This window comes from Streptomyces sp. HSG2 (assembly GCF_016598575.1).
GTDB lineage: Bacteria > Actinomycetota > Actinomycetes > Streptomycetales > Streptomycetaceae > Streptomyces.
The window spans coordinates 4,440,172-4,496,459 of sequence record NZ_CP066801.1; the positions used below are offsets into that span (position 1 = coordinate 4,440,172).

General features: G+C 72.0%; 54 protein-coding genes, 1 tRNA gene and 1 pseudogene (2 of these 56 only partly in view). 34 read left to right on the top strand and 22 right to left on the bottom strand.

The window, feature by feature from the left end:
* Positions 1-2,030, top strand: partial view of a molybdopterin oxidoreductase family protein gene (locus JEK78_RS19220; RefSeq protein ID WP_200261375.1) — the 3' portion only. Its footprint begins 265 nt before the window's first position; the window shows 2,030 of its 2,295 coding nt (coding positions 266-2,295); its start codon lies off the left edge, out of view; its stop codon occupies positions 2,028-2,030.
* Positions 2,031-2,174: 144 nt separating this feature from the next.
* Positions 2,175-2,828 (top strand): TetR/AcrR family transcriptional regulator, encoded by a 654-nt coding sequence (locus tag JEK78_RS19225; RefSeq protein WP_200261377.1) that lies wholly within the window; start codon positions 2,175-2,177, stop codon positions 2,826-2,828.
* On the opposite strand, the gene JEK78_RS19230 is transcribed toward JEK78_RS19225, so the two are convergent.
* Positions 2,822-3,283 carry a MaoC family dehydratase gene (locus JEK78_RS19230; RefSeq protein WP_200261379.1) on the bottom strand — a complete coding sequence of 154 codons (462 nt, stop codon included), beginning with the start codon at positions 3,281-3,283 and terminating at the stop codon, positions 2,822-2,824. The genes JEK78_RS19225 and JEK78_RS19230 overlap by 7 nt on opposite strands.
* 156 nt (positions 3,284-3,439) lie before the next feature.
* On the opposite strand from JEK78_RS19230, the gene tnpA reads away from it, so the two are divergent.
* From tnpA to JEK78_RS23810, 3 genes and pseudogenes are all read left to right on the top strand, one after another.
* Complete coding sequence (gene tnpA / locus JEK78_RS19235; RefSeq protein ID WP_200264254.1) at positions 3,440-3,862, top strand: IS200/IS605 family transposase; 423 nt, start codon at positions 3,440-3,442, stop codon at positions 3,860-3,862.
* Positions 3,859-4,131 (top strand): annotated as a pseudogene (locus JEK78_RS23805) (RNA-guided endonuclease TnpB family protein); the annotation flags it as partial. The gene tnpA and the pseudogene JEK78_RS23805, both read left to right, overlap by 4 nt.
* A 27-nt stretch (positions 4,132-4,158) precedes the next feature.
* Entirely contained in the window at positions 4,159-4,335 is a 177-nt protein-coding gene (locus JEK78_RS23810; protein ID WP_347341209.1) for a zinc ribbon domain-containing protein, read from the top strand.
* A gap of 220 nt (positions 4,336-4,555) precedes the next feature.
* Here the strand turns inward: JEK78_RS23810 and JEK78_RS19245 are convergent, their stop codons facing one another.
* On the bottom strand, positions 4,556-5,161 hold the full coding sequence (locus JEK78_RS19245; RefSeq protein ID WP_200261383.1) for a hypothetical protein: 606 nt from the start codon (positions 5,159-5,161) through the stop codon (positions 4,556-4,558).
* A gap of 230 nt (positions 5,162-5,391) precedes the next feature.
* On the opposite strand from JEK78_RS19245, the gene JEK78_RS19250 reads away from it, so the two are divergent.
* Positions 5,392-8,175: a penicillin acylase family protein gene (locus JEK78_RS19250; protein ID WP_200261385.1), complete on the top strand. Its 2,784-nt coding sequence runs from the start codon at positions 5,392-5,394 to the stop codon at positions 8,173-8,175.
* A 39-nt stretch (positions 8,176-8,214) separates the two neighbouring features.
* Here the strand turns inward: JEK78_RS19250 and JEK78_RS19255 are convergent, their stop codons facing one another.
* On the bottom strand, positions 8,215-9,465 hold the full coding sequence (locus JEK78_RS19255) for a DUF1343 domain-containing protein (RefSeq protein WP_200261386.1): 1,251 nt from the start codon (positions 9,463-9,465) through the stop codon (positions 8,215-8,217).
* 173 nt (positions 9,466-9,638) lie between these two features.
* Between JEK78_RS19255 and JEK78_RS19260 the strand changes: the two genes are divergently transcribed.
* From JEK78_RS19260 to JEK78_RS19270, 3 genes are all read left to right on the top strand, one after another.
* Positions 9,639-10,403 carry an SDR family oxidoreductase gene (locus tag JEK78_RS19260; RefSeq protein ID WP_200261388.1) on the top strand — a complete coding sequence of 255 codons (765 nt, stop codon included), beginning with the start codon at positions 9,639-9,641 and terminating at the stop codon, positions 10,401-10,403.
* Positions 10,400-12,064, top strand: a complete 1,665-nt coding sequence (locus tag JEK78_RS19265) for an AMP-binding protein (RefSeq protein ID WP_200261390.1) — start codon at positions 10,400-10,402, stop codon at positions 12,062-12,064. Before JEK78_RS19260 ends, JEK78_RS19265 begins: the two co-directional genes overlap by 4 nt.
* A gap of 120 nt (positions 12,065-12,184) precedes the next feature.
* Positions 12,185-12,778 (top strand): TetR/AcrR family transcriptional regulator, encoded by a 594-nt coding sequence (locus tag JEK78_RS19270; RefSeq protein WP_200261392.1) that lies wholly within the window; start codon positions 12,185-12,187, stop codon positions 12,776-12,778.
* A gap of 45 nt (positions 12,779-12,823) precedes the next feature.
* On the opposite strand, the gene JEK78_RS19275 is transcribed toward JEK78_RS19270, so the two are convergent.
* From JEK78_RS19275 to JEK78_RS19295, 5 genes are all read right to left on the bottom strand, one after another.
* The gene (locus JEK78_RS19275) at positions 12,824-14,038 is read right to left on the bottom strand and encodes an acyl-CoA dehydrogenase family protein (RefSeq protein WP_200261394.1); all 1,215 of its coding nucleotides are present in this window, start codon (positions 14,036-14,038) and stop codon (positions 12,824-12,826) included.
* Positions 14,039-14,043: 5 nt separating this feature from the next.
* On the bottom strand, positions 14,044-15,078 hold the full coding sequence (locus tag JEK78_RS19280) for a phosphotransferase family protein (RefSeq protein WP_200261396.1): 1,035 nt from the start codon (positions 15,076-15,078) through the stop codon (positions 14,044-14,046).
* A 227-nt stretch (positions 15,079-15,305) separates the two neighbouring features.
* Complete coding sequence (locus tag JEK78_RS19285; RefSeq protein ID WP_347341210.1) at positions 15,306-15,653, bottom strand: DUF202 domain-containing protein; 348 nt, start codon at positions 15,651-15,653, stop codon at positions 15,306-15,308.
* Complete coding sequence (locus JEK78_RS19290) at positions 15,650-16,042, bottom strand: DUF202 domain-containing protein (protein ID WP_200261398.1); 393 nt, start codon at positions 16,040-16,042, stop codon at positions 15,650-15,652. The genes JEK78_RS19285 and JEK78_RS19290 overlap by 4 nt, the downstream gene beginning before the upstream one ends.
* Positions 16,039-16,554 (bottom strand): NUDIX domain-containing protein, encoded by a 516-nt coding sequence (locus tag JEK78_RS19295; RefSeq protein WP_200261400.1) that lies wholly within the window; start codon positions 16,552-16,554, stop codon positions 16,039-16,041. The genes JEK78_RS19290 and JEK78_RS19295 overlap by 4 nt, the downstream gene beginning before the upstream one ends.
* Positions 16,555-16,794: 240 nt before the next feature.
* On the opposite strand from JEK78_RS19295, the gene JEK78_RS19300 reads away from it, so the two are divergent.
* Complete coding sequence (locus JEK78_RS19300; protein WP_200261402.1) at positions 16,795-17,157, top strand: hypothetical protein; 363 nt, start codon at positions 16,795-16,797, stop codon at positions 17,155-17,157.
* A gap of 96 nt (positions 17,158-17,253) precedes the next feature.
* On the opposite strand, the gene JEK78_RS19305 is transcribed toward JEK78_RS19300, so the two are convergent.
* Entirely contained in the window at positions 17,254-17,442 is a 189-nt protein-coding gene (locus JEK78_RS19305) for a helix-turn-helix transcriptional regulator (protein ID WP_242483431.1), read from the bottom strand.
* Here JEK78_RS19305 and JEK78_RS23495 point away from each other — a divergent pair.
* Both JEK78_RS23495 and JEK78_RS23500 read left to right on the top strand, forming a co-directional pair.
* Positions 17,366-17,653 carry a hypothetical protein gene (locus JEK78_RS23495; RefSeq protein WP_242483456.1) on the top strand — a complete coding sequence of 96 codons (288 nt, stop codon included), beginning with the start codon at positions 17,366-17,368 and terminating at the stop codon, positions 17,651-17,653. The two genes, JEK78_RS19305 and JEK78_RS23495, sit on opposite strands and share 77 nt — an antisense overlap.
* Positions 17,650-18,078 (top strand): TauD/TfdA family dioxygenase, encoded by a 429-nt coding sequence (locus tag JEK78_RS23500; RefSeq protein ID WP_242483143.1) that lies wholly within the window; start codon positions 17,650-17,652, stop codon positions 18,076-18,078. Before JEK78_RS23495 ends, JEK78_RS23500 begins: the two co-directional genes overlap by 4 nt.
* A 56-nt stretch (positions 18,079-18,134) precedes the next feature.
* Here the strand turns inward: JEK78_RS23500 and JEK78_RS23505 are convergent, their stop codons facing one another.
* Complete coding sequence (locus JEK78_RS23505) at positions 18,135-18,362, bottom strand: hypothetical protein (protein ID WP_242483144.1); 228 nt, start codon at positions 18,360-18,362, stop codon at positions 18,135-18,137.
* A 123-nt stretch (positions 18,363-18,485) separates the two neighbouring features.
* Here JEK78_RS23505 and JEK78_RS23510 point away from each other — a divergent pair, with 123 nt between their 5' ends.
* The 6 genes from JEK78_RS23510 to JEK78_RS19330 are packed head-to-tail and all read left to right on the top strand — an operon-like array spanning position 18,486 to position 23,080.
* Complete coding sequence (locus JEK78_RS23510) at positions 18,486-18,659, top strand: TauD/TfdA family dioxygenase (protein ID WP_242483145.1); 174 nt, start codon at positions 18,486-18,488, stop codon at positions 18,657-18,659.
* Positions 18,660-18,719: 60 nt separating this feature from the next.
* Entirely contained in the window at positions 18,720-19,871 is a 1,152-nt protein-coding gene (locus JEK78_RS19315) for an AMP-binding protein (RefSeq protein WP_200261404.1), read from the top strand.
* The gene (locus JEK78_RS19320) at positions 19,868-21,268 is read left to right on the top strand and encodes an MFS transporter (RefSeq protein WP_200261406.1); all 1,401 of its coding nucleotides are present in this window, start codon (positions 19,868-19,870) and stop codon (positions 21,266-21,268) included. The genes JEK78_RS19315 and JEK78_RS19320 overlap by 4 nt, the downstream gene beginning before the upstream one ends.
* A 57-nt stretch (positions 21,269-21,325) precedes the next feature.
* The gene (locus JEK78_RS23710) at positions 21,326-21,454 is read left to right on the top strand and encodes a hypothetical protein (protein ID WP_277953049.1); all 129 of its coding nucleotides are present in this window, start codon (positions 21,326-21,328) and stop codon (positions 21,452-21,454) included.
* A 39-nt stretch (positions 21,455-21,493) separates the two neighbouring features.
* Positions 21,494-22,339 (top strand): aspartyl/asparaginyl beta-hydroxylase domain-containing protein, encoded by an 846-nt coding sequence (locus JEK78_RS19325; protein ID WP_200261408.1) that lies wholly within the window; start codon positions 21,494-21,496, stop codon positions 22,337-22,339.
* A gap of 48 nt (positions 22,340-22,387) precedes the next feature.
* Positions 22,388-23,080 (top strand): 4'-phosphopantetheinyl transferase superfamily protein, encoded by a 693-nt coding sequence (locus JEK78_RS19330; protein ID WP_242483146.1) that lies wholly within the window; start codon positions 22,388-22,390, stop codon positions 23,078-23,080.
* An 8-nt stretch (positions 23,081-23,088) separates the two neighbouring features.
* Here the strand turns inward: JEK78_RS19330 and JEK78_RS19335 are convergent, their stop codons facing one another.
* The gene (locus tag JEK78_RS19335) at positions 23,089-24,090 is read right to left on the bottom strand and encodes a LuxR family transcriptional regulator (protein ID WP_200261412.1); all 1,002 of its coding nucleotides are present in this window, start codon (positions 24,088-24,090) and stop codon (positions 23,089-23,091) included.
* A gap of 267 nt (positions 24,091-24,357) precedes the next feature.
* Between JEK78_RS19335 and JEK78_RS19340 the strand changes: the two genes are divergently transcribed.
* Entirely contained in the window at positions 24,358-24,633 is a 276-nt protein-coding gene (locus JEK78_RS19340) for a transposase family protein (protein WP_200261414.1), read from the top strand.
* A gap of 12 nt (positions 24,634-24,645) precedes the next feature.
* Entirely contained in the window at positions 24,646-25,671 is a 1,026-nt protein-coding gene (locus JEK78_RS19345) for a transposase (protein ID WP_200261416.1), read from the top strand.
* A 401-nt stretch (positions 25,672-26,072) separates the two neighbouring features.
* Here JEK78_RS19345 and JEK78_RS19350 read toward each other — a convergent pair.
* Positions 26,073-26,160 (bottom strand) — tRNA-Leu (locus tag JEK78_RS19350).
* A 183-nt stretch (positions 26,161-26,343) separates the two neighbouring features.
* Between JEK78_RS19350 and JEK78_RS19355 the strand changes: the two genes are divergently transcribed.
* Both JEK78_RS19355 and chpH read left to right on the top strand, forming a co-directional pair.
* Positions 26,344-27,669 carry a M20/M25/M40 family metallo-hydrolase gene (locus JEK78_RS19355; protein WP_200261418.1) on the top strand — a complete coding sequence of 442 codons (1,326 nt, stop codon included), beginning with the start codon at positions 26,344-26,346 and terminating at the stop codon, positions 27,667-27,669.
* 176 nt (positions 27,670-27,845) lie between these two features.
* The gene (gene chpH, locus JEK78_RS19360; protein WP_200261420.1) at positions 27,846-28,079 is read left to right on the top strand and encodes a chaplin ChpH; all 234 of its coding nucleotides are present in this window, start codon (positions 27,846-27,848) and stop codon (positions 28,077-28,079) included.
* A gap of 217 nt (positions 28,080-28,296) precedes the next feature.
* On the opposite strand, the gene JEK78_RS19365 is transcribed toward chpH, so the two are convergent.
* Positions 28,297-28,485, bottom strand: a complete 189-nt coding sequence (locus JEK78_RS19365; RefSeq protein WP_200261422.1) for a DUF5703 family protein — start codon at positions 28,483-28,485, stop codon at positions 28,297-28,299.
* A 47-nt stretch (positions 28,486-28,532) separates the two neighbouring features.
* On the opposite strand from JEK78_RS19365, the gene JEK78_RS19370 reads away from it, so the two are divergent.
* A complete protein-coding gene (locus tag JEK78_RS19370) occupies positions 28,533-29,240 on the top strand; it encodes a hypothetical protein (RefSeq protein ID WP_200261424.1) in 708 nt (235 codons plus the stop codon).
* Positions 29,241-29,397: 157 nt separating this feature from the next.
* Here JEK78_RS19370 and JEK78_RS19375 read toward each other — a convergent pair whose 3' ends face one another.
* Together JEK78_RS19375 and JEK78_RS19380 are read right to left on the bottom strand one after the other, a co-directional pair.
* Entirely contained in the window at positions 29,398-31,776 is a 2,379-nt protein-coding gene (locus JEK78_RS19375) for a helix-hairpin-helix domain-containing protein (RefSeq protein ID WP_242483147.1), read from the bottom strand.
* Positions 31,773-32,759 carry an aldo/keto reductase gene (locus tag JEK78_RS19380; protein WP_200261426.1) on the bottom strand — a complete coding sequence of 329 codons (987 nt, stop codon included), beginning with the start codon at positions 32,757-32,759 and terminating at the stop codon, positions 31,773-31,775. Before JEK78_RS19380 ends, JEK78_RS19375 begins: the two co-directional genes overlap by 4 nt.
* A gap of 369 nt (positions 32,760-33,128) precedes the next feature.
* Between JEK78_RS19380 and JEK78_RS19385 the strand changes: the two genes are divergently transcribed.
* The 6 genes from JEK78_RS19385 to mshC all read left to right on the top strand — a co-directional run bounded on the left by JEK78_RS19385 (position 33,129) and on the right by mshC (position 38,726).
* Complete coding sequence (locus JEK78_RS19385; protein WP_200261428.1) at positions 33,129-34,184, top strand: LLM class F420-dependent oxidoreductase; 1,056 nt, start codon at positions 33,129-33,131, stop codon at positions 34,182-34,184.
* Positions 34,185-34,416: 232 nt separating this feature from the next.
* On the top strand, positions 34,417-35,205 hold the full coding sequence (locus JEK78_RS19390; RefSeq protein ID WP_200261430.1) for a ferritin-like domain-containing protein: 789 nt from the start codon (positions 34,417-34,419) through the stop codon (positions 35,203-35,205).
* Positions 35,206-35,282: 77 nt separating this feature from the next.
* Positions 35,283-35,969, top strand: a complete 687-nt coding sequence (locus JEK78_RS19395) for a histidine phosphatase family protein (RefSeq protein WP_200261432.1) — start codon at positions 35,283-35,285, stop codon at positions 35,967-35,969.
* 64 nt (positions 35,970-36,033) lie between these two features.
* Positions 36,034-36,624 (top strand): DUF3090 domain-containing protein, encoded by a 591-nt coding sequence (locus tag JEK78_RS19400; protein WP_200261434.1) that lies wholly within the window; start codon positions 36,034-36,036, stop codon positions 36,622-36,624.
* Entirely contained in the window at positions 36,588-37,406 is an 819-nt protein-coding gene (locus tag JEK78_RS19405; protein ID WP_200261435.1) for an SCO1664 family protein, read from the top strand. The genes JEK78_RS19400 and JEK78_RS19405 overlap by 37 nt, the downstream gene beginning before the upstream one ends.
* Positions 37,407-37,496: 90 nt before the next feature.
* Positions 37,497-38,726, top strand: a complete 1,230-nt coding sequence (mshC, locus tag JEK78_RS19410; protein ID WP_200261437.1) for a cysteine--1-D-myo-inosityl 2-amino-2-deoxy-alpha-D-glucopyranoside ligase — start codon at positions 37,497-37,499, stop codon at positions 38,724-38,726.
* 110 nt (positions 38,727-38,836) lie between these two features.
* On the opposite strand, the gene JEK78_RS19415 is transcribed toward mshC, so the two are convergent.
* The 5 genes from JEK78_RS19415 to JEK78_RS19435 form a co-directional block, all read right to left on the bottom strand.
* Entirely contained in the window at positions 38,837-39,811 is a 975-nt protein-coding gene (locus JEK78_RS19415) for a PAC2 family protein (RefSeq protein WP_200261439.1), read from the bottom strand.
* A gap of 166 nt (positions 39,812-39,977) precedes the next feature.
* Positions 39,978-41,594: a glycerol-3-phosphate dehydrogenase/oxidase gene (locus JEK78_RS19420; RefSeq protein ID WP_200261441.1), complete on the bottom strand. Its 1,617-nt coding sequence runs from the start codon at positions 41,592-41,594 to the stop codon at positions 39,978-39,980.
* A 7-nt stretch (positions 41,595-41,601) separates the two neighbouring features.
* Complete coding sequence (gene glpK, locus JEK78_RS19425) at positions 41,602-43,140, bottom strand: glycerol kinase GlpK (RefSeq protein ID WP_200261443.1); 1,539 nt, start codon at positions 43,138-43,140, stop codon at positions 41,602-41,604.
* Between the two features lie 78 nt (positions 43,141-43,218).
* Entirely contained in the window at positions 43,219-44,019 is an 801-nt protein-coding gene (locus tag JEK78_RS19430; RefSeq protein WP_200261445.1) for an MIP/aquaporin family protein, read from the bottom strand.
* Positions 44,020-44,347: 328 nt separating this feature from the next.
* Positions 44,348-45,112 (bottom strand): IclR family transcriptional regulator, encoded by a 765-nt coding sequence (locus JEK78_RS19435; protein WP_200261446.1) that lies wholly within the window; start codon positions 45,110-45,112, stop codon positions 44,348-44,350.
* A 329-nt stretch (positions 45,113-45,441) separates the two neighbouring features.
* Between JEK78_RS19435 and metH the strand changes: the two genes are divergently transcribed.
* From metH to JEK78_RS19450, 3 genes are all read left to right on the top strand, one after another.
* Entirely contained in the window at positions 45,442-48,951 is a 3,510-nt protein-coding gene (gene metH, locus JEK78_RS19440; RefSeq protein ID WP_200261448.1) for a methionine synthase, read from the top strand.
* A gap of 199 nt (positions 48,952-49,150) precedes the next feature.
* Positions 49,151-49,855 (top strand): HAD family phosphatase, encoded by a 705-nt coding sequence (locus JEK78_RS19445; protein ID WP_200261451.1) that lies wholly within the window; start codon positions 49,151-49,153, stop codon positions 49,853-49,855.
* A gap of 420 nt (positions 49,856-50,275) precedes the next feature.
* A complete protein-coding gene (locus tag JEK78_RS19450; RefSeq protein WP_200261453.1) occupies positions 50,276-51,877 on the top strand; it encodes an ABC transporter substrate-binding protein in 1,602 nt (533 codons plus the stop codon).
* A 118-nt stretch (positions 51,878-51,995) separates the two neighbouring features.
* On the opposite strand, the gene JEK78_RS19455 is transcribed toward JEK78_RS19450, so the two are convergent.
* Both JEK78_RS19455 and JEK78_RS19460 read right to left on the bottom strand, forming a co-directional pair.
* A complete protein-coding gene (locus JEK78_RS19455; RefSeq protein ID WP_200261455.1) occupies positions 51,996-52,667 on the bottom strand; it encodes a response regulator transcription factor in 672 nt (223 codons plus the stop codon).
* 63 nt (positions 52,668-52,730) lie between these two features.
* Positions 52,731-53,648, bottom strand: a complete 918-nt coding sequence (locus JEK78_RS19460; RefSeq protein ID WP_200261457.1) for a RecB family exonuclease — start codon at positions 53,646-53,648, stop codon at positions 52,731-52,733.
* Between the two features lie 163 nt (positions 53,649-53,811).
* Here JEK78_RS19460 and JEK78_RS19465 point away from each other — a divergent pair, with 163 nt between their 5' ends.
* A complete protein-coding gene (locus tag JEK78_RS19465) occupies positions 53,812-55,425 on the top strand; it encodes a site-2 protease family protein (protein WP_200261459.1) in 1,614 nt (537 codons plus the stop codon).
* 47 nt (positions 55,426-55,472) lie between these two features.
* Positions 55,473-56,288: the 5' portion of a tRNA (adenine-N1)-methyltransferase gene (locus JEK78_RS19470; RefSeq protein WP_200261461.1), read on the top strand. It continues 87 nt past the right edge of the window; 816 of the gene's 903 nt are visible here — the first part of the coding sequence; the start codon lies at positions 55,473-55,475; its stop codon lies off the right edge, out of view.

The window sequence follows — 56,288 nt, forward strand, 5'->3', positions numbered from 1 at the left end:
CGATCGTCGAACGCCGCGGCCCGCACGCGGTCGGTCTCGTACTCGGCAACCCCAACGCGCACACCGTGGCCGGGGCGCTCTACCCGCCCCTCCTGCTCCGCGCTCTCGGCACTCGCGGGCTGTTCACCGCGTCCACGGTCGACCAGATGCCCAAGCACGTCTCCAGCGGACTGCTGTTCGGAGATCCCCAGGCCATCGCGGTTCCCGACCTGGACCGCACCGACCACCTCCTGCTGATCGGCGCCAACCCACTGGATTCCAACGGCAGTCTGTGCACCGCTCCCGATTTCCCCGGGCGGTTGCGGGCACTCAAGGCCCGGGGCGGGACCCTGACGGTGATCGACCCCCGGCGGACCCGGACCGCGCGACTGGCCGACCGGCACGTGTCCGTCCGGCCGGGCACCGACGCACTGCTGCTCGCCGCCATGGCACACGTCCTCTTCCGGGAACGACGGGTGACCCTGGGCGCGCTCGCCCAACACGTCCAGGGCATCGACGAACTCCGCCACGCACTGACGGACTTCGCCCCCGAAGCCGTCGCCGACGCCTGCGAGGTGGCGGCCGACACGATCCGGGGGCTCGCCCGCGACCTCGCCGCCGCGCCCACCGCCGCCGTCTACGGGCGCATCGGCAGCAGCACGGTGGCCCACGGAACCCTCGCGAGCTGGCTCGTCGACATCCTCAACATCCTCACCGGCAACCTCGACCGACCCGGTGGTGCCCTCTTCCCGCAGGCCGCCACCGATCCGACCCCGCGTCCTGCCGGCCCCGGGCGGGGTTTCTCCCTCGGCCGCTGGCACTCCCGAGTCTCCCGACACCCCGAGGCCAAGGGCGAACTCCCGCTGGCCGCGTTGGCGGAGGAGATCGACACCCCCACCGGCGACGCCGAGCCCATCGGCGCCCTGATCTCCGTGGCCGCCAACCCCGTCCTCTCCGCTCCCGACGGCGACCGGCTCGACAAGGCGCTCGCCTCCCTCGCCTTCATGGTCGCGGTCGACCCCTATCTCAACGAGACCGCGCGCCACGCCCACGTGGTGCTGCCTCCTCCGCCGCCCGCGCAGAGCCCCCACCACGACTTCGCCTTCAACCGCTTCGCGGTGCGCCAACAGGTCCGCTACACACGTCCCGCCGTGCCCCTGTCGCCGGGGGCCATGGCGGAGAGCGAGATCCTGGCACGGCTCGTACTCGTCGCGAGCGGGAGGCACGGCGCCGACCCCGCCGCCGTGGACGACGAGGTGATCGCGTCGACCCTCGCCAAGGCCGTGGGCGACGCCCACTCGCCGGTGTACGGGCGCGACCCGGAACGACTCGCCGCGCGGCTCGGCGGCGCCGACGGACCCGAGCGGAGACTGGACATGATGCTGCGCCTCGGCCCCTGGGGCGACGGGTTCGGCGCGCGAGACGACGGACTGAACCTCGGCGTCCTCCTCGCCCACCCCCATGGCATCGACCTCGGCCCCCTCCACCCGCGACTGCCCCGCCCACTGAGGACACGCGGCGGCCGAGTGGAGCTGCTGCCGGGCCCGATCGCCGACGACCTGCCGCGGCTGCGCCAGGCGCTCGCCGGCCGGGAGGCGGGGTTGGTGTTGGTCGGCCGACGACACCTGCGCTCCAACAACAGTTGGATGCACAACGTCCCGGCCCTGACGGGAGGAAGCAACCGCTGCACCCTGCAGATCCACCCGGCCGACGCCGAGCGCCTGGGAGTGCGGGACGGCGCGCCGGTCAGGGTCGGCGCGGCGGGGGGCACCGTGACGCTGCCCGCCGAGATCACCCGGGACATTCGGCCCGGTGTCATCAGCGCGCCCCACGGCTGGGGCCACGACCGGCCGGGTACGCGGCTGGACCACGCGGCCGACGATCCGGGTGTCAACGTCAACCAGCTTCTCGACGGCACCTTGCTCGATCCGCTGTCGGGCACCGCCGTCCTCAACGGCGTGCCGGTGTGGGTGGCCCCCGCGGCGGAGCTCGTGGCGGGCGACGCCGCCCCGGACGGGGGCGGCGAGGCGACGGGCGTCCCGGGCGGCTGACGACCCCCTGGAGAGTCGGAGCCGAGGCCGGTGCGGAAACGCCTTCGGTGGGGGCCAGGGGCCCCGGCCGGAGCGGTCGACTAAGCGAGCGCTCAGTGGCGGCGGTATGGTGGAGCCTCTGTCTTCGAGAGGGGCGAGAGCGGGATGAGTGCGGCGCAGGAGACGGCCGACGAGGCCGACCCGTGGGGCGAGGTCACCCCGGACGCCGCCCGACGGCTGCTCGTCGCGGCGGTGGAGGCCTTCGCCGAGCGCGGCTACCACGCGACGACCACCCGCGACATCGCGGGCCGCGCGGGGATGAGCCCGGCGGCGCTCTACATCCACTACAAGACCAAGGAAGAGCTGCTCCACCGTATCAGTCGGATCGGCCACGACCGGGCGCTGGAGATCCTGCGGGCGGCGGCCGGGCGTGAGGGAGCGGCGAGCGAGCGACTGGCGGACGCCGTCGGCTCCTTCGTCCGCTGGCACGCCCTGCGGCGGACCACCGCCCGCGTCGTGCAGTACGAACTGGACGCCTTGGGGTCCGAGGCGCGCGCCGAGATCGTCGCGCTCCGACGGCGGTGCGACGCCGAGATCCTCGGCATCATCGAGGACGGCGTGGCCGCCGGGGAGTTCGCGGTGGCCGACCCGCGTGGCACCACCCTGGCCGTACTCTCGCTCTGTGTCGACGTGGCGCGTTGGTTCAACCCTGAAGGTCCCCGCAGCCCGGACGAGGTCGGCGCGCTCTACGCCGACCTCGTGCTGCGCATGGTGCGGGCCGAGTCCCCGGTGGCTGTCGGAGGCAGGGGGGTTCAGTAGTAGTAGCGGGACACCGACTCCGCGACGCACACCGGCTTGTCGCTCCCCTCGCGCTCCACCCGGAAGGCGAGGGTCACCTGGACCCCGCCGGGCACCTCCTCCACCGCCGAGAGCGTCCCCGTGGCGCGGAGTCGGGATCCGACCGGGACGGGGGAGGGGAAACGCACCTTGTTCGTGCCGTAGTTGACGCCCATCCGCACCCCCTCGACCGTGATCAGTTGCGGCCCGAACAGGGGCAACAGGGACAGGGTCAGATAGCCGTGCGCGATGGTGGTTCCGAAGGGGCCGTCGGCCGCCCGCTCCGGGTCCACGTGGATCCACTGGTGGTCACCCGTGGCGTCGGCGAACAGGTCGACGCGCTTCTGGTCGATCTCCAGCCAGTCGGTGTGGCCCAGTTGTTCTCCGACCGCCGCTCTCAGGGCTTCGGCGGACGTGAAGATCCTCGGCTCTGCCATCAGGGCCTAGCCAGGGGACGCCCCGCTTTGGCGGGGTGGGGAATGGTTTCCGAGCCCTGTTCTGACCTCGACTGTGCGCACGGATCTGCGCTGTTCACCTGAGCCCACCAATCTGCCGCACTAGACCTGCGGCGTGTGTATAGCGATCGCGTGACCATGACCAGGAAGGTTCGCCGATTCTCCGGCGGCGTGTACGACCTCGGGCTCCACATCGTGTGGTGCCCGAAGTACCGCCGTCCGGTTCTCGGTGGCCGGGTCGCGGAACGGCTGGACGAACTGATCCGGCAGAAGGCCACCGAGCGCGGGTGGGAGGTCATCGCCCTTGAGGTGATGCCCGACCACGTGCACCTGTTCGTGAAGCACGGCCCGAAGTCGTCGGCCTCATACGTGGCGAACCAGTTCAAGGGCTTCACGTCCCGCGTGCTGCGCGAGGAGTTCCCACACCTGAAGTCGCGGATGCCCACGCTGTGGTCGTCGTCGTACTTCACGGCCTCGGTCGGAGCGGTATCGGCGGCCACGGTCGAGAAGTACATCGACACCCAGTGGGAACGCCCGTGGAAGAAGGGGGACGGCTCGTGATCCGCGCGTACGAGTTCCTCCTGCGCCCCACGGCCCGTCAGACGGCCGCGCTCGGCGAGATGCTGCGCGACCACTGCTCCCCCTACAACGGCACCCTCCAGGAACGCCGGGACGCCTACAGGCACACCTCGAAGACGAGCATCGAGTACGGCGACCAGTCCGCCCAGCTCAAGGAGATCCGGGCATTCGACCCCGAGCGTCAGGGCCGCTGGTCGTTCTCCTCCCAGCAAGCCACCCTGTGCCGCCTCGACAAGGCATTCGCCGCGTTCCAGAGTGCCGGTCGCCTGGTGGTCGCAGTGAACGCGCGCAACACCTCCCGCACGTGCCCCGACTGCGGGCACGTCGCGAAGGAGAACCGCGCCACCCAAGCAAGGTTCCGGTGCACGGCGTGCGGGTTCGCGGCCAAAGCGGACCACGTCGGCGCGACAAACGTCCTCAACAGGGCCGGGCCGGCCCTCTGCGCGGCGGCCTAGCCACCGACACAGGAAGCCCGCGCGTCTACGCGTGGGTGGAGTCACGTACCGTTCTCCAATCCGAGCGGCTGTTCAGCATGGTCCTTCGGAATGCCGCTGTCAACGGTCGCACCCGGGTGGCGCACCCCGTCCCGGCGGGGCGCCGACCTCCGGGGCCCGAAGCGCGGGGCCCGGAGTCGATCGCGCCAGCCTGGGCAGAGGGCGGGTCGATCCGCCCGGCTCAGGCCGACAGCAGCACCGGTGCCCCGCGTCGGCCCGCCGTCGACGCCTCCGGGGTCAGCACCGGCCGCGGCACGAGGATCCCGCAACCCGTGCAGACCGGGCCCGACGAGGGTTCGTGGTCGAGGCCGTACCGCCACTCCAGTCGCTCGCTCCCGCATACCGGACACGCCGATCCCGGCTCGCGCTCCAGGGCGGTGATCAGCCGGCGCAGCACCTCGGCGAGGGGGTCGCGGGGGTGGTGAGCGGGGTCGTCGCACCAGGCCACGCCGAAACCGCCCCAGGTCAGCCGGTGCCAGTCCGCCGTACTCCCCGGCCTGCGCAGACCGTCGCGCTTCTCCTCGCGGCGCCGCGCGGCGAAGGCCGTCTCGTAGGCCAGCCACACCGAACGCGCCTGCTCCAACTCGTCCAGCGCGGCCACGAGCCGCGCCGGCTCCGGCGACCTGTCCTCCGGTCCGAACCCCCACCGGGAACTGAGGTGATCCCACGTCGCCCGGTGCCCGTAGGGGGCGAACCTCTCCAGGCACTTGCGCAGCGAGTACCGTCGCAGCGCCAGGTCGCACCGCGGATCGCGGACCTGTCTCGCCAGACTCCGGAAACCGGCCATCACCCTGCACCTCCGTCACACCTGCACCTGTAGTCCGGTCACTTCGGCGTCGCTGTACGGGTGGCGTACGGACGTCGCCGAGTAGACGTACGACCATGGAAATCGGCTCCACCCGATCTCCGACTGCCCCTCCCTCCGTCGCACAGGCCCCGAGAAGGCCGCGTCCCGCCCTTCCCACCCCGGCGTACCGGCGGTAACCTCCGGGCCCACCCACGTCTGGAGGAGCCGCTATGCCTCGGCGCACCCCACGCACCGCGCTCGACAGACTGAGAACTCCCCGCTTGTTCCCCGGGTTCCTGAAGGTCGCCTCGGCGGGCGCGTTATTGGCCGGCCTGCTGTCGCCGTTCGCCCCCGCGGCGGCGGCCGAGCCAGAGTCACCGAAGTCCGCCGCCGCGGCCGTCGTCGATCACTGCGGCGACCAGTGCCACGACATCCTGCCGCCGGGTCAGAACGGCAACGCCACCCTGGTGCAGATCCTGCTGCACCAGGCGTTCGGCACCCGGCCTTCGCACTCCGACGACCAACTGGGCCCCTACGCCGACCTGGCCACCCGATACGGGTCGCTCACCGACGACGCGATCGACGACTTCTTCCGCGACGCCTCCTTCGGCGTCCCCGCCGACCAGGTGGCCTCCACCATCCGGCCCGCCGGCCGGAGCGACGTGACCATCGTCCGGGACAAGGCGACCGGCGTCCCCCACATCACCGGGACCACCCGCTACGGGACCGAGTTCGGCGCCGGCTACGCCGCCGCCCAGGATCGCCTGTGGCTGATGGACCTCTTCCGCAGGGTGGGGCGCGGCCAGTTGACGCCGTTCGCCGGAGGCGCCTCCGGGAACCAGGCGATGGAACAGCAGTTCTGGCGCCAGGCGCCCTACACGGAGCGGGAACTCCAGGAACAGATCGACAACGCCCTGGCCCGCGCCGGTTCCCGGGGCGAGCAGGCCCTCGCCGACGTCGAGGCCTACCTCGACGGCATCAACTCCTACATCGACACCGCCGACCGGTGGCGCTTCTTCCCCGGGGAGTACGTGCTCACCGGGCACAAGAACGCCCTGACCAACTCCGGCACCATCGAGCACTTCGACTCCACCGACCTGGTCGCGCTGGCCTCGGTGGTCGGCGCCCTCTTCGGCGCGGGCGGCGGCGGCGAGGTCTCCAACGCCCTCTCGCTCCTGGCGGCGCAGGAGAAGTACGGCGTCACCGAGGGCACCCGGGTGTGGGAGTCCTTCCGGCAGCGCAACGACCCGGAGGCCGTGCTCACCCAGCGGAACGGCAGCTTCCCCTACTTGCCGCGACCCGACGACCCGCGGGGCACCGCCCTGCCCGACCCGGGGTCGGTGGTCGGCGAACCGCTGGTCCACGACCGCACCGGCAGTGCCGCCACGGCCGCCGCCACCAAGGCCTCCGAGGAGGCGACCGAGGCCGCGCTCACTTCCGCACGGACCGGCATGTCCAACGCCCTGGTGGTCGGTGGCGACCACACCGCCGGCGGCCATCCCATCGCGGTCTTCGGTCCGCAGACCGGCTACTTCGCCCCGCAGCTGCTCATGCTCCAGGAGATCCAGGGGCCCGGTATCAGCGCCCGGGGCGCCTCCTTCGCCGGGCTGAGCATGTACGTGCAACTCGGCCGCGGGCAGGACTACGCCTGGAGCGCCACCACCTCCGGCCAGGACGTCATCGACACCTACGCCGTGGAACTCTGCCAGGACGACTACCACTACCTGTACCGCGGCACCTGCACGCCCATGGAGAAGGTCGAGCGTCGGAACTCCTGGAAGCCGACCGTCGCCGACGGCACGAAGGCCGGCTCCTACACGATGCGGGTCTGGCGCACCGCCTACGGCCCCGTCCAGTACCGCGCCACTGTCGACGGCAAGAAGGTCGCCTACACCACGCTGCGCTCCTCCTTCCTCCACGAGGCCGACTCCATCATCGGTTTCCAGATGCTGAACGACCCGGACCACGTCACCGGTCCCGAGAGCTTCCAGAGTGCCACCCAGCACATCAACTACACCTTCAACTGGCTCTACGCCGACTCCGCGCACACCGCGTACTACAACAGCGGCGACAACCCGGTACGCGCCGAGGACGTCGACGCCGAGTTTCCGGTGTGGGCCGGTCCGGAGTTCGAGTGGAGGGGTTGGGACCCGGCGGACAACACGGCCGAGTACACCGCCCCCGACGCCCACCCGCAGTCGATCGACCAGGACTACTACATCTCCTGGAACAACAAGCAGGCGCGCGACTACACGACGGCGCCCTGGGGCAACGGCTCGGTGCACCGCGGCGATCTCCTGGACGACCGCGTCGCCGCGCTCGTCGAGGAGGGCGGCGTCACCCGGGCCGACCTGGTGAAGGCGATGGCCGAGGCCGGCGTGACCGACCTGCGTGCCGAGGCCGTCCTCCCGGGGCTGTTGGACGTGTTGGACGGAGCGGCGGACGCCGACCCGGTGGTCCGGGACGCCGTGGACAAGCTCACCGCCTGGGCCGCCTCCGGCGGCAAGCGAGCCGAGACGTCGCCCGGTTCGCGGACCTACGCGCACGCCGACGCCGTGCGTGTCATGGACGCCTGGTGGCCGACCCTGGTACGCGCCGTGTTCGAGCCCGGCCTCGGATCCGACCTCTACACCGCGTTCACCCGCAATCTCCGTGTCGACGAGTCCCCGGCGGGCAGCCACGACGGCAGCGCCTTCCAACACGGCTGGTGGAGCTACGTCGACAAGGACCTGCGGGCAGTGCGCGGCGAGTCGGTCGAAGGTCCTCTCGCCCGCCCCTTCTGCGGCGACGGAGACCTGGCGGCCTGCCGCGACGTACTGATCACCACCCTGGCCGAGGCCGCCGGCAGGACGGCCGCACAGGTCTACCCCGGCGACGGAACCTGCCAGGCGGGTGACCAGTGGTGCGCCGACTCGATCCGCCATCAGGGACTGGGCGGTATCGGGCACGACGGGATCAGCTGGCAGAACCGCCCGACCTACCAGCAGGTGGTCGAATTCACCTCGCACCGATGACGCGCTCCCTCGGCTGACGAGAAGGGCACGCCCGCACGATCAGGGGTAGAGCAGGTACTGGCGGCGGACCTCGCGGAACGCCGCCAGTTCCGCCCGCCAGCCCGCCACCACCTCGTCGATCCCCGCTCCCGCGTCGATCGCCGTGCGCACCCACGTCGACCCGGTCAGCCTGTCGATCCAGTGGTCCGGACGCCAGGCGAAGTCGCCCCACACCCGCCGCGCGGTGACCAGCAGGCCGACGCCCGTGCGCACCGGGTCGAAGCGCTCCCGGTCGTGGACGTGGAGTTGCAACCCGCCCGCGGTCCGGTCGCGGTACTTGGAGAAGGCGGGCGTGAAGTACGCCTCCCGGAAACGCACGCCGGGCAACTCCAGGGCGTTGGCCGCCGTCGCCCAGCGCCCGTCGACGCCCTCGGCCCCCAGGAGTTCGAAGGGGCGGGTCGTGCCGCGTCCCTCGGACAGGTTCGTGCCCTCGAACAGGCAGGTTCCGGCGTACGCGAGGGCGGTCGCGGGGGTCGGCATGTTCGGGCTCGGCGGCACCCAGGGGAGCCCGGTGTCCGAGGGGAAGTCCCTCCGGCGCCAGCCGGACATCGGGACCGTCCGCAGCTCCGGCGGCTCGCCCAGGAACTCGCCCGCGAAGAGCAGCGCCAGTTCCGCGACGGTCATGCCGTGGACCTGGGGGATCGGTCGCCGTCCCACGAAGCTCGCGAACTGCGGGCGCAGGACCGGCCCGAGGGCGGCCCGCCCGGAGATCGGGTTGGGCCGGTCCAATACCACGAACCGTTTTCCGGCGAGCCCGGCGGCCTCCATGCAGTCGTACAGGGTCCAGATGTAGGTGTAGAAGCGCGCTCCGACGTCCTGGATGTCGAAGACGACGGTGTCGACGCCCGAGGCGGTGAAGATCTCGGCGAGGGCCGGCCCGCTCCGGCGGTAGGTGTCGTAGACCGGAAGCCCGGTCGCCGGATCCTCGAAGCGGCCCTCGGAGTCACCCGCCTGGGCGGTGCCGCGGAAGCCGTGCTCCGGACCGAACACCGCGACGAGGTCGGCCCGCTCGTCCGCGTTCAGGACGTCCACGATGTGGCGCAGCCGCGAGGTGACCCCGGTGTGGTTGGTGACCAGCCCGAACCGCTGCCCGTCGAGCAGGCGGTAGCCGTCGGCCGCCAGGAGGTCGAAACCGGTGCGCGCCCCCCCTCCGCTCGTGGTGCCCGCCGCCTCGCCCGCCGCGGCCACGGTCGCGGTGCCCGCCACGGCGGCCGTCGAGGCGGCGAGCAGGGTCCGTCGGGACGGCGTCAAGAGGTGACCTCCGGGATCGCGGTGCTGCCGGGAGCCCCCCGCCGCACGCTAGCGCCCCGCTGCCCGACATGGAACGAGGCGTGCCGCGGCCGACCCCTTCCACGGCACATACCGACTGGTTAGCCTGACCACCGCGGGGGAGAGCAGCGCCGGATCCGTGTCGAGGGAGACCGATGGTGACAAGCGTGCAGGACACCCGAGTCGTCGTCACCGGTGCGGGAGGAGGTATCGGAGCCGCGCTTGCCGGACGGTTCGCCGCGGGCGGCGCGCGTGTCGTGGTCAACGACGTGGACGCCGACCGTGCCGCGTCCGTGGCCGAGAAGATCGGCGGCGTGGCCGTTCCCGGCGACGCCGCCTCGATCGTGGAGGAGGCGCGTGCCGCGCTCGGCGGCGTGGTCGACGTCTACTGCGCCAACGCGGGCGTCGCGGAGAGCGGGTCCGAGGCGGCGGGCGAGGACGTCTGGGCCCGCTCCTGGGAAGTCAACGTCATGGCCCACGTCAGGGCGGCCGAGGCGCTGCTGCCGCAGTGGCTGGAGCGTGGTGCCGGGCGGTTCGTGTCCACCGTCTCCGCCGCCGGGCTGCTCGCCATGATCGGGGCCGCACCCTACAGCGTGACCAAGCACGGCGCCCTCGCCTTCGCCGAGTGGCTCTCCCTGACGTACCGACACCGGGGCGTGAAGGTCCACGCGGTCTGCCCGCAGGGCGTGCGCACCGACATGCTCGCCGCCACCGGAAGCGCCGGGGAACTCGTGCTGGGACCCACCGCGATCGAGCCCGAGGAGGTGGTGGACGCCGTCTTCGACGGCATCGCGGCGGATCGCTTCCTGATCCTGCCGCACCCCGAGGTCGCCGGCTACTATCAGGCACGAGCCGCCGATCCCGAACGCTGGCTCACCGGCATGAATCGCCTCCAACGGGAATGGGAGGCGACCCGATGAACGCCGTCGGATATGCCGACCGTCCCTGGCGGCACCTGCTGACCGAGGCCCAGAAGGCGCCGGTCCGGCCCCGGGACTCCCTGGTGCACGCCCTGCGCGGGGCCGTCGTCGAGGCCCCCGACCGCCCCTTCCTCGCCTACTTCGACGGTCGACTCACCTACCGGCAGGTGGACGAGCTCAGCGACGGCGTCGCCGGCCACCTCGCCGGGCGGGGGCTGGAGCCGGGCGACCGGATAGCGGTGCTCCTCCAGAACTCGCCCCACTTCGTGCTGGCGGTGCTCGGAGCCTGGAAGGCCGGAGCCGTCGTGGTGCCGGTCAACCCGATGTACAAGTCCGGCGAGGTGGGGCACGTCCTCCGGGACTCCGGGGCCGTCGCGCTGATCTGCTCCGACCGGGCCTGGGACCCCTCCCTGCGGCGTACGGCCGCCGAATCGTCGGTACGGATCGTGCTCACCGCCTGCGAGCTGGACTTCCAGTCCCGAGGCGACACCCGGGTGCTGACCTTCCGACGAACGCCCCCGGCCGAGGACGCCGAGGACCTCGTCGCCGCGGCGCGCACCGGGCACCGCCCCTCCCCGCACGCCGCGCCGTCCCCCGACGACATCGCGCTCATCAGCTACACCTCGGGCACCAGCGGGACCCCCAAGGGCGCCACCAACACCCACCGCAACGTCATGTACAACGTCGAACGCCAGCGCGTCGGTCTCGCCCTGCCCCCGGGGCCGGTCTACTACGCGCTCGCCCCCCTCTTCCACATCACCGGTCTCGTCGCCCAGATGGGGGGCTGTCTGAACAGTGTCGGCACGCTCGTGCTCACCTACCGCTTCGAGACCGGCGTGGTGCTCGACGCCTTCGTCGAGCACCGTCCGCACTTCACGGTCGGCCCTTCCACCGCGTACATGGCGCTGGCCGCCCACCCGGCGGTGACCCGGGACCACTTCGACTCCTTCGTCGTGGTCTCCTCCGGAGGCGCGCCGCTGCCGCCCACCCTCGTGGACGGGTTCCGTGAGCGCTTCGGTCCCTACATCCACAACGGCTACGGGCTCACCGAGTCCACCGCGCCCATCGCTTCCGTCCCACCCCACCTCCGTGCCCCGGTGGACCCGGTCTCCGGGACGCTCGCGGTCGGCATACCCGGGCCGGACACCCTGGTGCGGATCCTCGACGAGGAAGGCGCCGAGGTGCCGTTCGGAGAGCGAGGGGAGATCGTCGCGAGCGGGCCCCAGGTGGTCCCCGGATACTGGAGGTGCCCGGAGGCGACCGAGCGGACCTTCCCCGGCGGCGAACTGCGCACCGGGGACATCGGCTTCATGGACCCGGAGGGCTGGCTCTACGTCGTCGACCGCAAGAAGGACATGATCAACGCTTCCGGGTTCAAGGTCTGGCCCAGAGAGGTCGAGGACGTCCTCTACACCCACCCGGCGGTGCGTGAGGCAGCCGTGGTGGGCGTACCCGACCCGTACCGGGGGGAGACCGTGAAGGCCTGCGTCAGTCTCCGGCCCGGAGCGGTCGTCGCCCCCGAGGAACTGGTCCGCCACTGCGAGGAGCGGTTGGCCGCGTACAAGTACCCGCGCCAGGTGGAGATCCTGCCCGAGTTGCCGAAGACGGCGAGTGGGAAGATTCTCCGTCGGGAACTGCGCTCGGCCTCCCGGCACGAGTAGGCGAGCGTGGGCCCGCCCGTGGCGCGCGCCCGGGGAGACCCGCGGCGCCCCGGCGGGGGCCGGGTCCGGGGTGTCACGGGCGACGGCGAGACCGAGCGAGACGAGAGGCAGGTGGCGACAGTGCCCCGGAACAGGGAAGGGGACGGCGCGCCGGTGCCGCGACGGCTGCTCGCCGCCGCCACCCGGCTCTTCGCCGAACAGGGCTACGACAGGACGTCGGTCCAGGAGATCGTCGAGGCGGCGGGGGTCACGAAGGGCGCGCTGTACCACTACTTCGGTTCCAAGGACGATCTGCTGCACGAGATCTACGCGCGAGTGCTGCGGGTCCAGCAGGAGCGCCTGGACGCCTTCGCGGACGCGGACGGCCCGATCGAGGACCGGCTCCGCGCGGCGGCGGCGGACGTCGTCGTCACGACGATCGAGAACCTCGACGACGCGTCGATCTTCTTCCGCTCCATGCACCACCTGAGCCCGGAGAAGAACAAGCAGGTACGGGTCGAGCGCCGGCGCTACCACGAGCGGTTCCGCGCCCTCGTGGAGGAGGGCCGGCGGGCCGGCGTCTTCTCCGGCGACACCCCGGCCGACTTGGTCGTGGACTACCACTTCGGGTCGGTCCACCACCTGTCCACCTGGTACCGCCCCGACGGCCCGCTCGGGCCGGAGCAGGTCGCGGCCCACCTCGCGGATCTGCTGATGCGGGCCCTGCGACCGTGACGCACCGGTCGCCGGCCGGGCTACCGGCCTGCGACCGGCGACGGGTCATCGGTACCGACGCAGCTCGCGCCGGGCCAGCGACCGCTGGTGCACCTCGTCGGGCCCATCGGCGATCATCAGGGTCCGCGCCCCCGCGTAGAGCTCGGCCAACGGCAGGTCCTGGCCGACACCGGCCGCGCCGTGGAGCTGGATGGCCCGGTCCAGGATGTCGACGACCGCGCGGGGCGTCGCGATCTTGATCGCCTGGATCTCGGTGTGGGCTCCCTTGTTGCCGACCGTGTCCATCAACCAGGCGGTCTTCAACACCAACAGGCGGAGCTGTTCCACCGTCACGCGGGCGTCCGCGATCCAGTTGTGGACGACACCCTGGCGGGCGAGTTCCTTGCCGAAGGCGGTCCGTGACACCGCCCGCTCGCACATCGCCTCGATCGCCCGCTCGGCCATGCCGATCAACCGCATGCAGTGGTGGATCCGCCCCGGACCGAGCCGCGCCTGGGCGATGCCGAAACCGCCGCCCTCCTCGCCGACGAGGTGCGACACCGGCACCCGGACGCGGTCGAACAGGACTTCCGCGTGCCCACCGTGCCAGTGGTCCTCGTAGCCGAAAACCCGCATCGCCCGACGGATGGTGACCCCGGGCGTGTCCCTGGGCACCAGGACCATCGACTGCTGACGGCGCGGGTCCGGAGCGTCGGGATCGGTCTTGCCCATCACCACGAAGACCTGGCAGTCCGGGCTCATCGCCCCGGAGATGTACCACTTGCGGCCGGTGAGGACGTACTCGTCCCCGTCCCGCTCGATCCGCGTGGTGATGTTCGTGGCGTCCGACGAGGCGACATCCGGTTCGGTCATCGCGAACGCCGAGCGGATCTCGCCCGCCAACAACGGCTCCAGCCACCGCTGCCGCTGCGTCTCGTCGCCGAACTGCGCCAAGAGCTCCATGTTGCCGGTGTCCGGTGCGGCGCAGTTCGTCGCCGTGGGCGCGAGCTGGGGGCTGCGCCCCATGATCTCGGCGAGCGGTGCGTACTGGAGGTTGGTCAGTCCGGCTCCGTGCTCGGCGTCGGGCAGGAAGAGGTTCCACAACCCCCGGCGGCGGGCCTCGGCCTTCAACTCCTCGACCACGGGCGGGTTTTCCCACGGCGAAGCGAGTGTCGCGCGCTGCTCGTGGGCCACCCGCTCGGCCGGGTGGACGTGCTCCGTCATGAAGTCCGTCAGCCTGCGGCGGAGTTCCTCGGTGCGCGCGTCGTATGCGAAGTCCATGCCGATCAGCCCTCCCGAAGGCCCGTGTGCAGCGTGGTCCGTCCCCGCTCGATGAAGAGCGGGACCAGACCGCCGATGTGCTCGAATCCGGCGCCGACCGTGCGCCCCAGCGTGTAGCGGTAGTGGATGCCCTCCAGGATCACCGCGAGCTTGAACCACGCGAAGGCCGTGTACCAGGCGACGCCCGAGACGTCGCGGCCCGAACGGGCCGCGTACCTCTCGATCAGCTCCCGTGGTGTGGGGTGGCCGGCGGCCCGTGCGGTGGTGGAGACGGGCGATCCGGGAACGTCCAGCGGCTCGCTGTACATGGCCAGCAGGCCGAGGTCGGTCAGCGGGTCGCCGAGGGTGGACATCTCCCAGTCCAACACCGCCGTGATCCGGTCGTTCCCGTCGATCAGCACGTTGTCGAGCCGATAGTCGCCGTGCACCACCGTCGGGGCGGGGGAGCGAGGCAGATCCCGGGCGAGTTCGGCGCGCAGCGCGTCGATCCCGGGCAGGTCGCGGTCGCCGGACGCCTCCAACTGCCGCCCCCAGCGGCGCAGCTGCCGATCCAGGAACCCCTCGGGGCGCCCGAAGTCGGCCAGGCCCGCACCGACCGGGTCCACCGAGTGCAGCTCGACGAGGGTGTCCACCAGTCGGAGCACGGCCTCCCTGGTGCGCTCGGGGCCCAGGGCGGCCAGCTGGTCGGCGCCGCGGAAGGGCGTGCCCTCGACGAACTCCATCACGTAGAAGGGGGCGCCGAGGACGCCCTCGTCCTCGCACAGCAGTACCGTGTCCGGGACCGGGACACCGGTGGGGCCCAGGGCGCTGATCACCCGGTGCTCGCGCCGCATGTCGTGGGCGGTGGCCAGCACATGGCCCAGTGGCGGCCGTCTGACGACCCATCGTGAACGCCCGTCGGTCACCGCGTAGGTGAGGTTCGACCGACCTCCCTCGATCAGGCGGGCGGACAGCGGCCCCCTCACGAGGCCGGGGCGTTCACGGTCGAGCAGACCGCGGAGCCGGTCGACGTCGAGTCCGGGCGGGTGGTCGGGGCTCATCGGCGCTCCCGCGGGCAGGGTGAGGACACGCGCTCATGATGCCGACCGGTCGGTACGTCGTCCAGTGGTGGAGCCCAACGTGATCCGCGCCACGCGTGTCGACGGGCCCCCGCGGCGCCTCGTCGTTCGATCCGACCCCGGGGGAGGGAACGACGGGCCGGCTCGCTTGGCGCCTCGCCCCGCGTCCGCTCGTCCACCGGCCCCGGGCGGGCCTCCCCATCCACGTGTCAGAGCAGTACCAGAAGGGCGCCGAAGAAGCCGAGCGACACCACGCACCACACCGCCGTCGAGGCCGCCGCGGGAGCCAGGGCGGAAGGACGCTCGCCGGCCGACAGGTCCCGGGTCCTGCCATGGGCCACGAGCAGAAGGGCCGAGCACGGCAAGGCGCAGAGCGCGAGGGCGACCAGGCCCGCCGCGGTGGCGCCGTCACGGACGGAGGCGCGGGCCGCCAGGACGCAGACCACGGCACAGGAGAGCGTGGTCCGCCGCCAGGCGAGACGGGTGCGTTCGGGCTGAAGACCCGGATCGCGGGTCCCCCGGGATCCGGGTCCGTCCTCGGCGGGCAGCCCGATCACCCGGCCCAACCGGCGACGACCACCAGTGCCATCGCCACCGCCAGCAAGGTGACGACGACGCCGAGCAGTGCGGGGAAGCGGGAAGCGGGAAGGTCCTCGCCCCGGCGCATGGCCAGTTCGCACCGGACCCAGTGGTGCACCGCGCGGAGGGAACACAGCGCCCCGGCGCCGAGCAGGGCCACGGCGAGTCCGACCCGCCAGCCGTGGCGCAGGTCCGGCAGGAACTGGTCGACGGCGAAACCGCCGCCGACGAGGGCCAGCGCCGTGCGCAGCCAGGCCAGGAAGGTGCGCTCGTTGGCCAGCGAGAACCGGTAGTCGGGTGTGGTGCCCACCCGCCGCACGTCCTCGGGGACGAACCACAGCCGAACGCTCCGGGCGAGTCGCGTCACCCGGCGGACTCCCGCACCCGCCGGTAGGCCTCCATCCCGTCCGGCACCCACTCCCGGTCCGTGATCCGGGCCTCCAACTCCTCCTCGGGCAGGAAGTCGTACCAGGCCACCTCCTCCACCTGTGGACGCACGGCGAGGTCGCACCTCACCGCGTAGACCGCCGACCACCAGGATGCCCCGGCGTCGTCCGCGTAGAGGAACGTGAACAGTCGGCGGGGCCGCGGAAGGCCGCTCACACCCAACTCCTCCTCCGCCTCGCGCAGGGCCGCGTCGTCGTAGGACTCGCCCGCCGCCACGACTCCGCCGACGAACGGGTCGTACAGGCAGGGGTAGATCGCCTTGGTCGCCGTGCGCCGGTGCACGAAGATCCGGCCCTCGGCGTCGCGGACCTGGACGAAGACGACCCGGTGGCGGAGCCCGCGCGCGTACGCCTCGCGCCGCGACGCCCGCCCCACCACCCGGTCTCGCTCGTCGACGATGTCGATGATCTCTTCAGCGCTCATGGCGGCCATTCTGCCGCTCGACCGGACGAATTCCCCGACTCCGTCGAACCGTTCCTCGGGTTGCCGGGGTCGACGCAAGGCGGGCACACAGAGCGCCGCGACCCGACTCAATCCTTACATGGAACCGAGCCTCCACTTCACCCGGGGCGGTTCAGGAGGGGGCTGCCCGAGAAGCCTGTTCAGGCCAGTACATAAAACGGCCACGCCCTTCGCTTGCCGGTGTGCGCAACGCTTGCCAACTGTCGAAGTATGCACCTCATTCATGTGCGCTTCCAGACACCGAACGGCTGCCGGCCGCCCGAGAACCTCGCCGCGCTCGTCCGCGCGCAGGCACGTCCCCCGGAGCGGGTCGAGCATGTCAGCGTCCACACCGCCGAGGACGACTCGCTGACGCTCGGCATGTTCGTGGCGGCCGATTCCGTCCTGGCCGCCGAGCCGGTCGCCATCAGCGTCGCACTCCGTGGGCTCGGGCGGGTCCCGGTGCTACGCGGTAGCCGGATCGCCGACTGTACGACCCCCCTCTCGGCGCCGTACGCGGCGATCGCCCACGACCTCCTGGACACCGCTGGCCGGTATATGCGATTGCCGGATCAGGACGTGACAGAGAGCTGACAACAACTCCTCCGAGCTGCGAGATTGTCTCTACCGGCAGGCGAGCGGCAGCGAGAGCCCGCCGACCGACCACCCAAGTGCCCTGACCTGTTCTCATCAACAAGGCCCTTTCATGTCCACTATGCGCGCTAATGTCACGACGTTCCTAGCGAGCAGCCGCAGGGTGTCCTGCCGGGGGCGCTCGACGCGGCCGTGCTCCAGGTCGCGGATGGTGCGTACGCTCAGCGCCGCGAAGTCGGCGAGCTGCTGCTGGGTGAGCCCGCCGCGTATCCGGTGGAATTGCAGGAGAGTTCCGAACGGGCCGGTCCGGGTTCCCACCCAGGTGCTGTACGGCGAGGACGACGCCGTGATCGAACCCGCGCTGGCCGAGCAGTGGGCGCGGTGCGTGACCGGAGATCTGCGGGTGGACCGGCTGCCCGGCGGTCACTTCTACACCCCCGAGAGCTGGGCCGCGCTGCCCGCACACTTCGACGCACCGAGGAAGACCCCGCGATGACGCTGGACCAGAACGTCTCCTGGGTGACGGAACCAGGCGCCCCGGTCACCGCCGTGTTCGACGGGGTATCCGACGGGGCGGCGGCGGCCGGACTCCTCGCCGCGCGCCGCGGCGACCTGCGTTCGGTACTGGACCGGCACGGTGCGCTGTTCCTGCGGGGCCTGCCGGTGCACACCGCGGAGGACTTCGCGCTCGTCCGGGACGCACTGTTCGCCGAGCGGGCCAAGTACCAGGAGAAGGCCACGCCGCGCAGCGACTTTGGTGACGATGTGTTCTCCTCCACCGACCTGCCGCCCGCGCAGTCCATCCGGATGCACAACGAGAACAGCTACACGCTGACGTTCCCCGGCACCCTGCTGTTCGGCTGCCTGACCGCGCCGGAGGAGGGCGGGGCGGTCGCGGATGTGCGCAAGGTGCTGTCGTGACTGCCGGCCGACCTGGCCGCCCGGTTCCGCGTGCACGGCTGGGCGCTGACCCGGAACTACGCGGAGCACATCTCCCTGGACTGGCGGACCGCCTTCGCGACCGACTCGTCGGCCGAGGTGGACCGGTACTGCGCAGAGAACGCCATCGAGACCGATTGGGGCGAGAGCGGCACGCTCCGCACCCGGCAGGTCCGCCCGGCGATCGTGCGGCGCCCGCGGACCGGTGAGGAGGCGTGGTTCAACCACGCGGCCTTCTGGAGCGAGTGGACGCTCGAACCCGACATCAGGGAGGTGCTGGTCGACGAGTTCGGCCGCGAGGGCCTGCCGTTCAACACGGCCCTCGGGGACGGCACCCCGCTCACCCCGCAGGAGGTGGCCCGCTCGACGACGCCTACGCCCAGGCGACGGTGCGCCGTGCCTGGCGCCCCGGTGACCTCCTGCTGGTCGACAACGTCCTCGCGGCCCATGGCCGCGATCCGTTCCGCGGAGCCCGCAAGATCGTGGTCGCCATGGGCGACCCGACCCCGCTGGCGGACTGCCGCCCCACCCCGCCGCTGCGCCTGCCAGCGACCACGTCCTGACCTCCCGAGAGGGCCGGCCGCCGAGCCCGTAGCCCGGCCACGACCGAAAGGATCCCCCCGATGCCAGCCTCGGCCGCCGCGGCTGCGGTCATACCGCCGCCGACCGAGCCCACCGGCCCCGCCCCCGACCTACTCCTGCGCTTCGAGGAGGCGGCCGCCCGCCATCCCCACCGCGAGGCGGTCGTGGCCCCGGACGGCGAGAGTCTCGACTTCGCCACCCTGGCCACCCGCGTCCGCACCCTGGCGGCGGCCCTACGCGGGGCCGGAATCCGGCCCGGCCAGCCGGTCGGTGTCGCCATCGGCCGCGGTCCCGCGCTGCTCACCGCCCTGCTGGCCGCCTGGCACGCCGGCGCCGCGTATGTCCCGCTGGACCCGGCTCAGCCGCAGGAGCGCCTGCACCACATGGTGACGGACGCCGGCATCACGGTCGTCGTCGCCGACCCCGCCGCCGGCGTCATCCCGCCCCCCGGTGTGCGCCTCCTCGACCCGGCGGCGACCGCGTCCAGCGGCGCAGACCACCGGCAGCCCTGGGTCCACGTCCCCGTCGGCGCCCCGGCCTACGTGATCTACACCTCCGGCTCCACCGGCCGCCCCAAGGGGGTCGAGCTCGGCGAGATCGAGGCCGTGCTGAGCGCCCATCCGGCGGTCGCCGCCGCAGTCGTCACGGTGCGCGCCGTGGCCGGATCGGCCGGTCACGGCAGCAGCCTGGCCGCGTACTGGGTCCCGGCGCCGGGCAGCGGGCAGGACCCCGAGCCGCTGCGGCAACACCTGGCGGCCAGCCTGCCGGACTATCTGACGCGGATGTCCCTCACCCCGCTGGACGCGCTGCCGCTGGCCGTCGGAGGCAAGGTCGACCGGGCGGCGCTGCCGGATCCAGGCGAGCAGCCCGACTCCGCCGGGGCCGCACCCGCGGGGGCCGGGCTCACCGGGACCCCCCTGCCCGGCGAGGGCCCGGAGCCCACCGGTGAAGTAGAGCCGCTGATCGCCGCGGCCTGGCAGGAGATCCTCGGCCGGGAACGCGTGCTGGCCACCGACGACTTCTTCGACCTGGGCGGGCACTCGCTGCTCGCGCTGCGCGTCGTCGCCAACCTCAAGAAGCACCTCGGCGTGGTCATTCCGACCCGTCTCGTCTACCAGCACCCCAAACTGCGCGACCTGGCCCTCACCGTCGCCGACCACGCGGGCCTGGCCCCGACCCAGGACGCTCGATGACCAGCGCCGCCCCCGTCGGCTCCGGAACCTCCCGGTCGACCCTCTACGGGCTGCTGTCCGCCTACACCCTCGCACTGTTCGGCACCCGGATCACCATGATCGCGCTGCCGTGGCTGGTGCTCACCACGTCCGGCAGCGCCACGCAGACCGGTCTGGTCGTCTTCGCCGAGGCGCTCCCGCTGGTGCTCGGCAAGGCGCTCGCCGGGCCGGTCATCGACCGGGTGGGGGCGCGCCGGTTCAGCGTCGCCGCCGATGTGCTGAGCGCGCTGGTCATCGTTCTGGTGCCGCTGTGCCACTGGCTCGACTACCTGCCGTACTGGCTGCTGTTGGTGCTCGCTGCCGGACTCGGCCTCGCACGCGGCCCCGGTGACGTGGCCAAGCGCACCCTGACGCCGCAGACCGCCGAGGCCGTCGGGATGCCGCTGGAGCGGGCCAGCGGCATGCTGGGCACGCTCGAACGGGTCGCGGGGACCGCGGGCCCTGCGGTGGGCGGCGCGTTCGTGGCGTTCGTCAACCCGGTCTGGGCGCTCGGCGTCAACGGCCTGACGTTTCTGGTGTCCGCGCTGATCATCGGCGTGACCGGCCCGCGGAAGCCGGCCCGCGCTGGCGGCGGGACCGGCCAGCGCGGGGAGCGGGGCGAGGGGCAGGGCGGGCCCGCCGCGGCGGACGGGCGCGAGGAGGCCGACGACGAGCCGTACCTCCAGCGTCTGCGCACCGGACTGCACTTCCTGCGGAAGGACCGGCTGCTGCGCTCCGTCGCCGTCATGCTCGCCGTCACCAACCTGATCGACGCCGCCTACGGCTCCCTGCTGATCCCCGTATGGGCGCGGGAGACGGGTGGCGGACCGGCCGCGATCGGCGCGCTGGGCTCCGCCTTCGGCATCGCCGCGATCGGCGGTTCGGCGCTCGCCACCGTGTTCGCGCACCGGCTGCGCCGCCGCCCCACCTACATCATCGCGTTTCTGCTGGCCGGTCCGCCCCGCTTCCTGGTCATGGCGTTCGACGTGCCGCTGTGGACGGTCCTCGCGGTGGGCGTGATCGACGGCCTGGCCATCGGCTTCGTCAACCCGATCCTGAACGCCGTGATGTTCGAGCGCGTCCCCCGGCCGCTGCTGGGCCGCGTCTTCTCCCTGACCGACTCCGCGGGTTCCGCCGGGGTCCCGCTCGGCCCGGTGCTCGCCGGTTTCCTGGTGACCTCGACCGGCCTGGCTCCGGTGCTGTTCGGCTGTGCCGCGCTCTATCTGTGTTCCACGGTCGTCCCGGCCCTGCGGCCGCACTGGAAGGCCCTGGACGAACGCCCGCCACAGCCCGACACGGCCGCGGCCGCGGCCGCCGGAAGCGATACCGGCGTGCCGGAGGCCCCGCGAACCGCCGCCGACCGGCAACCAGCCGACTGAACGGCCTACCGGCTGACGACCGTACTGACTGAACGACCGACCGAAATGAGGCATAGTATGCCCCCTCCGACCACCGTCAACCTCGCCGCGGCACGCCTGAAGGGCGACTTCGACGTCGACCGGCTGCTGAGCGAACTCGCCGTCCTGGAAGAGACCCAGTGGGAGTCCCAGCGCACCTACGGCTAGAGCCTGGAGCCCACCGAGAGCGCCGCTCTCGACTGGCGGGTGCTGCCGCTGCGCAGCCCGGAGGGCAGCGCCGAGCGCACCGATCCGGGCGGGCTCGGCCTCGTCGAGTACGGCGACACCCCGTGGCTGGCGAAGGTCCCGTACATCAAGTCGATCCTGGACAGCCTGCCGACGGAACTGCGCGCGGTCCGGCTGATGTCGCTCGGTCCGGGCGCCGAGGTGGACGAGCACCGCGACATGCCGTACGGCCTGCCGGCGGGCTGGGTGCGGCTGCACATCCCGTTCGTCACCAACCAGGACGCCGTCTGCACGCTCGACGGCGAGCCGCAGACCTGGCAGCCTGGTACCTTCTGGTTCGGCGACTTCTCCCGGCCCCACTCGGTGCGCAACGGCGGCAGCGAGCGCCGCGTCCACCTGGTCATCGACGCCTTTGTGACCCCTGAGCTGCTGGAGCTGTTCCCCGCCGAGTTCCAGGAGCGCATCCGCTGGTCCGAGGTGCTGCTGCACCGCCCGGAACTGCCGCTGGAAGCGCCGGAGCTCGCGGACTTGGAGAGCACGTTCAACATCCCGGAGGCGTTCCTGTACGGCGAGCCGGAGGAGCTCGCGCAGGCCGTCGAGCCGGACCGGGACGCCCGGCTGCGGGTGGACGGCCGACGCTTGGTGATGGACGTCGACGGCGAGCCTCGGGTAGCGCTCCAGCACGTGGGTGAGGGCGAGTTCCGCGCCCTGGGCTGGACCGCGGAGCGCACCGTCAAGGTCGAGCCGACCGGGGACGGTCTGCTCGTTCGCTTCCGGATGCGGCACGGCAGCCGGATGACGGAGGCGACGCGCGAGGCCGTACGGTCCGCCGTGGCCGCTGTGTCCGCCGTGGCCGACGCGGGCTGACCGATGCCCTGTGCCACGGCCGTGCCGCGGGGTCCCGTCCGGGCCGCCGTGTTCGACCCGGCGGCGGTCCTGGGCGAGCGTCTCGCGCCGCCCGCCGCGGGCGCTCCCGCTCACCTCTGGCTGCTGGACGCCGGGCGGCTCCGCGCGGCCACCGGCCTACTGGCAGGCGAGGTGCTCGGAGCGGAGGAACGCGGCCGGGCGGCGGCCCTGCGGTTCCCGGCCGACCGGGATGCCTATGTCGCCACGCATGTGGGGCTGCGCCTGCTGCTCGGCGCCTATCTCGGGCGGTCGGCGCGGCAGGTAGAGCTGATCCGCCTGCCGTGCCCGCTGTGCGCCGGGCCGCACGGCCGACCCGCTGTGGCGGGGGACCCGCTGCACTACTCGCTGAGCCACAGCGAGGGCCTGGGCCTGCTGGCCTTCGCCGCCGCCGCGGTGGGCGTGGACCTGGAGTCGGTGCCGTCCGCGACCGCGGTGCGGGAGGCGCTGGACGTCCTGCACCCCGCGGAACGCGCGGAGTTGGACCGGCTGCCGCCCACCGCCCGCCCGGCGGCCTTCACGCGCTCCTGGGTCAGGAAGGAGGCATACCTCAAGGGACTCGGCGTGGGCCTCGCGGGTTCTCCCGCCGACTGCTGGGTGGGCACCGGCGCGGTCCCCGCGTCCCCGGCCGCCGACTGGCTGCTTACGGACGTCGCCGTCGGCCGCGGGGCCGCCGGGGCCGTGGCCGTCGCCACCGGCGGATGACCGGTCGCTCACTTGTCGCCGGACAGCCATCCCTTCGCGACGGCTCGGCAGCCGGCCTGGAACCGGCTGCGGGCACCGAGGAGTTCCATGAGGTCGGCGGCGATGCGGCGGGCGGTGCGCGGCGAGACGCCGAGCCGCTTGGCGACGGCCTCATCGGTCAGGCCCTGGCCCAGCAGGCGGAGGACCTCGGCCTGCTGGGCGCTCAGGCCCTGTTCGTCCCGGTCGCGGGGGGATGGTGCGGCGCCGAGCGGGACGGCGTCCGTCCAGATTCCCTCAAAGAGCGCGCACAACGCGGTGAGCGGACCGCCGCCATTGAGGATCAGCGCCCCGGCCTCGCTGTTCTCCGGATCGGTCGGCACGACCGCGATCCGCCGGTCCAGGATCATCAGCCGGAGGGGCAGCGTGACGGCGGTCCGCACCTGGCCGCCCGCCTCGGTGAGCCATTCGGCGTACTGCACGGTGGCCGCGTTGTTGCGGACGCTGTCCAGATACACGGTGCACATGCGGACGCCGCGCTCCAGCAGCGCGCGGTCCTGCGGCCGGGCGGTCGCCATGTTCTCGGCGGTCTGGGCGCCGTCCGGCGCCAGCGTCATCACCTCGGTACGCACGTCCCTCACCAGCAGGCCGATGCGTTCCCGTATCTCGTCTATGCCGTCGAGCCATTGGACGTGCCGGTCCTGGCGCGGCCGGGCGAGGGTGAACTCCGCCATCAGGTGCGCCGACGCCGTACGGAGTTCCGTGACCCGCTGCTGCTCCGCAGCCAAACGTTCCTGCTGGCGGGCGATCAGGACTTGGAAGCCGATCTCCGGTGAGACGGCATGGAACCGGTGCGGCGACGCGAAGGACTCCCGGACGAGGGAGACTTCGCTGAGTCGGTCGAGCGCCTTCCGCAACTCCGCGTCCGGCAATGCCAGCATTTCCCGCAGTTCACCCAGATCAGCTTGCGGTTGTGCGAGAAGTGCGCGGTATACGGTTTCACAAGTCTCGTCAAGGCCTACCGCAGCCAACAATGTCTTATCCCCCAGGTCTGCTCACCGGGCTTCGCCACCAGCCACTCTATCCTCGATTCCTCAGCGGTGGGTTCGCGCTGATCGATCTGACAGTTCGGCGGTAATGTGGGTCTTCGAATTTAGCCGGGGAGGGGCGCTCGCTGGCCGTGCCGCTGACTGCGGAGCGTGACTGCCGCTGGGGAAGCCGGGCCTGAACGCGAACCGCCCGCAGCGCTTGTGGATGATCACTGTTGCTGAAGCAGTGGATCTACGAGCGACACGGGCGGCATGGAGCACGATACCGGCGCGACGGCGCTGTTCGATCTGGAGGTGGTCCGGGGCGAGGACGGGACGCGCACAGTCCATCTGGTGACCACGGACCCGGCGGCACGGGCCTGTCCGTCGTGCGGGACCTTCGCCACCCGGGTGAAGGAACGGGCCGTGACGCGGCCCCGTGACCTGGAGCACGGCGGGAGTCCGGTGCTGATTCGCTGGCACAAGCGGCGCTGGAAGTGCCGCGAACGGCAGTGCGAGCGCGGCTCGTTCACCGAGCAGATCGCGTAGATACCGGCCCGGATGCGGCTGACGGAGCGGCTGCGGACCGCGTGCGGGCAGGCCGGGGCCGACGGCGGGCGCACGGTCGTCCAGGCCGGCCGTGACCTGGGCCCCACCTGGCCCGTCGTGATGCGTGCCACCCGCACGTACGCGGATCAGGTGCTGCCCGGCGGACCGCCGGCCACCGAGGCGATCGGGATCGACGAGACCCGCCGCGGCCGGGCCGTCTGGAAGCAGAACGACTACGGGAAGTGGGAGCCGGTCGCGGACGCCTGGCGCATCGGCTTCGTTGACGCGGTGGGCGGACAGGGCCTGTTCGGGCAGGTCGAGGGACGCAACGCCGCCTCCGTCGCCGCTTGGCTGACAGCCCGGCCGGACTGGTGGACCACGTCGATCCGCTACGTCGCCATCGACCTGTGCGCCACGTTCCGCTCCGCCGTGCGCACCGCGCTGCCGCACGCCACCGTCGTCGTGGACGCCTTCCATGTCGTCCAGCTCGCCCAGCGCCACCTGGCCGACCTGCGCCGCCGCCTGACCTGGAAGCAGCACGGCCGCCGTGCCCGCAAAGGCGACGCGATCTATACCGTCCGCACACTCCTGCGCCGCAACAAAGAAGCCCTCACTCACGAGCAATACGACCTCCTGATCAGCGAGTTGACGTCCATGGGCACCTACGGACGGCAGATCCTGGCCGGCTGGCAGGCCAAGGAACTCCTGCGCGACCTGCTCCACCTGGCCGCCAAACACGCCCACACCTCTCCCGGCCACTCCGCGATCTCCGCCGCCCGCTACCGCTTCCAGGCCCACTGCGCCGACCACGCCCACCTGTCCGAACTGGCCACCCTGGCCGAGACCGTCGACCAGTGGTGGGACGGCATCGAGGCGTACGTCCTGACCGGGATCACGAACGCCGCCAGCGAGGGCAACAACCGTGTCATCAAGCTCGACGCGCGATGCGCCTTCGGCTACCGCAACCGCGCCAACCAGCGCCTACGGTCACTCTGCGCGACCACTCGCCGCAGCCGACGCGAAGGGGTCCCCGACTAACTTCGAAGACCCGGCAATTCCAGCCGTTCGCACCGCCCCCAGCCCGATGAACTGCACCTTCAGCCCGCAAGAGCCTCCAAGACCCTCGAATTACGTCGAACCCGGGCCGGACAACTTCCGGCTGCGCAACTGGCGGGCGTCGAAGATCACGAACGATCTCGACAATCACGAGAACCCGGTAGAGGTCTCGGCCAACGCCCGGCACCACTCGCCGGGCTACACCATGGCGCGGTACGGCAGGCGTCGCGCTGAGGGAGCGAAGAAGCTGGCAGCTTCGAGCGCCAGTCGACTTGGCCTGTCATCCCTGGTCTGACCAGGAAGTTCGCTCGGCTGTTGGTCACGTGGTTGGTCATGCCACAGCCGGAGAAACAGAAAAACCCCAGATCAACTGGGGTCTCTGCTGGTGTCCGAGGGGGGACTTGAACCCCCACGCCCGTTGAAGGGCACTAGCACCTCAAGCTAGCGCGTCTGCCATTCCGCCACCCGGACAAGGTGTCCGCCGGCCGGGAGTGCCCGGCGCGACGACGTAGACATTACCAGGCTTCGAAGGTCCCGGATCACCCCTCCCGGGCCCTCGTGCCGCCGAGGGGCGTCACGGGGGGGCTTGGGGGGCAGGGTCGGGAAGAGGGAGGATGGGTGGCGACCGGGGGCAGCCACCGAGGGAGGACTCACGTGGGCGAGACGGGAACGGCCGGGCACGTCACCGGCGAGGACGAGGTCGTCGACCTCTGTCGCGAGCTGATCCGGATCGACACCAGCAACTACGGCGACCACTCGGGACCGGGCGAGCGCGCCGCGGCGGAGTACGTCGCCGAGAAGCTCGCCGAGGTGGGGCTCGAACCGCGGATCATCGAGTCCCACCGGGGACGCGCGTCGACGGTCGCCAGGATCGAGGGCGCGGATCCCTCCCGGCCCGCGTTGCTCATCCACGGCCACACCGACGTCGTGCCGGCCGACCCGGGTGACTGGACACACCATCCGTTCTCCGGGGAGATCGCGGACGGGTGCGTGTGGGGTCGGGGCGCGGTCGACATGAAGGACATGGACGCGATGACCCTCGCCGTGGTCCGTGAGCGGCTGCGCGGCGGGCGGAAGCCGCCGCGCGACATCGTGCTGGCCTTCCTCGCGGACGAGGAGGCGGGCGGCACCTACGGTGCCAAGCACCTGGTGCGCGAGCACCCGGACCTGTTCGAGGGCGTCACCGAGGCCATCGGGGAGGTCGGTGGCTTCTCCTTCACGGTCAACGAGAAGCTCCGTCTCTACCTCGTGGAGACGGCGGAGAAGGGCATCCACTGGATGCGGCTGACCGTCGACGGGACCGCAGGCCACGGATCGATGACCGCGAGCGACAACGCCGTCACGGAGTTGTGCGAGGCCGTGGCGCGCCTCGGCCGGCACACGTGGCCGGTGCGGGTCACCAAGACCGTGCGGGCCTTCCTCGACGAACTCTCCGACGCCCTGGGGACCGAACTCGATCCCGAGAACATGGACGAGACGCTCGCCAGGCTCGGAGGCATCGCCGCCATGATCGGGGCCACGCTGCGCAACTCGGCGGCGCCCACCATGCTGGGGGCCGGATACAAGGTCAACGTCATCCCCGGCCAGGCCACCGCGCACGTGGACGGTCGTTTCCTGCCGGGCTACGAGGAAGAGTTCCTCGCCGACCTCGATCGCGTCCTCGGCCCCCGGGTCAGGCGCGAGGACGTGCACGCCGACGGGGCGCTGGAGACCGGCTTCGACGGGCGTCTGGTGGACGCGATGCAGACCGCGCTGCGTGCCGAGGACCCCATCGCGCGGGCGGTCCCCTACATGCTCTCCGGGGGGACCGACGCCAAGCACTTTGACCGACTCGGCATCCGCTGCTTCGGCTTCGCTCCGCTGCGCCTGCCTCCGGAGCTGGACTTCGCGGGGATGTTCCACGGTGTCGACGAGAGGGTGCCGGTCGACGGCCTCCGGTTCGGGGTGCGGGTGCTGGACCGCTTCATCGACGCTTCCTGAGGCCTCGCCCGGGCGGCCCAACCCTTCCGGGACCGACGCGCGGCCGTAATCGCCCACCTGTGCGTCATTCACTGGGAAGGGTGGATGCGACCATAAGCTCGTAGCCTCAATACCCCCTCTTCGTTACTCGTCATGTGATCCGCACATCGGGATCGCATGGCCAACGAGGAGGAACAATGATCAAGAGGGTCGTCGCCGCTGCGGCTGCCACCGGTGGGCTCGTCCTGGCGGGTGCGGGCATGGCCGTCGCCGACGCCGGTGCTCAGGGGGGAGCCGCGAACTCCCCCGGTGTGCTTTCGGGCAACGTCGTCCAGGCGCCCGTGCACGTGCCGGTGAACGTCTGCGGCAACACCGTCTCGGTGATCGGGCTGCTGAACCCCGCCTTCGGCAACACCTGCGTCAACCAGTGACGTCGTGCCCCGCCCCGGGGCGCCGGTCCGCTCGGACCGGGGCCCCGGGGGGCGGGGCGGGGACTCCGTCGGCCTGAGCCGCGGAGGACTCGGGCCGGCGGCCCCGGAGCGCCTCACGCGCCCGGGGCCGCCCGGCGTTCGCGGCCTTCGGTCCGCCCGCACCCTGCCCCCGCGCCCCGAGACGGCCGTGGGAATGCGGGGCCCCCGGCTGCCTGGCTCACCAAGTGGCTCGGACCTGGCGGATGATCCGCCTGCGCAACCTCACACGGCGACTGCCGTCCCGCAGCAGGCTCAGGCGGTACAACTCCCACTGTCCGTACTCGGCGTGGTCCGTGAGCAGGCGGGTGGTCTCCCTTCGGGACACCCCGCGCGGCAGGTGGACGTCGACAAACTCGTATTCCGGCATCCCATCCATTGTGCGGGCCCGGCCCCGGTACGGATAGCGTCTGAGGCATGTCTGATGCTGCGCAGCCCAGCGCTGCCGAGGTACGCGCCGCCGCTGAGGCGGTCAAGACCGCTCTCGACCGCCACCTGGCGGCGGTCGAGCGGCGGTCGGGGGAGGACGATCCCGCCCTCTACCAGGCGTTCAACGATTTCGCCGCGGCTGCCGAGTCGTACGACGAACTGCTCTACGAGCGCTACGACGAGGTCACGCCGTTCGAGATCCCCACGGCCGAGGAGACGCCACCGCCGTACTCGGGGCCGGAACCACACGCGCTGAGCGTGCTGCTCCGCCGCGACTACGCCGTGGTGGAACCCCGCCGACTGCTGGCACAGGCCCGTCTCGTCGAGACGGCGGAAGAGGAGGGCGACGAAGCCGAGGACGCCGAGACGGTGCACGGCGCGCTGGGGGTCCTGTTCGGAGAGTTCGAACCGGACGAGATCGCCTCCAGACACCGTGAGTTCGGCCTGGAAGAGGGGGATTCCACTCTCTGGGTGACCGCGGCGGACGAGCCGGCCGCACACGGCTCCTGGCTGGAGGCCCCCTTCGAGGAGGTGGACGAGGAGCGAGTGATCTGCCGATTCGACGTCAGCGCCGTGTTCGACGACGAGTTCGACGGCGAGCCCGACGCCGTGTCCCGAGACCGGGCGATCGACCGCGAGGAAGCCGGTACGGCTCTCGACGAGGACGAGCCGGATCCGTCCGACGAGGAACGCTGAGGCGCACAGGACCCGCTCCTCGTCCCCTCGGACCTCGCCGGGGCCCCGACCGCGCCACGCGCCACGTGCGGGGCCCCGGCGAACCGTGCCGAGAGCCGCGTCGCCCGCGCCCGGGGGGTGGGCGGCGGACCCCCGCACGGCAGCGCCGCGGCCTGGGTCAGTTCTCGTCCACGCCGCCCCGAACGGAAGCGTGTGCGGCGAGAAGCGCAGCCAGGCGCGTCGTGCGGCGCTCCGCCGGGACCGCGGCCACGGCCTCGGGCAGGGCCCGGCCCACTCCCTGGACGACGGAGAGATGGCGTGTGGCGCGGCCGAAGGTGGTGACCGCCCATGCGCGACTCAGGGCCGGCGCCGCGTCCCCGGGCAGGACCGCCACCACCGCCGGCCACCGGCCTCCGGCCGCCTGATGAGCGGTCAGTGCCCATCCGCGGCGCACCCGGTCGGCCACCCGCTCCCGGGGGACGACCGTCTCTCCGTCGGGGTGGGACAGACGCAGCCCTTCCGCGTCCGCCCCGGCCACGACGGCGGGCACGACCCGGCCCGCTCCGGGGGACCAGAGCACGCGGTCGCCGGGGTCGAAGCCGCCGTAGCGCCCGGGACCGGGGTTGAGACGCTCCTTCAAAGCGGCGTTGAGCGCGCGGGTGCCGGCCGGTCCGCCGTGTCCCGCCGTGACGACACGGACGTCTTCCGGTGCGAGCCCGAAGGCCCGCGGTACGGAGTCCAGGACGAGTTGCAGCGTCCGGTGGACGGCCTCCCCTCCGTCGCGCACCGGCACGACGACGACCTCCTTGCCGGGCGAGTCCACCCGGGGGAGTCCGCCCGCTCGGACGGCCGACACCAACGCGCCCAGCGGGCCGGGCTCCGGCGACGACGCGTCGATCCGGGGGCAGATCCGCGACTCCAGCAGATCGCCGAAGACCTGGCCCGGTCCTGTCGACCGCAGACCCTGGGGGTCGCCGCTGAGCACCAGGCGGACTCCGTCCGGGAGGGACTCCGCCAGCAGCGCCGCCGTCTCGACGTCCAGTCGGTCCGCGTCGACGACCGCCAGGAGGTCCAGGTCCAGGAAGCCGTCCGCGGTCCGACCGGGCCCCTGGCCGGCCAACAGACCCGCCAGGCCGATCACGGGCGGCGGGGGCTCCTCCGGCGCGTGCTCCACGAGAGCGGCGAACCTGACATGCCCCAGCGCCGCGGGGCTCGTGGCCCAGGCCTTCCGGCCGATTCGGCGGGCCGCGTCCAACAGCGCGGCCGGCTCCGCCAGGCCCGCCTCGCCCGAGACGTGCAGCACCAGTCCGTGGCCGGCCACCGCCCGTAGGAGCGGGCGGGCGGCTTCCACCACCGTCTCTTCCCATCGACCCTCGTCCGGGCCGAGGGGCCTCGGCGTGGCGGCGGCGAGTCGGGCCAAGGCGTCCGCCAGGCTCTCCTCGGCCAGCGCGTACCGCTCCAGGCCGATCAGGACGCGAACCGGGGGCGTGGACTCCGTCTCGGACTCCCTCCGCGCGCCCCCGACCGCTGAGAGTTCCCCCGGGTGATCCGCGGGGCCACCCTCGGGCGGGTCCCCCGGTCCCTCCAGCCCGTCCTGGAAGGCCAGCGCCTCGCCGACGGCCAGGGCGGCCCGCACGGCGGCGTCCGGCTCGGCGACGCCCAGGGCGCCCACCGCCGCGACGAGCCTGGGCAGTTCCATCGCGGTGTGTCCGGACGCGGCCGCCTCCGCCAGACGTGCCACGACGAGGGCGCGCCCGCGCCGTTCGTCGTCCGGCCGGTACTCGGGTCCGAGCAGGCCGGCGGCGAAGGCGTCGGCCTGCTCGGGTCGCACGCCGGACACGCGGAGCACCTGCCAGGGGTCCTCCCGGAGCGTGGCCGCCGCGTGCTCGCCGAGGGCGGTGGTGACGCTCGGCGCCAGCGACTCCGGCGCGCCGCCGTCGGCGAGCACGCGGCGGGTGGCGAGGAGGGCCTCCGGGGTGAGCGGGTCGGCGGGCACGGGGGTCGTCGGGCTCGTCGCGGGACGTTCGGCGGGTGCGGGGCGCGCGGGGGCGGCCTCCGAGGGCGGTGGCGCCTGACCGCTCTCGACGGCGCGGACGGCGGCCAGGAGGTCGGCGGCTCTGCCGCTGAGCTTGCCGCCGGCATCGACCGGAGCCCCCTTCTCCGCTTGGCGGCGCCGGATCCGCTCGCGTTCGACGCGCTGGGCGGCCAACTCCGCCTCGGCCTCGGAGTCGGGTCGGGTGGCGGGGCCGTGCGAGGGCTTCGGCTCGTCCCGGTCGTCGGCCCCGGGGTGGCCGTCGTGCCCGTCGTGCCCGTCGGTCGCGGTGGGAGACGGCGCGGGTTCGGGTGTGACGACGCCTCGGGTGTCGTCCGCCGCGGTGGGGCCGCCGGTGCCGGCCGTGTCTTCCTCGGTGCCCGCCGCGCCGGTCGAGTCGTCCCGGTATCCGGCCGCTGCGCCCTCGCCGCCGTCGGCACTCCCCACGTCCGTCGGGCCCCGCCGGTTCTCCGCGTGGTCGGGGCCGTCCGTGGCGCTCTCGGCGGGGTCCGGCTCCGTGCTCACAGCGTGCTCCAGTCGTGGTCGGGGTAGCGGTGCACGGGCGCCGACACGTCGTCGAGGGCCCGGCTGATCTCGTCGGGCAGACTAAGCGCCTCCACCGACAGAGCCGCAGAGAGTTGCCCCGCGTTGCGCGCGCCGACGATCGGGGAGACCACTCCCGGGCGATCGCGGACCCAGGCCAGGGCGACCTGGAGGGGCGACACCGCGAGACCGTCCGCCGCGGTCGTCACCGCCTCCACGACGCGGCTCGCCGTTTCGTCCAGGTAGGGGCCGACGAACGGCGCCATGTGCGCGGAGGCTCCGCGGGAGTCCGGCGGCGCGGCGTCGCCCCGGTACTTGCCGGTGAGCACGCCGCGCCCCAGTGGTGACGCCGGGAGCAGACCCACACCCAGGTCCTGGGCGGCCGGCAACACCTCGCGCTCCGCGCCGCGCTGCAGGAGGGAGTACTCCAACTGCGTGCTCGCCAGACGGTTGCGGGTGCCCGGAGCGGCTATCTGCCAGGTCGCCGCCTTGGCCAGCTGCCAGCCGCAGAAGTTGGACACTCCGGCGTACCTGGCCCGACCGCTGTCGACGGCCAGGTCCAGGGCGTGCAATGTCTCCTCCAGCGGCGTGAGGGGGTCGTACGCGTGGACGTGCCACACGTCGACGTGGTCCGTTCCGAGTCGTGCGAGCGAGGCGTCCAGCGCCGAGAGCAGGTGGCCGCGCGAGCCGTCGAAGCGCCGGTCGGGGTCGGGGACGCTGCCCGCCTTGGTGGCGATCACCAGTTCGCGGCGCGGGACGAGGCCGTCCAGGAGACGTCCGAGCAGGTACTCGGCCTCCCCGCCGCCGTAGACGTCCGCCGTGTCGACGAGTGTGCCGCCCGCCTCCCAGAAGGTCTTCAGCAGACTCGCGGCGTCGGCCTCCTCGATGTCCCGCCCCCAGGTCAGGGTGCCGAGACCGATGCGCGAGACCCGCAGGCCAGTTCGGCCGAGTCGTCGCTGTTCCATCAGGACCCGGCCTGGGGGCGCCCCGCTCCCGCGGGGTGAGGCGTGGCCCTTCCGGACCGCTCCGCACTGGCGCGGTCGCACGAATCCGTGCTCTTCAACTGTGCCGCCTCTCTGCCGCCTGTCCTCGGGTCCGGGCGTCCGCGACGCGGACCGGCGCCGACCCGCCGAACCTGCCTGTTGCGCGTCGGTGGTGTCACGAACGCCGAGGTTACTGGGCCGCGAGTCGACGCGTGCGGCCTGTGGACGGAGGGCTCCCGTCGACCGTCGCCGAGTCGATTCCCCGTGTCGTCCGGCGCCTTACGCGGGGGGAGGTCGCGCGCTAGGGTCGGGGCGTCAACGGACATTACTGATCGGTAAGGGGATTCGGTCATGCAGCTCGGCATCAACCTCGGCTACTGGGGCGCCGGAATGGACGAGGACAATCTCGCCGTGGCGCGGGAGGCCGACCGCCTCGGCTACGCCGTGTGCTGGGCCGCGGAGGCCTACGGATCGGACGCCGCCACCGTGCTGTCCTGGGTCGCGGCCCGGACCGAACGCATCGACGTCGGGTCGGCGATCTTCCAGATCCCCGCGCGGCAGCCGGCCATGACCGCGATGACCGCCGCCACGCTCGACTCGCTCTCCGGGGGGCGCTTCCGGCTCGGGCTCGGCGTGTCCGGCCCACAGGTCTCGGAGGGCTGGTACGGCGTCAAGTTCGACAAGCCCCTCGCCCGCACCCGTGAGTACGTCGAGATCGTGCGCAAGGCGATGACCCGCGAGCGGCTGTCGTACGAGGGCGAGCACTGGACCCTCCCACTGCCCGGTGGACCCGGCAAGCCGATCAAGCTGACCGTGCATCCCCAGCGTGAGCACGTGCCGTTGTACATCGCCGCGATCGGGCCGAAGAATCTGGAGCAGACCGGAGAGATCGCGGACGGGGCGCTTCTCATCTTCCCCTCCGCCGATCACCTTGAGGAGACCGCGCTTCGGCACCTGCGCGCCGGCCGCGCGAAGGCCGGCCTCACGCTGGACGGCTTCGACGTCTGCCCGACCCTCCCGCTGGCCCTGGGCGACGACAAGGACATCGCCGCGCTCGCCGACACCTTCCGGCCCTACACGGCGCTCTACGTCGGGGGCATGGGGAGCCGAGAGCAGAACTTCTACAACCGACTCGCCCGACGGATGGGGTACGAGAGGGAGGCGATCGACGTCCAGGACAAGTACCTCGCGGGCGACAAGCGAGGGGCCGCCGAGGCCGTGCCCCAGGACCTGATCGATCGGACCGCCCTTCTCGGCTCCGTGGACCGGATCGCGGACCGGATGAAGGCCTACGCCGCCGCCGGCGTCACCACCCTGACGCTCGCTCCGGCCGGCTTCACCCTGGAGGAGCGGCTCGCCGCGCTGCGCGCCGGCACCGAGGCCGTGGAGCGTGCCGGCCTCGCCTGAGGCACCCGGTCCCGATCGACGCCTCCCCGGCCGTGGTGGGGGCTCGGGGCATCCCCGCCACGGCCGTCACGGGGAACAACGCACGCCGCCCCGAGGGGTTACGCCCGTGCGCGCCGTTCGCCGTCCTCCGTTCGGAGCAGCCGACCGAGCCGCCTCTTGCCCCGGGTCCCGCTCGGCACTTGACTCTCCCGCGGAGCCGGCGTGGCGGCGCGCGCGGCGGAGAGGTGCGCGGATGCTGTCGGCCAAGAGTCTGTTCCAGGAGATCCTCGACCACGACGAGGCGTTCCGGCTGTTCTGCTCCATCGCCGCGGGCGGGGAGTCCCAGGGTGGGTGGGAGAACGCCCGCATCGCCGCGCTGGTCCCGGAGGAGGAGAGTCGACTGGCGTCGAGGATCGCCCGGCACGGCGCCGACGAGGACAAGCACGGAAGGATCTTCGAGGCCCTGCTCCGGAAGCGAGGCCTCCGGCCCTGTCCGGTCCCCCCGGAGACGGACTACACCATGCTCCTGGAGCGACGCGGAATCGGTCTCGCCCACGACAGACTCCGCGAGGACCGACCGCTGACGGTCAGGGACATCGTCGTCTACCTCGCCCACAGCAGGGTCACCGAGCAACGGGCCGCCGAGCAGATGCGATTGCTGCGCCTGCACTTCGCCGCCGACCCGGACATCGGCCGTGCCGTCCGGATGATCTCCGACGACGAGGATCTGCACCTCGCCTACACCCATGAGGAACTGCTCCGTCTGGAGACCGCCGGACACGGTCCGTTCATCCGCGAGACCCTGCGGACCTGCGCGCTCGCCGAGATCCGCGTGCACCGGGACGTCGCTCTGGCCGTCATGACCCGGATGGGTCGCCTTCTGGGATGGTCCCCGGCCAAGGCGGCCTTGCTCGCCGCCGGGATCCACGCGGGCCACGTCCACGAACGGCTCGGCGGCTGGCGACGGATGGTGCGCCTGACGCCACCCGAGCGGCACGACCCTCTGGGCGGGCCCGCCCCCGCGCCCACCGAGGCCGCCTGAAGGCCGTCCCCGACCGGTCCGCGTCCGAGAGGCGGACCGCCCTCCGCCGCCGCCCTTCCCGCGCCTAGGCTGATCTCATGCCCACGCTGATCCTGGTCAGGCACGGACGTTCCACAGCCAACACCGAGGGTGTGCTCGCCGGTCGTATGCCCGGCGTCGCCCTCGACGAGCGCGGTACGGCACAGGCCGCGGCGCTCCCTGGCCGGCTGGCCGGGGTGCCGATCGCCGAGGCGGTCGTCAGCCCTCTGCCACGTTGTCGGGAGACGTTGCGCCCCCTGCTGGCCGACCGCCCGGGTCTCCGGGCGCATACGGAGGAGCGGATCAGCGAGTGCGACTACGGCGACTGGTCCGGTCGGAGACTCGCGGAACTCGCGGACGAGCCGCTGATGGAGGTGGTGCAGACACATCCGTCGTCGGCGGCGTTCCCCGGCGGGGAGTCGCTGCGCGCCATGCAGACCCGTGCCGCCGAGGCGGTCCGTGAGTGGAACGATCGAATCAGCGCCGATCACGGCGCCGCCGCGACGTATCTGATGTGTTCGCACGGGGACATCGTCAAGTCCCTGGTGGCCGACGCGCTCGGACTCCACCTCGACCTGTTCCAGCGGATCTCCGTGGAACCCGCTTCCGTCACCGTGATCCGCTACACCCGCACGAGGCCGTTCCTGGTGCGCCTCGGCGACACCGGCGACCTCGCCTCCCTGGCACCCCGCCGGGAGCCCCCCGGTGAGGCGGCCACGGTCGGAGGAGGTGCGGGCGCACCGTGATCGTCGACCGCAGTAGGGTGAAGCGGTTGCCCAGCCACCACCGACTCGCAAATGGAGACAGGACGTGTCCCGTCAGGTGTTCCTCTACGACCAACCGGACCGCTTCGTGGTCGGCACGGTCGGACTGCCCGGGCGCCGGACGTTCTTCCTGCAGGCTTCCGCCGGCACCAGGGTGACCAGCGTGGCCCTGGAGAAGACCCAGGTCGCCGCGCTCGCCGAGCGCATGGACGAACTGCTCGACGAGGTCGTTCGCCGGAGCGGCGGCGGTGCCCCGGTGCCGGCGATGGCTCCCACCGAGGTGTCGGACACCGCTCCGCTCGATTCCCCCGTGGACGAGGAGTTCCGGGTCGGGACCATGGCTCTGGCCTGGGACGGCGACGAGGAGCGCATGATCGTCGAGGCGCAGGCCCTCGTGGAACTGGACGCGGAGTCCGAGGAGGATCTGGCCGAGGCCGAGGAGCGGCTCCTGCAGGACGAGGAGAACGGGCCCCCCATGCTGCGGGTGCGGCTCACCGGCGCGCAGGCCCGGGCCTTCGCCAAGCGCGCCCTGGACGTCGTCAACGCCGGGAGGCCGCCGTGTCCGCTGTGCAGCCTTCCGCTCGATCCGGAGGGACACGTATGCCCGCGCCAGAACGGATACCGCCGGGAAGCGTGACCGCCGCCGACCTGCTCGCCCGCGGCGAGCTGACCGTGCGCGGGCGCATCCGGGAGGCGTCCAACGCGGCGTTGTACTGCACGGTGCGCCACGAGGAGCGGGAGGCCGCCTGCGTCTACAAGCCGATCGCGGGCGAGCGGCCCCTGTGGGACTTCCCCGACGGCACCCTCGCGGGACGTGAGGTCGCCGCCTACGAGGTGGGCCGCGCCCTCGGATGGGATCAGGTGCCCCCCACGGTGCTCCGCGACGGTCCCTACGGCCGGGGGATGTGCCAGCTCTGGGTGGAGCCGGCCGCCGACTCGGACCTGCTGGCGCTCGTCGACACCGAGGAGCCCGAGCCGGGCTGGAAGGCCGTCGCACGCGCGGACGTGGGCGGGGGGCGCACGGCACTGCTGGTACACGCCGACGACGAGCGGTTGCGGCGGCTCGCCGTCCTGGACGTGGTGATCAACAACGCCGACCGCAAGGGGGGACATCTACTGCCCACCGGTGGGGGAGCCCTCTACGGCATCGACCACGGCGTCACGTTTCACGTCGAACACAAGCTGCGCACCCTCCTCTGGGGGTGGGCGGGCGAACCGCTGACCGCCGAGGCGGTCACCGCGCTGGCCGCGCTGCGGGACCGGCTCGCCGGCGGCGGCGACCTGCGCCCACGACTGACCGCCCTGATCACGCACAGCGAGATCGAGGCGACGCGGGCACGCGTGGACACCTTGCTGGAATCGGGTGTCCACCCCCGCCCCGACGGCCGGTGGCCGACCATCCCCTGGCCCCCGATGTAGAGACCCCGGGGAACATGTCAAGAACGCCCGACCGGCCGTCCGCGCCGATCCGGTTCGTGTAGGGGACAGCCGTCCGGTTAGGCTCGACCCATGCATGCCTGGCCCGCTTCCGAGGTCCCCGCCCTGCCAGGTCAGGGTCGCGCCCTCCGGATCCACGACACCGCGACCGGCGACCTCGTCACCCTCGACCCCGGTCCCGTCGCCCGCATCTACGTCTGCGGCATCACCCCCTACGACGCCACCCACATCGGTCACGCGGCCACCTACCACGCGTTCGACCTCGTGCAGCGCGTCTGGCTCGACACCGGGCGGCAGGTCCACTACGTCCAGAACGTCACGGACGTCGACGATCCGCTCCTGGAGCGGGCCCGCCGCGACGGCGTGGAGTGGGGCGCCCTCGCGGAGCGGGAGACGGCGCTCTTCCGCGAGGACATGACGGCCCTTCGCATGCTCCCGCCCCGGCACTACATCGGCGCCGTCGAGGCGATACCCGGCATCGTCCCGCTCGTGGAGCGGCTGCGGGACAGCGGCGCCGCGTACGAACTCGACGGCGACGTCTACTTCTCCGTCGAGTGCGACCCCCACTTCGGACAGGTCTCCGGGCTCGACGCGACGGCCATGCGGCTGCTCTCGGCCGAGCGCGGCGGCGACCCGGACCGTCCGGGCAAGAAGAACCCGCTCGATCCGATGCTCTGGACGGCGGCCCGCGAGGGAGAGCCCAGCTGGGACGGTGGCTCGCTCGGGCCCGGGCGCCCGGGTTGGCACATCGAGTGCGTCGCCATCGCCCTGGACCACCTCGGCATGGGCTTCGACATCCAGGGAGGGGGGAGCGATCTCGCCTTCCCTCACCACGAGATGGGTGCCTCGCACGCCCAGGTGCTCACCGGTGAGTTCCCGATGGCCAAGGCTTACGTCCACGCGGGGATGGTCTCCCTCGGCGGTCGCAAGATGTCGAAGTCGCTCGGGAACCTCGTCTTCGTCTCCGCCCTGCGCCGCGACGGAGTGGACCCAGCCGCCATCCGGCTGACGCTGCTGGCCCACCACTACCGGGCGGACTGGGAGTGGACCGACCAGGTGCTGCGGGAGGCCGTCGCCCGACTCGCCCGCTGGCGCGCGGCGGTCTCGCGTCCCGACGGGCCCCCGGCCGACGATCTCGTCGAGCGTCTGCGCGAGGCTCTGGCCCACGACCTGGACACGCCTGCGGCGCTCGAGGCCGTCGACCGCTGGGTGAATCGGCAGGAGCGGGACGGGGGAGACGACATCGGGGCACCCGGGGTCGTCTCCCGCGCCGTCGACGCGTTGCTGGGCGTGGCCCTCTAGGAAGGCCGGGGCGGGTGACCGCCGCCCCGGCGATCGTCGTCCCCCGGCCCGTCGAATCGAGGGCGGCCGGACCGCGCTCCGATGTGCCGACGGCGCGCCCGGGCCGCGGGTCAGTCCTCCTGCGGATCCCCGTCGTCCCCCTCCGGGACGGGCGGCGCCTTGGGCGGACGGGCGCGCCCGCCGGGGTTGTCGCGCCGGTACGGGAGCCCGTCGCCGTCGGCCGTGGCGTGACCGCCGGGGCCGCCCCCGTCCCGGCGTCGGAGATAGCGCTCGAATTCCCGGGCGATCGCCTCTCCGGAGGCCTCGGGGAGTTCCGCGGTGTCCCGGGCCTCCTCCAACGCCTGCACGTACTCGGCGATCTCGCCGTCCTCCGACGCCAACTGGTCCACGCCGACCTGCCAGGCCCGTGTGTCCTCCGGTAGCTCCCCCAGGGGGACGCGGAGGCCGATCAGGTCCTCCAGCCGATTCAGCAGGGCCAGTGTGGCCTTCGGGTTGGGTGGCTGCGACACGTAGTGCGGTACAGCGGCCCACAGGGACACGGCGGGTACACCGGCGTGGGCGCAGGCCTCTTGGAGGATTCCCACGATGCCCGTCGGACCCTCGTACTTGGTCTCCTCCAGGTCCATCCGACGCGCCAGATCCGCGTCGGAGGTGATCCCGCTGATCGGCACCGGGCGGGTGTGCGGGGTGTCGCCGAGCAGGGCGCCGAGGATGACGACCAGCTCGATCCCGAGTTCGTGCGCGAAGCCCAGCAGCTCGTTGCAGAACGAGCGCCAGCGCATGGACGGCTCGATTCCCCGGACCAGGACCAGGTCACGGGGCTTGTCGCCGCCCACGCGGACGACCGACAATCGGGTCGTGGGCCAGGTGACCTTGCGCACCCCTGCCTCCAGGAACACCGTGGGGCGGTTGACCTGGAAGTCGTAGTAGTCCTCGGCGTCGAGCGCCGCGAACACCTCGCCCTTCCACTCCCGATCCAGGTGCGCGACCGCGGTGGAGGCGGCGTCGCCGGCATCGTTCCAGCCCTCGAACGCGGCCACCATGACCGGGTCGACCAGCTCGGGAACCCCCTCGAGCTCGATCACCCAGCGCCTCCTTCCGACGTGCCCTGACGTACGCCCCAACCTTACGGCGTATCCGGGTGCCGGCCGCAGCCCCCTCGCCACGGCGGGTGAACGGGGGACTTCGGCCGGGCGGCGCGCGCGGATCGGGGCGGCTCCGCGCGGGGGCGCCCCGATCCGCGCGGGGGCTCTAGCCCCGATCGAGCAGGTCCTGGACCTTGCCCCGCAGGTCGTCGGTGGCCAGGCCGCGGATGGTCAGCGTGGTCCGGCGACGCAGTACGTCGTCCGCCGTCCGTGCCCACTCGTGGTCCCGGGCCCACACCACCTGGGCCCAGATCTCCGGCGCGTCGGGGTGGACGCGCTTGGCGAGTTCCGGGTTCTCGTTGGCCAGCCGGGCGACGTCGAAGGCCAGCGAGCCGTAGTGCGTCGCCAGGTGGCGGGCGGTGTCCGCCGCCATCCGGGGGCCGGGCGCGGGGCCGTCGATCAGCAGCCGGTGGGCGACGGCGCGCGGGTTGGCGACACCCGGCAGCGGCATCCGCTTCGGCAACGACGAGATCGGTTCGAAGTCCTCGCCGAGCGGGTGGCCCGGCAGCGACTCCAGCTTTCGCATCACCGTGCGGCCGATGTGACGGAAGGTGGTCCACTTGCCGCCCGCCACGGACAGCATGCCGCCCCGGCCCTCGGTGACCACCGTCTCCCGCTTGGCCTTCGCCGTGTCGCCGGGTCCACCGGGCAGCACCCGGAGTCCGGCGAAGGCGTAGGTGATGAGGTCACGGTCGAGTTGCTGGTCGCGGACGGAGAAGGCTGCCTCGTCGAGGATCTGCGTGATGTCCTTCTCGTCGACCGCGACGTCCGCGGGGTCGCCCTCGTACGTCTCGTCCGTGGTCCCGAGGAGCAGCATGTCCTCCCAGGGGAGCGCGAAGGTGATCCGGTACTTGTCGATCGGGGTGGCCAGCGCCGCCTTCCACGGAGACGTCCGCTTCAGGACCAGGTGCGCGCCCTTCGAGAGCCGGATCGAGGGCGCCGCGTTCGGGTCCTCCATCCGCCTCAGGTGATCCACCCACGGGCCGGTGGCGTTCAGCACCAGGCGTGCGTCGACCCCGAACTCCTCGCCGGACAGGCGGTCCTTGAGCTCCGCTCCGGTGACCCGGCCGCGTGTGAATCGCAGGCCGGTCACCTCGGCGTGGTTGAGGACGACCGCGCCGGCGTCCACGGCGGCGCGGACCGTCATCAGCGCCATCCGGGCGTCGTTCATCTGGTCGTCGCCGTAGACGGCCACGGCCTTGAGGTTCTCGGTCCGCAGTTCCGGCACGTCGGCCTGGGCCCTGGCGGGGGAGAGCAGGTGGCCGACACCGTCGCCGAAGGCCGACAGCGCCGAGTACGCGAACACGCCGGCCCCGAGCTTCGCGGCGCCGTGCGGACCGCCCTTGTACACCGGCAGGTAGAAGGTGAGCGGGTTCGCCAGATGGGGTGCCACCTGGCGGGAGACGGCGCGTCGCTCGAAGTGGTTCTCCGCCACCAGCTTGACCGCGCCGGTCTGAAGGTAGCGCAGGCCGCCGTGGAGCAGCTTGGAGGAGGCGGAGGAGGTCGCGCCGGCGAAGTCGCCGGAGTCCACCAGCGCCACCCTGAGGCCGGATTGCGCGGCGTGCCAGGCGGTGGAGATGCCCAGGATGCCGCCGCCGACGACGAGCAGGTCGTACGACGACCGGGAGAGTTGGTCCCGGGTCTCGGCCCGGCTCGGGTTCGAGCCGCGGACCGGGTGGGTCCCCAGGGCGGGTATGGGCTGCAGGGTGGGCTGAGTGGTCATGCGGTTCTTACTCCTCGTCCTCGAGCCAGCCCATGGTCCGCTCGACGGCCTTGAGCCAGTTCTTGTACTCACGGTCGCGGATTTCCGCGTCCATGCGGGGGGTCCACTCGGCGGCGCGGCGCCAGTTGGCGCGCAGGTCGTCGGTGCTGTTCCAGAAGCCGACGGCGAGACCGGCGGCGTAGGCGGCGCCCAGGCAGGTGGTCTCGGCGACCATCGGGCGGACCACGGGCGCGTCCAGGAAGTCCGAGAGGGTCTGCATCAGCAGGTTGTTCGAGGTCATCCCGCCGTCGACCTTCAAGGCGGTCAGTTCGACACCGGAGTCCTTCGTCATGGCGTCGGCGATCTCCCGCGTCTGCCACGCGGTGGCCTCCAGCACGGCCCGTGCCAGGTGCGCCTTGGTGACGTACCGGGTCAGGCCGGCGATGACGCCGCGGGCGTCCGAACGCCAGTAGGGGGCGAAGAGCCCCGAGAAGGCCGGCACGAAGTAGGCGCCGCCGTTGTCCTCGACCGACAGGGCGAGCGTCTCGATCTCGGCGGCGGTCGACACCAGTCCCATCTGGTCTCGCATCCACTGGACGAGAGACCCGGTGACGGCGATGGAGCCTTCCAGCGCGTAGACGGTGTCCTGCTCGCCGATCTTGTAGCCGACGGTGGTCAGCAGACCGCTGTAGGAGTTGATGATCTTGGAGCCGGTGTTCATCACCATGAACGTGCCGGTGCCGTAGGTCGACTTGGTCTCGCCTTCGGAGAAGCAGGTCTGCCCGAAGAGGGCCGCCTGCTGGTCCCCGAGGGCCGACGCGACCGGGATGCCGCCCAGCAGCTCTCCGAGCCGGCCGCCCTTGATCTCTCCGTAGACCTCCGCGGAGGAACGGATCTCCGGCAACATCGTGGTGGGCACGCCGATGGACTCGGCGATCCTCTCGTCCCACCGCATGGTGTGCAGATTCATCAGCATCGTGCGGGAGGCGTTGGTGACGTCGGTGACGTGGTGACCCCCGTCGGCACCGCCGGTCAGGTTCCAGATGACCCAGGTGTCCATCGTACCGAAGAGGATGTCGCCCGCCTCGGCGCGCTCGCGCAGCCCGTCCACGTTGTCCAGCAGCCAGCGGGCCTTGGGGCCGGCGAAGTACGAGGCGAGCGGGAGGCCTGTCTCGCGTCGGAAGCGGTCCTGCCCGACGTTGCGGCCGAGCTCCCTGCAGAGGGCGTCGGTGCGGGTGTCCTGCCAGACGATGGCGTTGTGGACGGGTTCGCCGGTCTTGCGGTCCCACAGGACGGTGGTCTCGCGCTGGTTGGTGATGCCGATGGCCTTGATGTCGGCGCGGGTGATGCCGGCCTTCTCGACGGCTCCCGCGACGACCTCCTGGACGTTGGTCCAGATCTCGGTGGCGTCGTGCTCGACCCAGCCCGGCTTGGGGAAGATCTGCTCGTGCTCTTTCTGGTCGACGGAGACGATTCGACCGTCACGGTCGAAGACGATGCAGCGGGACGAGGTGGTCCCCTGGTCGATCGCCGCGATGAAGGGGCCGGCGGTGTGGGCGTCGGTCACTGTGTGCTCCTCGGGTTCCGTGGTGGAGGGCGTGTCGGGGGTGTGCGCGGTGCGTCGGCCGGAGGGGCCGGTGCCCGCCTAGGCGAAGGCCACGTTGTAGACACCCGCGGCGATGGCGCTGCCGACGAGGGGGCCGGCGATGGGCACCCAGGCGTAGGCCCAGTCGGAGCCGCCCTTGTTCGGCAGCGGAAGCAGGGCGTGCACGATGCGCGGGCCCAGGTCGCGCGCCGGGTTGATGGCGTAGCCCGTCGGGCCGCCGAGCGACAGGCCGATCGAGACCACCACGAGAGCGACGATCAGGCCGCCGAGGACGCCCAGGCCGTTGCCCTCGTCGTTGAGGCCCTGCGTGAGCACGGCCAGGACCAGGACGAACGTGCCGATGATCTCCGTGCCGAGGTTCTGTGCCGCGTTCCGGATCTCCGGACCGGTCGAGAAGATGCCGAGCACCGGGCCCGCGCCCTTCTCGCGGGCCTCGACGGCCTTGGCCGTGGACTTCGCGTCCGCCGCCCGGCCCTCGCCGACGATCTCCTTGTCGGTGAGGTGGGCCCGGAACTGTCCGTAGTAGGCCAGCCAGACGAGCGAGGCGCCGATCATGGCTCCCAGCAGTTCGCCGGCGAAGTAGACCGGAACGTTGCTCCAGTCGCCGTCCTTGATGGCCAGGCCGACGGTCACGGCCGGGTTGAGGTGGGCGCCGGAGAGCGGCCCCGCCACGTACACGGCCGTCATGACGGCGAAGCCCCACCCGAAGGTGATGGCCAGCCATCCGGCGTTGCGCGCCTTGGAGGCCTTGAGGCTCACGGCGGCGACCACGCCGCCGCCGAGCAGGATGAGTATGGCGGTACCGATGGTCTCGCCGATGAAGATGTCGGAGCTGGACACCCGCGACTCCTTTGTCCTTCGTCCAGGAGGCCGAACCCCGGGTCCCACCGGAGCCTCGGCCCCCTCGGGGGTGAGAGCGATCCCGGCCCTTGGCGTTGTGACACTGTAACGCGTATTGCCGATAAGTGTTCGACAATGCCGACCGATGGACGGGAGTCTTGCCTCGGCGTCACGCACGCGTCAAGAGTTCTGTTGTCGAATGCGCGATCGTTATCGATCGCCCGACCCCACTGATCTTCGTCATGATGTGGCCGATATCTCATGCTGTGTGGAGTTTGTCCCGATTCAGCGTAGGACGCGAGAGGGCGACCCGCTCCGCGCCCCGGGCTCAGAAGCGTCCGGCCCCCAGGTCCCGCGACACCGCGCGGGCGCAGTCGCGAACCGCCGCGATCAGCTCGGGGCGCAGCTCTCCCCCCGGGCAGACCCGTTCCACCGCGCCGGTGACGCCTACCGAGCCGACGGGCATGCGCCGCCGGTCGTGGATCGGGGCGGCGATCGAGGCCACACCGTCCCAGGTCTCCTCGACGTCGGAGGCGTAGCCGCGAGCCCGGGTCAGATCCAGTACCCGCTCGAAGTCGTCGGGCTCGCGAACGGTGCGGTCGGTGAAGGCGGTGCGGTCGGATTCCAGCGCCTCGCTGCGCGCCACCGGGTCGTACGCCGCCAGGACCTTGCCCAGGGCCGTCGAGTGCAGCGGCTGCATGGCCCCGATCTCCAGGACCTGACGGCTGTCGTCGGGGCGGAAGACGTGGTGCACGATGAGGACGCCCCGCTGGTGCAGCACGCCCAGGTGGACGCTCTCCCCACTGGCCCGGGCCAGGTCGTCCGCCCAGACCAGGGCGCGCGCCCGCAGTTCGTGGACGTCCAGGTAGGTGGTGCCGAGGCGGAGCAGCTCCGCACCGAGCTGGTAGCGGCCCGAGGACTCCTCCTGCTCGACGAACCCCTCTTGTTGCAGCGTGCGGAGGATGCCGTGGGCGGTCCCCTTGGCCAGCCCCAGCGACGAGGCGATGTCCGACAGCCCGAGCCGCCGCTCTCCCCCCGCGAGCAGCCTCAGCATCGCGGCGGCCCGTTCGAGCGACTGGATGTTCCGTGCCATCGCCGTCATGCCTCCGTCCACTCGACCGCCGATTCGCGGTGCCGCTGCCGTCGTTCGGCAATGTCGAACACTACCGGTCGATGTCGACCTGCGGCCAACGCCAGGCGGAGACGGAACCGACCGCCGGCCCACGCCCTGCGCCGTCCGGTGGCCTCGCCTCCCTCCTCGGTGTGGTCCGACCCTGCCGCGAGCGGTCCGGCCCGTGGACACGCGGACCACGGGCCCCGCCTCCCGGCTACGCTGGCGAGGTGCGGCCCGCCCGGCGATCCCACGATCCGACCGGGCCGTCCGCAAAGCCGACAGCCGTCGCACGCAGAGGGAGCCCCTTCATGGCCTCGTCGTCCACCCCGCCCGCCAACCTCCCGGCGCGCGTCGCCGCGCTCCGAGAGGCCCTCGCCACCCGAGTGGTGGTGGCCGACGGAGCGATGGGCACCATGCTCCAGGCCCAGAACCCCTCGCTGGAGGACTTCCAGCAGCTGGAGGGGTGCAACGAGGTGCTGAACCTGACCCGCCCCGACATCGTCGGCTCCGTGCACCGCGACTACTTCGCGGTCGGAGTCGACTGCGTCGAGACCAACACCTTCGGAGCCAACCACTCCGCCCTCGGCGAGTACGACATCCCCGAGCGCGTCCACGAGCTGTCCGAGGCCGGCGCCCGAGTCGCCAGGGAGGCCGCCGACGAGTTCACCGCCGCCGACGGCGCGCCGCGCTGGGTGCTGGGCTCCATGGGCCCGGGCACCAAGCTGCCCACCCTGGGCCACGCCCCCTACGCGGTGCTCCGCGACGCCTACCAGTCCAACGCCGAGGGCCTGGTCGTGGGCGGCGCGGACGCCCTCCTCGTGGAGACCACCCAGGACCTGCTCCAGACGAAGGCCGCCGTTCTCGGCGCCCGGCGAGGCCTGGCCGCGCTGGGAGCCGACGTGCCGGTCATCGTCTCGGTGACCGTCGAGACCACCGGGACCATGCTCCTGGGATCCGAGATCGGGGCCGCGCTGACGGCGTTGGAACCGCTCGGGATCGACATGATCGGTCTGAACTGCGCCACCGGCCCCGCCGAGATGAGCGAGCACCTGCGCCACCTCGCCCGCCACTCCCGCGTCCCGATCTCCTGCATGCCCAACGCCGGGCTTCCGGTCCTGGGAAAGGACGGCGCGCACTACCCGCTCACCGAGGTCGAGCTGGCCGACGCTCAGGAGGCCTTCGTCCGCGAGTACGGGCTGGCCCTCGTCGGCGGCTGCTGCGGTACGACACCCGAGCATCTGAGGAGGGTGGTCGAGCGGGTCCGCCCCCTCACGCCGGCCCGACGCGAGCCGCGGCCCGAACCCGGGGCCGCCTCCCTCTACCAGGCGGTGCCCTTCCGCCAGGACACCTCGTACCTGGCCATCGGCGAGCGGACCAACGCCAACGGCTCCAAGAAGTTCCGCGAGGCCATGCTGGACGGCCGCTGGGACGACTGCGTCGAGATGGCCCGTGACCAGATCCGCGAGGGCGCGCACATGCTGGACCTGTGCGTGGACTACGTGGGGCGGGACGGAGTGGCCGACATGGCCGAGTTGGCCGGGCGTTTCGCCACCGCCTCCACGCTGCCCCTGGTCCTGGACTCCACCGAGATCGAGGTGATCCGCGCGGGACTCGAACGGCTCGGCGGTCGAGCCGTGATCAACTCGGTGAACTACGAGGACGGCGACGGGCCCGGGTCCCGGTTCGCGCGGGTCGCGGCACTGGCACGGGAGCACGGTGCCGCCCTGATCGCGCTGACCATCGACGAGGAGGGCCAGGCCCGCACCGCGGAGAAGAAGGTGGAGATCGCCGAACGGTTGATCGCCGACCTCACCGACAACTGGGGCATCCACGAGGAGGACATCCTCGTCGACTGCCTCACGTTCACCATCTGCACCGGCCAGGAGGAGTCGCGGGGCGACGGGGTCGCCACCATCGAGGGCATCCGCGAACTCAAGCGGCGGCACCCCCGGGTGCAGACCACGCTGGGCCTCTCCAACATCTCCTTCGGGCTCAACCCGGCGGCGAGGATCCTGCTGAACTCCGTCTTCCTCGACGAATGCGTCAAGGCCGGGCTCGACTCGGCCATCGTGCACGCCTCCAAGATCCTGCCGATCGCCCGGTTCGACGAGGAGCAGGTGGCGACGGCCCTGGACCTCATCCACGATCGACGGTCCGAGGGCTACGACCCGCTGCAGAAGCTGATGGCCTTGTTCGAGGGGGCGACCGCCAAGTCCCTCAAGGCGTCCAAGGCGGAGGAGTTGGCCGCCCTGCCGTTGGAGGACCGGCTGAAACGCCGGATCGTCGACGGCGAGCGCAACGGCCTGGAGGCGGACCTCGACGAGGCCCTCGGGGAGCGCCCGGCCCTGGAGATCGTCAACGAGGTGCTGCTGGACGGTATGAAGGTCGTCGGGGAACTGTTCGGCTCCGGCCGCATGCAGCTCCCCTTCGTCCTCCAGTCGGCGGAGGTGATGAAGACCGCCGTCGCCCACCTCGAACCGCACATGGACAAGAGCGACGAGGCGGGCAAGGGCACCATCGTCCTCGCCACCGTCCGGGGCGACGTGCACGACATCGGCAAGAACCTCGTCGACATCATCCTGTCCAACAACGGCTACAACGTCGTGAACCTGGGCATCAAGCAGCCGGTCTCCGCCATCCTCGACGCCGCCGAGGAACACCGCGCCGACGTGATCGGCATGTCCGGACTCCTCGTGAAGTCCACGGTGATCATGAAGGAGAACCTGGAGGAGCTGAACCAGCGCGGCATGGCCGCCGACTACCCGGTCATCCTCGGCGGCGCCGCCCTCACCCGTGCCTACGTGGAGCAGGACCTGCACGAGCTGTACGAGGGCGAGGTGCGCTACGCACGAGACGCCTTCGAGGGACTGCGCCTGATGGACGCCCTCGTCGGCATCAAGCGAGGCGTACCGGGCGTGACACTGCCGGAGCTGAGGCCGCGGCGGGTGCGCCCGACGGCCGCCACGCCGGAGGAGCGGCCGGAGGAGGGGCACGTGCGCTCCGACGTGGCCACCGACAACCCCGTGCCCGAGCCGCCCTTCCGTGGAACCCGGGTGGTCAGGGGCATTCAGCTCAAGGAGTACGCCACCTGGCTGGACGAGGACGCCCTGTTCAAAGGCCAGTGGGGGCTGCGGCAGGCGCGCGACGGCGGTGGTCCCGACTACCGGGAACTCGTCGAGACCGAGGGCCGACCCCGGCTGCGCGGCCTCCTGGATCGCCTCCAGACGGAGAACCTCCTGGAGGCGGCCGTCGTCTACGGGTACTTCCCGTGTGTCTCCAAGGACGACGACCTGATCCTGCTCGACGAACAAGGCCACGAGCGCACCCGCTTCACCTTCCCACGCCAGCGGCGCGGCCGACGCCTGTGCCTGGCGGACTTCTTCCGGCCGGAGGAGTCCGGCGAGACCGACGTCGTCGGTCTCCAGATCGTCACGGTCGGCTCCCGCATCGGCGAGGAGACCGCCAGGCTCTTCGAGGCCGATTCCTACCGGGACTACCTGGAGCTGCACGGCCTCTCCGTGCAGTTGGCCGAGGCCCTCGCCGAGTACTGGCACGCGCGGGTCCGCGCCGAACTGGGGTTCGCCGGGGAGGACCCGACGGCGATCGAGGACATGTTCGCCCTCGCCTACCGCGGCGCCCGCTTCTCCCTCGGCTACGGCGCGTGCCCCGACCTCGCGGACCGAACCAAGATCGCCGAACTGCTGCGGCCGGAGCGCGTGGGGGTGCGACTCTCGGAGGAGTTCCAGTTGCATCCGGAGCAGTCGACCGACGCCATTGTCATCCATCACCCGGAGGCCAAGTACTTCAACGCCAGGTGAGGCCCAAAGGGCGCCCGTCGCCCGCGCGGTCGACCCCGAGGCGGGGCCCGCCCGGCCTCGGCGGGGGCCATCGGTCCTCGCCCGGCACCGGGGCCGCCGGGGAGGCGTGCCCTCGCACGGCGACGTAGACTGGTCGGTCCAGCGCAGGCCGGTTCCCCTCGGGGGAGCCGGCCTGGTCGTCCCTCCAGGAGGTACGTGGATGACCAGTACCGCACCAGGGCAACGCGCCCGAGGCACCGGGGGCCCCTCGGACCTCCAGGCCGTGCTCCTCGACATGGACGGCACGCTGATCGACACCGAGGGCTTCTGGTGGGACGTCGAGGTCGAGGTCTTCGCCTCTCTCGGCCACACGCTGGACGACTCCTGGCGCCACGTCGTGGTCGGTGGCCCGATGAGTCGCAGTGCGGGGTTCCTGATCGAGGCGACCGGAGCCGACATCACCCTGGGCGAGCTGAGCACCCTGCTCAACCAGGGCTTCGAGCAGCGGATCGACGGCTCGCTGCCGCTGATGCCCGGAGCGGCGCGGCTCCTGGCCGAACTCCACGCGGGTGGGGTTCCCACGGCCCTGGTGTCGGCGTCGCATCGCCGGGTCATCGACCGCGCCCTGGAGTCCCTGGGAGCGCACCATTTCGCCTTGACCGTCGCCGGTGACGAGGTGTCGAGGACGAAGCCCCACCCCGACCCCTACCTGTCGGCGGCGGCCGGACTCGGCGCGATTCCGTCGCGCTGCGCGGTCGTCGAGGACACCGCGACCGGAGTCGCCGCCGCGGAGGCGGCGGGGTGCCGGGTGGTCGTGGTGCCCTCCGTGGCGCCCATGTCCCCGACCGTCCGCCGTACGGTCGTGTCCTCGCTTGAGGTGGTGGACCTGCCGTTCCTCAGGGGGCTGATGACCACCGCCGGGTGACCCGCCGTCTTCGGTTTGCCTGTCACCCTTCGAGTGAAGGCGGTGTCGGCGGGTGCCGGTCGGGCGCCCGCCGGCGGGCCTGCCACCGTAGCCGCCCCCACCTCTGGTGATCTGTGAGATTCACCACTCCGTGGGGGGTCCGCGAGGTCGTCCGGGTGGGCGTGCCGGTGTGGCGCGAGGTCGGGGGCGGTGACCATGTGTCCCGATTGGTGGAAGCCTGCGCCATACCTTCCCCTGTCGGGTTTTCCGTCTGTCCGCACCCGGTTTCGCAGCGTGATGGTCCTTCAATTCCGGCGTCCGCCAACGCTCCTGCGGGCGCGGACTAACCTCGTGGCGAATACCTCGCCCCGTTCCGTGCTCCCGCACGACACCCCCCGCGTGCCGGGTGCGCGAAACACGACAGCTGTGGAGAACCCGAGCATGAACCGCAAGACTTTGGTGCTGTCGGCCGTGGCCGGTCTGCTCGCCCCGGCCCTCGCCGGTTGCGGTGGGGCGAGCAGCGGCAGCGGTGATCGCGCGATCGTCGTGGGCACCACGGACCGGTTCACCGCCTCCTCGGACGCGCCCGCGCCCCTCGATCCGGCCTACGCGTACGACGTCGCCACCTGGAACGTCCTTCGTCAGACCGTGCAGACCCTCATGATCCAGCCGAGGGGTGGCGGGGACCCCGTGCCGGAGGCGGCGCAGGAATGCGGTTTCACCGACACCGGCAACGAGCGCTACAGCTGCACCCTCCGCGAAGGCCTGGCGTTCCCCGACGGCGACCCCATCACCGCCGCCGACGTCAAGTACTCCATCGACCGCGTGCTCTCCATGGAGGCGGACAGCGGTGTCTTCGCCCTGCTGTCCAGCATCGACACGATCGAGACCCAGGGTGACCGCGAGGTGGTCTTCCACCTGCGGACCCCGGACGCGACCTTCCCGTTCAAGTTGTCCACCCCGGTCGCCGGGATCGTGGACCCGGACGTCTACGAGAAGGACGAGCTGCGCGAGGGCCTGGAGGTCTCCGGCTCGGGCCCGTACACCATGGCGACCGAGACGGAGGACGGCGAGGTCGTGAAGACCGTCTTCACCCGCAACCCCCGGTACAAGGGGAGCCTGAAGCTGAACAACGAGAAGGTCGAACTGATCGCCTTCGACGACGCGGAGGCCATGGGAACCGCCCTGGAGGCGGGAGACATCGACATGATGACCCGGGTCATGTCCCCCGAGCAGGTAAAGACCCTTGGTGAGACCTCCACCGGCGACATCGACCTGGACGAGATGGCCGGCCTGGAGATTCGCTACCTGATCTTCAACACCAGCGCGGAGTCGGTGGAGGAGAAGGCCGTACGGCAGGCCGTGGCCCAGCTGATCAACCGGAGCGAACTCGTCGCCGAGGTCTACGGAACGCAGGCCGAGCCGCTCTACTCGCTCGTCCCCGCATCCCTCACCGGCCACACGAGCGCGTTCTTCAACAAGTACGGAGACCCCGACCGGGCCAAGGCCGAGGAACTGCTGGAGAGCGCCGGCGTCACCGCTCCCGTGCGGCTGACTCTGCACTACACCACCGACCACTACGGGTCGGCCACGGAGCGCGAGTTCGAGGTACTCAAGCGCCAGTTGAACGACAGCGGCCTCTTCGAGGTCGACATCGAGGGTGCCCCGTGGGACGAGTTCCGCCCGGCCGGCAAGGAAGGGGCGTACGACGTCTACGGGATGGGATGGTTCCCTGACTTCCCCGACGCGGACAACTTCCTCGCCCCCTTCCTCGACAAGGACAACTTCCTCAACTCGCCCTACAGCAACAGCTCCGTCAACAACACCCTCATCCCCGAGTCCCGGCGCGCGGCGGACCGCGTATCCGCCGTGGGCAGTCTGACCCGCATCCAGGACATCGTCGCCGAGGACGTGCCGATGTTGCCGCTGTGGCAGGGCAAGCAGTACGTCGCGGCCCGGGACGACGTGACCGGCACCGTCTACGCGCTCAACTCGTCGGCCACACTGCAGCTGTGGGAGCTGGGACGCGGCGTCGGCGGATGACGGCGACGCCGGGAGGTTCGCTCCGCCGCCGCGGCCGGTGGCGGACCGAACCCCGGTGCTTCGCCGCCTCGCCTCGGCCATTGGGCCACGACGGTGGTCGGCGAGGCCCCGATAGGCCCTATCGCGCCCGGGGGCGCACCAACCCGCACTCGTAGGCGTACACCGCGGCCTGCACCCGGTCGCGCAAGCCGAGCTTGGTGAGCACGTGGCCGACATGGGTCTTCACGGTCGTCTCGCTGACGAACAGGTCCGCCGCGATCTCCGCGTTGGACAGGCCCTTCGCGACCAGCTTCAGCACGTCGAGCTCGCGCTCGGTCAGCGCCGTGAGGATGTCCGGTTCCGGTGCCTCGCCGGAGGGCAGGTGTGCGGCGTACTTGTCGAGCAGGCGCCGAGTCACGCTGGGTGCCAGCATGGCGTCACCCGACGCCACCACCCGGATCGCCCGCACCAGCTCGCCCGCCGGGGCGTCCTTCAGGAGGAAGCCGCTCGCCCCGGCCCTGAGAGCTTCCACCACGTATTCGTCCAGGTCGAAGGTGGTCAGGACCAGTACGCGCGCCGGACCGTCCCGTTCGGGGCCCGAGATGCGTCGGGTGGCCTCCACGCCGTCCATCCGGGGCATGCGGATGTCCATCAGGACCACGTCCGGTTGGAGGGCCCGGACCTGCTCCAGTGCCTGGACGCCGTCGCCGGCCTCTCCGACGACGGCGATCTCCTGCTCGGCTTCGAGGATCATCCGGAAGCCGGTACGCAACAGGGGCTGGTCGTCAACCAGCAGGACGCGGATGGTCAAGTGGCTCTCCTTCGCTCGGCCGGCCCATTCTGCCTTGTCGCGGCGGTGCCGGCGCGGCCCGGTTCAGCCGGTGCGCGTGGGGGCCTCCGGCCGGACCGGCAGTGGATACGCGGGAGGTGTGCCGCCGAACTCGGGGCAAAGGGCCTGGTGGTCGCACCAGTCGCACAGTCGGCTCGGCCGAGGGCGCCAGTCGCCCGTCGCGGTCGCGCGCCGGATGGCGTCCCACAGCGCCAGCAGTCTGCGCTCGACCCGTTCCAGGTCGGCGAGCGTGGGGTCGTGGGTCACCAGCTCTCCGCTGCCGAGGTAGACCAGTTGCAGCCGCCGGGGGACCACGCCCTTCAGCCGCCAGACCACCAGCGCGTAGAACGTCATCTGGAACAACGCGTCTTCCGCGAACCGCGGCCGTGGGGCCTTGCCCGTCTTGTAGTCGACGATGCGGACCTCGCCGGTCGGTGCCACGTCCACGCGGTCGATGATCCCGCGCAGCCGCAGCCCCGAGTCCAGCCGCGTCTCCACGAACAGCTCACGCTCGGCGGGCTCCAGACGGCTGGGGTCCTCCAGGGCGAACCAGCGCTCGACCAACCGCTCCGCCTCCGCGAGCCAGCGTGCCAGGCGCCGGCCGTCCGGGTCGTCCCGGAACAGCTCCCCGACCTCGGGCCGCGTCTCCCGCAGCCGCTGCCACTGGCCGGGCAGCAGGTCCTTGGCGCGCGGTGGGGTCCGCTCCGCCGCGGGGGCGTCGAACAGCCGCTCCAGCACGGCGTGCACCAGGGTGCCCCGGGTGGCCGCCTCGCTCGGCTTCTCCGGCAGCCTGTCGATCACCCGGAAACGGTAGAGCAGGGGACACCGCAGGAAGTCGGCGGCCCGGGACGGCGACAACGACGTGGGCGCGGTCGCCGGGGCGGGGGCGGTCCCGCCCTCCTTCGGCGTTCCCTCCGCCGGCCCCGAGTCCGCCGTCCTGGCACCGTCCACGCTCGTCTCCATGCCCCAGACCCTACGGCCCCGCGCCGACAGCGAAGCCGTCGCGTCGGTCGCCGAGGCGAGCGCCGGGGGTGCCGGGGCGGATGGGCGGGCGGGGGCCGCATACCATCGACAGCAGACCCTTCCGTCCGACAGGTCGGGAGACGTTTCGAACGAGGGGACAGGCGTGGATGTGAGCGGCCGGAGTGGGCAGCCGCGGTCCGAGGGCGACGGACCGGACGAGCACCGCGCGGGGCCCGCCGCCCCGGCCGCCGGTCCCGAGGACCGCGATCCGAGGCCGTCCGGTGGCCTGGCGGGCCGCCACCCCGAGCCGCCATCCGAGGGCTCCCGGGCCCCTGAGGAGGAACGGGGTCGGGCGGCCCGCGAGGAGCGCGCAGAGGGTGACCCTGGGGAGAGCGCGAGAAGCGAGGCCGACGGTCCCACCGGCACCGGACGTTCCCCGGGCGAAGGGGAGAGCCGCCCCGCGAAGAGCGCGGCCGAAGCCGAGGGCTCGGCCGCGCGGCCCGGGCCCGCCGCTCCCTCCGAGAGCCTCCCGGACGCGGAGCCTCCGGTGGGCGTCGCGCCGGGGTCGCCGCCGCCCGGTGGCGACCCGGAGGCGACACGGAGCCCTCGTTCCGCCCGCGGGGGCGGGCCCGGCGGCGGCATCCTGATGGGGCGCCCCTTCGGGGTGCCCGTCTACGTCGCGCCCAGCTGGTTCCTGGTCGCCGCCCTCATCACCTGGGTCTTCGGCGGCCAACTGGAACGCGTGCTGCCGGAGCTCGGCGCGGCCCGCTACCTGGTCTCGTTGTTCTTCGCCGTCGCCTTCTACGCCTCGGTGCTCGTGCACGAGCTGGCGCACACTCTCGCCGCGCTCCGTTTCAAGCTCCCCGTCCGCCGGATCCAGCTGCAGTTCTTCGGAGGCGTCTCGGAGATCGAGAAGGAGGCGGAGACGCCGGGGCGCGAATTCGTCCTGGCCTTCGTCGGTCCGCTGCTGTCCCTGGTGCTCGCGGGTGTCTTCCATCTCGCGATGCGCCCGGTCGAGCCCGGCACCGTCCCCGGGGTCCTCCTCGCGGGCCTGATGATCTCCAATCTGATCGTCGCCGCGTTCAACCTGCTTCCCGGGCTGCCGCTCGACGGCGGTCGGATGCTGCGCGCCGTCGTCTGGAAGGTCACCGGGAAGCCGATGAGCGGCACGGTGGCGGCGGCCTGGGTGGGCCGCGCCCTCGCCGTGGCGGTCCTGATCGGCCTTCCCCTGCTCACCCACTCGGGGGCGCTGGGCGCGGACGCCGTGGACAACGTCGGCATGGACACCGTCATGGACGCGCTCCTGGCGGCCATCCTCGCCGCGATCATCTGGACAGGGGCCGGCAACAGCCTCCGCATGGCGCGGCTGCGCGAGCACCTGCCGGAGCTGCGGGCCCGCAACCTCACCCGTCGGGCCGTTCCGGTGGAGGCGGAGACCCCGCTCTCCGAGGCCCTTCGGCGGGCCAACGCCGCAGGCGCCCGGGCCCTCGTGGTGGTCGACGGTGAGGGCAGGCCCGAGTCGCTGGTCCGGGAGACCGCCATCGTCGGCGTGCCCGAGCACCGCCGTCCCTGGGTCGCCGTGGGCGGTCTGGCCCAGCCCCTCACCGACGGCATGAGCGTCTCGGCGGAACTGGGCGGAGAGGAACTCCTGGACGCCCTGCGTGCCACCCCGGCGACCGAGTACCTGGTGGTGGAGGGCGGCGGAGAGATCTACGGGGTCCTGTCGGCCACCGATGTCGAACGCGCGTTCGTGAAGGCCATGGCTCGCCCCAGCTGACCGGCGGCGTGGTCGGGGGCCCCCACGCGGACCGGTACGCTGGTCACATGTCCGAACCGACCGGTGCCGCGCGCAGGCGCGGGCTCTTCACGGTCGGGGACCAGGTTCAGCTGACCGACCCCAAGGGTCGCCACTACACGTTCACGCTCGAAGCGGGGAAGAACTTCCACACCCACAAGGGTTCCTTCTCGCACGACGAGCTGATCGGCGCCCCCGAGGGCAGCGTCGTCCGCACCACCGGGAACGTCGCCTACCTCGCGCTGCGCCCCCTGCTCCCCGACTACGTCCTTTCCATGCCCCGCGGGGCCGCCGTCGTCTACCCCAAGGACGCCGGTCAGATCCTCGCCTTCGCCGACATCTTCCCCGGTGCGCGGGTGGTCGAGGCCGGGGTCGGCTCCGGCTCGCTGAGCAGCTTCCTGCTGCGTGCCGTGGGCGACCACGGCATGCTGCACTCGTACGAGCGCCGCGCCGACTTCGCCGACATCGCCAAGGCCAACGTCGAGCGCTACTTCGGGGGTCCGCATCCGGCCTGGCGGCTCACCGTCGGCGATCTCCAGGACCGTCTGTCGGAGACGGACGTCGATCGGGTCATCCTCGACATGCTCGCTCCCTGGGAGTGTCTGGAGGCCGTCTCCAAGGCCTTGGTCCCCGGCGGCATCCTCTGCTGCTACGTCGCCACCACGACCCAACTCGCCAGGACCGTCGAGTCCATCCGCGAGTTCGGCTGCTTCAACGAGCCGACGTCCTGGGAGACGATGATCCGGAATTGGCACGTGGAGGGTCTCGCGGTCCGCCCGGACCACCGGATGATCGGCCACACCGGCTTCCTCCTCACGGCCCGGCGGCTGGCCGATGGCGTGGAG

Bases quoted from the DNA above. Each gene is read 5' to 3' on its own strand.
- JEK78_RS19225 (WP_200261377.1), top strand. From the start codon at position 2,175: ATGAGTGCGGCGCAGGAGACGGCCGACGAGGCCGACCCGTGGGGCGAG.
- JEK78_RS19230 (WP_200261379.1), bottom strand. From the start codon at position 3,283: ATGGCAGAGCCGAGGATCTTCACGTCCGCCGAAGCCCTGAGAGCGGCG.
- tnpA (WP_200264254.1), top strand. From the start codon at position 3,440: ATGACCAGGAAGGTTCGCCGATTCTCCGGCGGCGTGTACGACCTCGGG.
- JEK78_RS19245 (WP_200261383.1), bottom strand. From the start codon at position 5,161: ATGGCCGGTTTCCGGAGTCTGGCGAGACAGGTCCGCGATCCGCGGTGC.
- JEK78_RS19250 (WP_200261385.1), top strand. From the start codon at position 5,392: ATGCCTCGGCGCACCCCACGCACCGCGCTCGACAGACTGAGAACTCCC.
- JEK78_RS19260 (WP_200261388.1), top strand. From the start codon at position 9,639: ATGGTGACAAGCGTGCAGGACACCCGAGTCGTCGTCACCGGTGCGGGA.
- JEK78_RS19265 (WP_200261390.1), top strand. From the start codon at position 10,400: ATGAACGCCGTCGGATATGCCGACCGTCCCTGGCGGCACCTGCTGACC.
- JEK78_RS19275 (WP_200261394.1), bottom strand. From the start codon at position 14,038: ATGGACTTCGCATACGACGCGCGCACCGAGGAACTCCGCCGCAGGCTG.
- JEK78_RS19280 (WP_200261396.1), bottom strand. From the start codon at position 15,078: ATGAGCCCCGACCACCCGCCCGGACTCGACGTCGACCGGCTCCGCGGT.
- JEK78_RS19295 (WP_200261400.1), bottom strand. From the start codon at position 16,554: ATGGCCGCCATGAGCGCTGAAGAGATCATCGACATCGTCGACGAGCGA.
- JEK78_RS19300 (WP_200261402.1), top strand. From the start codon at position 16,795: ATGCACCTCATTCATGTGCGCTTCCAGACACCGAACGGCTGCCGGCCG.
- JEK78_RS23495 (WP_242483456.1), top strand. From the start codon at position 17,366: ATGGTGCGTACGCTCAGCGCCGCGAAGTCGGCGAGCTGCTGCTGGGTG.
- JEK78_RS23500 (WP_242483143.1), top strand. From the start codon at position 17,650: ATGACGCTGGACCAGAACGTCTCCTGGGTGACGGAACCAGGCGCCCCG.
- JEK78_RS23505 (WP_242483144.1), bottom strand. From the start codon at position 18,362: ATGTCGGGTTCGAGCGTCCACTCGCTCCAGAAGGCCGCGTGGTTGAAC.
- JEK78_RS19315 (WP_200261404.1), top strand. From the start codon at position 18,720: ATGCCAGCCTCGGCCGCCGCGGCTGCGGTCATACCGCCGCCGACCGAG.
- JEK78_RS19320 (WP_200261406.1), top strand. From the start codon at position 19,868: ATGACCAGCGCCGCCCCCGTCGGCTCCGGAACCTCCCGGTCGACCCTC.
- JEK78_RS23710 (WP_277953049.1), top strand. From the start codon at position 21,326: ATGCCCCCTCCGACCACCGTCAACCTCGCCGCGGCACGCCTGAAGGGC.
- JEK78_RS19340 (WP_200261414.1), top strand. From the start codon at position 24,358: ATGGAGCACGATACCGGCGCGACGGCGCTGTTCGATCTGGAGGTGGTC.
- JEK78_RS19345 (WP_200261416.1), top strand. From the start codon at position 24,646: ATGCGGCTGACGGAGCGGCTGCGGACCGCGTGCGGGCAGGCCGGGGCC.
- chpH (WP_200261420.1), top strand. From the start codon at position 27,846: ATGATCAAGAGGGTCGTCGCCGCTGCGGCTGCCACCGGTGGGCTCGTC.
- JEK78_RS19365 (WP_200261422.1), bottom strand. From the start codon at position 28,485: ATGCCGGAATACGAGTTTGTCGACGTCCACCTGCCGCGCGGGGTGTCC.
- JEK78_RS19370 (WP_200261424.1), top strand. From the start codon at position 28,533: ATGTCTGATGCTGCGCAGCCCAGCGCTGCCGAGGTACGCGCCGCCGCT.
- JEK78_RS19380 (WP_200261426.1), bottom strand. From the start codon at position 32,759: ATGGAACAGCGACGACTCGGCCGAACTGGCCTGCGGGTCTCGCGCATC.
- JEK78_RS19385 (WP_200261428.1), top strand. From the start codon at position 33,129: ATGCAGCTCGGCATCAACCTCGGCTACTGGGGCGCCGGAATGGACGAG.
- JEK78_RS19390 (WP_200261430.1), top strand. From the start codon at position 34,417: ATGCTGTCGGCCAAGAGTCTGTTCCAGGAGATCCTCGACCACGACGAG.
- JEK78_RS19395 (WP_200261432.1), top strand. From the start codon at position 35,283: ATGCCCACGCTGATCCTGGTCAGGCACGGACGTTCCACAGCCAACACC.
- JEK78_RS19405 (WP_200261435.1), top strand. From the start codon at position 36,588: ATGCCCGCGCCAGAACGGATACCGCCGGGAAGCGTGACCGCCGCCGAC.
- mshC (WP_200261437.1), top strand. From the start codon at position 37,497: ATGCATGCCTGGCCCGCTTCCGAGGTCCCCGCCCTGCCAGGTCAGGGT.
- JEK78_RS19420 (WP_200261441.1), bottom strand. From the start codon at position 41,594: ATGACCACTCAGCCCACCCTGCAGCCCATACCCGCCCTGGGGACCCAC.
- JEK78_RS19435 (WP_200261446.1), bottom strand. From the start codon at position 45,112: ATGGCACGGAACATCCAGTCGCTCGAACGGGCCGCCGCGATGCTGAGG.
- metH (WP_200261448.1), top strand. From the start codon at position 45,442: ATGGCCTCGTCGTCCACCCCGCCCGCCAACCTCCCGGCGCGCGTCGCC.
- JEK78_RS19445 (WP_200261451.1), top strand. From the start codon at position 49,151: ATGACCAGTACCGCACCAGGGCAACGCGCCCGAGGCACCGGGGGCCCC.
- JEK78_RS19450 (WP_200261453.1), top strand. From the start codon at position 50,276: ATGAACCGCAAGACTTTGGTGCTGTCGGCCGTGGCCGGTCTGCTCGCC.
- JEK78_RS19460 (WP_200261457.1), bottom strand. From the start codon at position 53,648: ATGGAGACGAGCGTGGACGGTGCCAGGACGGCGGACTCGGGGCCGGCG.